At 20.9% G+C, this 57,671-nt stretch carries 50 protein-coding genes, 6 tRNA genes, 2 rRNA genes and 1 other RNA gene (1 of these 59 running past the window's edge); 29 read left to right on the top strand and 30 right to left on the bottom strand.

What is annotated here, in order from left to right:
• Positions 1-78 precede the first annotated feature (78 nt).
• The 3 genes from GJU02_RS00015 (at position 79) to murB (ending at position 4,268) form a co-directional block, all read left to right on the top strand.
• Positions 79-3,009, top strand: a 23S ribosomal RNA gene (locus GJU02_RS00015).
• 63 nt (positions 3,010-3,072) lie between these two features.
• A 5S ribosomal RNA gene (rrf, locus tag GJU02_RS00020) occupies positions 3,073-3,189 on the top strand.
• A gap of 32 nt (positions 3,190-3,221) precedes the next feature.
• Positions 3,222-4,268 (top strand): UDP-N-acetylmuramate dehydrogenase, encoded by a 1,047-nt coding sequence (gene murB / locus GJU02_RS00025; protein WP_168919071.1) that lies wholly within the window; start codon positions 3,222-3,224, stop codon positions 4,266-4,268.
• A 26-nt stretch (positions 4,269-4,294) separates the two neighbouring features.
• On the opposite strand, the gene aroQ is transcribed toward murB, so the two are convergent.
• The gene (gene aroQ, locus GJU02_RS00030) at positions 4,295-4,744 is read right to left on the bottom strand and encodes a type II 3-dehydroquinate dehydratase (protein ID WP_168919072.1); all 450 of its coding nucleotides are present in this window, start codon (positions 4,742-4,744) and stop codon (positions 4,295-4,297) included.
• A gap of 204 nt (positions 4,745-4,948) precedes the next feature.
• Between aroQ and GJU02_RS00035 the strand changes: the two genes are divergently transcribed.
• The 3 genes from GJU02_RS00035 to mreD are packed head-to-tail and all read left to right on the top strand — an operon-like array spanning position 4,949 to position 7,329.
• Positions 4,949-5,992, top strand: coding sequence for a rod shape-determining protein (locus GJU02_RS00035; RefSeq protein WP_168919073.1), 1,044 nt, complete (start codon positions 4,949-4,951; stop codon positions 5,990-5,992).
• A gap of 29 nt (positions 5,993-6,021) precedes the next feature.
• Positions 6,022-6,843 (top strand): rod shape-determining protein MreC, encoded by an 822-nt coding sequence (gene mreC / locus GJU02_RS00040; protein WP_168919074.1) that lies wholly within the window; start codon positions 6,022-6,024, stop codon positions 6,841-6,843.
• Positions 6,844-6,846: 3 nt separating this feature from the next.
• Positions 6,847-7,329 carry a rod shape-determining protein MreD gene (gene mreD / locus GJU02_RS00045; protein ID WP_168919075.1) on the top strand — a complete coding sequence of 161 codons (483 nt, stop codon included), beginning with the start codon at positions 6,847-6,849 and terminating at the stop codon, positions 7,327-7,329.
• A gap of 85 nt (positions 7,330-7,414) precedes the next feature.
• Here the strand turns inward: mreD and GJU02_RS00050 are convergent, their stop codons facing one another.
• Positions 7,415-7,708, bottom strand: coding sequence for a TusE/DsrC/DsvC family sulfur relay protein (locus tag GJU02_RS00050; RefSeq protein ID WP_168919076.1), 294 nt, complete (start codon positions 7,706-7,708; stop codon positions 7,415-7,417).
• A gap of 54 nt (positions 7,709-7,762) precedes the next feature.
• Positions 7,763-7,847, bottom strand: a tRNA-Ser gene (locus GJU02_RS00055).
• 79 nt (positions 7,848-7,926) lie between these two features.
• Here GJU02_RS00055 and rsmI point away from each other — a divergent pair.
• A complete protein-coding gene (gene rsmI, locus GJU02_RS00060) occupies positions 7,927-8,805 on the top strand; it encodes a 16S rRNA (cytidine(1402)-2'-O)-methyltransferase (protein WP_425482342.1) in 879 nt (292 codons plus the stop codon).
• 32 nt (positions 8,806-8,837) lie between these two features.
• Positions 8,838-9,191, top strand: an RNA gene (rnpB, locus tag GJU02_RS00065) — RNase P RNA component class A.
• Between the two features lie 25 nt (positions 9,192-9,216).
• Here rnpB and folD read toward each other — a convergent pair.
• Complete coding sequence (folD, locus tag GJU02_RS00070; RefSeq protein WP_168919078.1) at positions 9,217-10,074, bottom strand: bifunctional methylenetetrahydrofolate dehydrogenase/methenyltetrahydrofolate cyclohydrolase FolD; 858 nt, start codon at positions 10,072-10,074, stop codon at positions 9,217-9,219.
• 100 nt (positions 10,075-10,174) lie between these two features.
• Here folD and GJU02_RS00075 point away from each other — a divergent pair.
• Positions 10,175-10,248 (top strand) — tRNA-Arg (locus tag GJU02_RS00075).
• Positions 10,249-10,594: 346 nt separating this feature from the next.
• Here the strand turns inward: GJU02_RS00075 and GJU02_RS00080 are convergent.
• Positions 10,595-10,667: transfer RNA gene (locus GJU02_RS00080), tRNA-Lys, on the bottom strand.
• Between the two features lie 33 nt (positions 10,668-10,700).
• A tRNA-Val gene (locus GJU02_RS00085) sits at positions 10,701-10,773 on the bottom strand.
• A 138-nt stretch (positions 10,774-10,911) separates the two neighbouring features.
• Here GJU02_RS00085 and gltX point away from each other — a divergent pair.
• A complete protein-coding gene (gltX, locus tag GJU02_RS00090) occupies positions 10,912-12,318 on the top strand; it encodes a glutamate--tRNA ligase (RefSeq protein ID WP_168919079.1) in 1,407 nt (468 codons plus the stop codon).
• A gap of 56 nt (positions 12,319-12,374) precedes the next feature.
• On the opposite strand, the gene hspQ is transcribed toward gltX, so the two are convergent.
• Complete coding sequence (gene hspQ, locus GJU02_RS00095; RefSeq protein WP_168919080.1) at positions 12,375-12,695, bottom strand: heat shock protein HspQ; 321 nt, start codon at positions 12,693-12,695, stop codon at positions 12,375-12,377.
• Positions 12,696-12,914: 219 nt separating this feature from the next.
• Here hspQ and alr point away from each other — a divergent pair, with 219 nt between their 5' ends.
• The gene (gene alr / locus GJU02_RS00100) at positions 12,915-13,991 is read left to right on the top strand and encodes an alanine racemase (protein ID WP_168919081.1); all 1,077 of its coding nucleotides are present in this window, start codon (positions 12,915-12,917) and stop codon (positions 13,989-13,991) included.
• Positions 13,992-14,033: 42 nt separating this feature from the next.
• Here the strand turns inward: alr and metG are convergent, their stop codons facing one another.
• From metG to ftsY, 6 genes are all read right to left on the bottom strand, one after another.
• Positions 14,034-15,662: a methionine--tRNA ligase gene (gene metG, locus GJU02_RS00105; RefSeq protein ID WP_168919082.1), complete on the bottom strand. Its 1,629-nt coding sequence runs from the start codon at positions 15,660-15,662 to the stop codon at positions 14,034-14,036.
• 60 nt (positions 15,663-15,722) lie between these two features.
• Positions 15,723-16,253: a metal-dependent hydrolase gene (locus GJU02_RS00110; protein WP_168919083.1), complete on the bottom strand. Its 531-nt coding sequence runs from the start codon at positions 16,251-16,253 to the stop codon at positions 15,723-15,725.
• A gap of 27 nt (positions 16,254-16,280) precedes the next feature.
• On the bottom strand, positions 16,281-18,221 hold the full coding sequence (locus GJU02_RS00115) for an exoribonuclease II (protein WP_168919084.1): 1,941 nt from the start codon (positions 18,219-18,221) through the stop codon (positions 16,281-16,283).
• Positions 18,222-18,267: 46 nt separating this feature from the next.
• Positions 18,268-18,792, bottom strand: coding sequence for a single-stranded DNA-binding protein (gene ssb, locus GJU02_RS00120; RefSeq protein WP_168919085.1), 525 nt, complete (start codon positions 18,790-18,792; stop codon positions 18,268-18,270).
• Positions 18,793-18,881: 89 nt separating this feature from the next.
• Positions 18,882-19,757, bottom strand: coding sequence for an RNA polymerase sigma factor RpoH (gene rpoH, locus GJU02_RS00125; RefSeq protein ID WP_168919086.1), 876 nt, complete (start codon positions 19,755-19,757; stop codon positions 18,882-18,884).
• 40 nt (positions 19,758-19,797) lie between these two features.
• The gene (gene ftsY / locus GJU02_RS00130) at positions 19,798-20,760 is read right to left on the bottom strand and encodes a signal recognition particle-docking protein FtsY (protein ID WP_168919087.1); all 963 of its coding nucleotides are present in this window, start codon (positions 20,758-20,760) and stop codon (positions 19,798-19,800) included.
• 124 nt (positions 20,761-20,884) lie between these two features.
• Between ftsY and rsmD the strand changes: the two genes are divergently transcribed.
• Complete coding sequence (gene rsmD / locus GJU02_RS00135; protein ID WP_168919088.1) at positions 20,885-21,457, top strand: 16S rRNA (guanine(966)-N(2))-methyltransferase RsmD; 573 nt, start codon at positions 20,885-20,887, stop codon at positions 21,455-21,457.
• Here the strand turns inward: rsmD and GJU02_RS00140 are convergent.
• The gene (locus GJU02_RS00140; RefSeq protein ID WP_168919089.1) at positions 21,452-21,703 is read right to left on the bottom strand and encodes a sulfurtransferase TusA family protein; all 252 of its coding nucleotides are present in this window, start codon (positions 21,701-21,703) and stop codon (positions 21,452-21,454) included. The genes rsmD and GJU02_RS00140 overlap by 6 nt on opposite strands.
• A gap of 111 nt (positions 21,704-21,814) precedes the next feature.
• Here GJU02_RS00140 and recA point away from each other — a divergent pair, with 111 nt between their 5' ends.
• From recA to GJU02_RS00165, 5 genes are all read left to right on the top strand, one after another.
• The gene (recA, locus tag GJU02_RS00145) at positions 21,815-22,813 is read left to right on the top strand and encodes a recombinase RecA (protein WP_168919090.1); all 999 of its coding nucleotides are present in this window, start codon (positions 21,815-21,817) and stop codon (positions 22,811-22,813) included.
• Between the two features lie 67 nt (positions 22,814-22,880).
• Entirely contained in the window at positions 22,881-25,517 is a 2,637-nt protein-coding gene (gene alaS / locus GJU02_RS00150) for an alanine--tRNA ligase (protein ID WP_168919091.1), read from the top strand.
• Positions 25,518-25,604: 87 nt separating this feature from the next.
• The gene (gene csrA, locus GJU02_RS00155; RefSeq protein WP_168919092.1) at positions 25,605-25,796 is read left to right on the top strand and encodes a carbon storage regulator CsrA; all 192 of its coding nucleotides are present in this window, start codon (positions 25,605-25,607) and stop codon (positions 25,794-25,796) included.
• An 83-nt stretch (positions 25,797-25,879) separates the two neighbouring features.
• Positions 25,880-25,966 (top strand) — tRNA-Ser (locus GJU02_RS00160).
• 19 nt (positions 25,967-25,985) lie between these two features.
• A tRNA-Arg gene (locus GJU02_RS00165) sits at positions 25,986-26,058 on the top strand.
• A gap of 96 nt (positions 26,059-26,154) precedes the next feature.
• Here GJU02_RS00165 and dapD read toward each other — a convergent pair.
• The 8 genes from dapD to hisS form a co-directional block, all read right to left on the bottom strand.
• A complete protein-coding gene (gene dapD, locus GJU02_RS00170; protein ID WP_168919093.1) occupies positions 26,155-26,979 on the bottom strand; it encodes a 2,3,4,5-tetrahydropyridine-2,6-dicarboxylate N-succinyltransferase in 825 nt (274 codons plus the stop codon).
• Positions 26,980-27,078: 99 nt separating this feature from the next.
• Positions 27,079-29,151 carry an NAD-dependent DNA ligase LigA gene (gene ligA / locus GJU02_RS00175; protein ID WP_168919094.1) on the bottom strand — a complete coding sequence of 691 codons (2,073 nt, stop codon included), beginning with the start codon at positions 29,149-29,151 and terminating at the stop codon, positions 27,079-27,081.
• On the bottom strand, positions 29,133-30,539 hold the full coding sequence (gene cysS, locus GJU02_RS00180) for a cysteine--tRNA ligase (RefSeq protein ID WP_168919095.1): 1,407 nt from the start codon (positions 30,537-30,539) through the stop codon (positions 29,133-29,135). The genes ligA and cysS overlap by 19 nt, the downstream gene beginning before the upstream one ends.
• A 45-nt stretch (positions 30,540-30,584) precedes the next feature.
• Positions 30,585-31,970, bottom strand: a complete 1,386-nt coding sequence (dnaB, locus tag GJU02_RS00185; RefSeq protein WP_211080497.1) for a replicative DNA helicase — start codon at positions 31,968-31,970, stop codon at positions 30,585-30,587.
• Positions 31,971-32,027: 57 nt separating this feature from the next.
• Positions 32,028-33,008 carry a tRNA dihydrouridine(20/20a) synthase DusA gene (dusA, locus tag GJU02_RS00190; RefSeq protein WP_168919096.1) on the bottom strand — a complete coding sequence of 327 codons (981 nt, stop codon included), beginning with the start codon at positions 33,006-33,008 and terminating at the stop codon, positions 32,028-32,030.
• A gap of 78 nt (positions 33,009-33,086) precedes the next feature.
• Positions 33,087-34,436, bottom strand: a complete 1,350-nt coding sequence (gene der, locus GJU02_RS00195) for a ribosome biogenesis GTPase Der (protein WP_168919097.1) — start codon at positions 34,434-34,436, stop codon at positions 33,087-33,089.
• Positions 34,437-34,451: 15 nt separating this feature from the next.
• Entirely contained in the window at positions 34,452-35,648 is a 1,197-nt protein-coding gene (locus GJU02_RS00200) for an outer membrane protein assembly factor BamB family protein (RefSeq protein WP_168919098.1), read from the bottom strand.
• Positions 35,649-35,718: 70 nt separating this feature from the next.
• Positions 35,719-37,002 carry a histidine--tRNA ligase gene (gene hisS / locus GJU02_RS00205; protein WP_168919099.1) on the bottom strand — a complete coding sequence of 428 codons (1,284 nt, stop codon included), beginning with the start codon at positions 37,000-37,002 and terminating at the stop codon, positions 35,719-35,721.
• 188 nt (positions 37,003-37,190) lie between these two features.
• On the opposite strand from hisS, the gene tadA reads away from it, so the two are divergent.
• From tadA to GJU02_RS00220, 3 genes are read left to right on the top strand one after another with little or no spacing between them, the layout of a single operon-like run.
• Complete coding sequence (gene tadA / locus GJU02_RS00210) at positions 37,191-37,643, top strand: tRNA adenosine(34) deaminase TadA (protein ID WP_168919100.1); 453 nt, start codon at positions 37,191-37,193, stop codon at positions 37,641-37,643.
• Positions 37,644-37,666: 23 nt separating this feature from the next.
• Positions 37,667-38,911, top strand: a complete 1,245-nt coding sequence (locus GJU02_RS00215) for a serine hydroxymethyltransferase (RefSeq protein ID WP_246208771.1) — start codon at positions 37,667-37,669, stop codon at positions 38,909-38,911.
• A gap of 46 nt (positions 38,912-38,957) precedes the next feature.
• A complete protein-coding gene (locus tag GJU02_RS00220; RefSeq protein WP_168919102.1) occupies positions 38,958-39,527 on the top strand; it encodes a DJ-1/PfpI family protein in 570 nt (189 codons plus the stop codon).
• A 71-nt stretch (positions 39,528-39,598) separates the two neighbouring features.
• On the opposite strand, the gene nusB is transcribed toward GJU02_RS00220, so the two are convergent.
• Genes nusB through ribD form a run of 3 tightly spaced genes read right to left on the bottom strand, consistent with a single transcriptional unit; the run spans position 39,599 to position 41,659 of the window.
• On the bottom strand, positions 39,599-40,021 hold the full coding sequence (gene nusB, locus GJU02_RS00225; RefSeq protein ID WP_168919103.1) for a transcription antitermination factor NusB: 423 nt from the start codon (positions 40,019-40,021) through the stop codon (positions 39,599-39,601).
• Positions 40,018-40,518, bottom strand: coding sequence for a 6,7-dimethyl-8-ribityllumazine synthase (gene ribH, locus GJU02_RS00230; protein WP_168919104.1), 501 nt, complete (start codon positions 40,516-40,518; stop codon positions 40,018-40,020). The genes nusB and ribH overlap by 4 nt, the downstream gene beginning before the upstream one ends.
• Before the next feature lie 28 nt (positions 40,519-40,546).
• Entirely contained in the window at positions 40,547-41,659 is a 1,113-nt protein-coding gene (ribD, locus tag GJU02_RS00235) for a bifunctional diaminohydroxyphosphoribosylaminopyrimidine deaminase/5-amino-6-(5-phosphoribosylamino)uracil reductase RibD (RefSeq protein ID WP_168919105.1), read from the bottom strand.
• Positions 41,660-41,944: 285 nt separating this feature from the next.
• On the opposite strand from ribD, the gene leuA reads away from it, so the two are divergent.
• From leuA to dapA, 6 genes are all read left to right on the top strand, one after another.
• Entirely contained in the window at positions 41,945-43,489 is a 1,545-nt protein-coding gene (gene leuA, locus GJU02_RS00240; protein ID WP_168919106.1) for a 2-isopropylmalate synthase, read from the top strand.
• 17 nt (positions 43,490-43,506) lie between these two features.
• On the top strand, positions 43,507-44,598 hold the full coding sequence (gene leuB, locus GJU02_RS00245; protein ID WP_168919107.1) for a 3-isopropylmalate dehydrogenase: 1,092 nt from the start codon (positions 43,507-43,509) through the stop codon (positions 44,596-44,598).
• Positions 44,599-44,614: 16 nt separating this feature from the next.
• Positions 44,615-46,009 carry a 3-isopropylmalate dehydratase large subunit gene (leuC, locus tag GJU02_RS00250; RefSeq protein ID WP_168919108.1) on the top strand — a complete coding sequence of 465 codons (1,395 nt, stop codon included), beginning with the start codon at positions 44,615-44,617 and terminating at the stop codon, positions 46,007-46,009.
• An 11-nt stretch (positions 46,010-46,020) separates the two neighbouring features.
• Complete coding sequence (gene leuD / locus GJU02_RS00255) at positions 46,021-46,620, top strand: 3-isopropylmalate dehydratase small subunit (protein WP_168919109.1); 600 nt, start codon at positions 46,021-46,023, stop codon at positions 46,618-46,620.
• Between the two features lie 17 nt (positions 46,621-46,637).
• Positions 46,638-47,306, top strand: coding sequence for an adenylate kinase family protein (locus GJU02_RS00260; protein ID WP_168919110.1), 669 nt, complete (start codon positions 46,638-46,640; stop codon positions 47,304-47,306).
• A 125-nt stretch (positions 47,307-47,431) separates the two neighbouring features.
• Positions 47,432-48,310, top strand: a complete 879-nt coding sequence (dapA, locus tag GJU02_RS00265; protein ID WP_168919452.1) for a 4-hydroxy-tetrahydrodipicolinate synthase — start codon at positions 47,432-47,434, stop codon at positions 48,308-48,310.
• On the opposite strand, the gene glyS is transcribed toward dapA, so the two are convergent.
• Together glyS and glyQ are read right to left on the bottom strand one after the other, a co-directional pair.
• Positions 48,302-50,374, bottom strand: a complete 2,073-nt coding sequence (gene glyS / locus GJU02_RS00270) for a glycine--tRNA ligase subunit beta (protein WP_168919111.1) — start codon at positions 50,372-50,374, stop codon at positions 48,302-48,304. The genes dapA and glyS overlap by 9 nt on opposite strands.
• A gap of 29 nt (positions 50,375-50,403) precedes the next feature.
• Positions 50,404-51,285 (bottom strand): glycine--tRNA ligase subunit alpha, encoded by an 882-nt coding sequence (gene glyQ / locus GJU02_RS00275; RefSeq protein WP_168919112.1) that lies wholly within the window; start codon positions 51,283-51,285, stop codon positions 50,404-50,406.
• 190 nt (positions 51,286-51,475) lie between these two features.
• On the opposite strand from glyQ, the gene GJU02_RS00280 reads away from it, so the two are divergent.
• Genes GJU02_RS00280 through rplY form a run of 3 tightly spaced genes read left to right on the top strand, consistent with a single transcriptional unit; the run spans position 51,476 to position 53,726 of the window.
• Complete coding sequence (locus GJU02_RS00280; RefSeq protein ID WP_168919113.1) at positions 51,476-52,414, top strand: cation diffusion facilitator family transporter; 939 nt, start codon at positions 51,476-51,478, stop codon at positions 52,412-52,414.
• Positions 52,415-52,451: 37 nt separating this feature from the next.
• On the top strand, positions 52,452-53,414 hold the full coding sequence (gene pfkA / locus GJU02_RS00285; protein ID WP_168919114.1) for a 6-phosphofructokinase: 963 nt from the start codon (positions 52,452-52,454) through the stop codon (positions 53,412-53,414).
• Positions 53,415-53,438: 24 nt separating this feature from the next.
• Entirely contained in the window at positions 53,439-53,726 is a 288-nt protein-coding gene (gene rplY / locus GJU02_RS00290) for a 50S ribosomal protein L25 (RefSeq protein WP_168919115.1), read from the top strand.
• Between the two features lie 71 nt (positions 53,727-53,797).
• Here the strand turns inward: rplY and dapB are convergent, their stop codons facing one another.
• The 3 genes in view from dapB to ileS are tightly spaced (at most 22 nt apart) and all read right to left on the bottom strand, a layout consistent with a single transcriptional unit that may run on beyond the window.
• Positions 53,798-54,574 (bottom strand): 4-hydroxy-tetrahydrodipicolinate reductase, encoded by a 777-nt coding sequence (gene dapB, locus GJU02_RS00295; protein WP_168919116.1) that lies wholly within the window; start codon positions 54,572-54,574, stop codon positions 53,798-53,800.
• Positions 54,575-54,596: 22 nt separating this feature from the next.
• Positions 54,597-55,079 (bottom strand): signal peptidase II, encoded by a 483-nt coding sequence (gene lspA / locus GJU02_RS00300; protein WP_168919117.1) that lies wholly within the window; start codon positions 55,077-55,079, stop codon positions 54,597-54,599.
• Positions 55,054-57,671, bottom strand: the 3' portion of a protein-coding gene (gene ileS / locus GJU02_RS00305; RefSeq protein WP_168919118.1) for an isoleucine--tRNA ligase. 166 nt of this gene lie beyond the right edge of the window; the window shows 2,618 of its 2,784 coding nt (coding positions 167-2,784); the start codon falls outside the window, past its right edge; it ends in the stop codon at positions 55,054-55,056. The genes lspA and ileS overlap by 26 nt, the downstream gene beginning before the upstream one ends.

Here is a 57,671-nt window from a genome sequence, read left to right on the forward strand (position 1 = left end):
TGTTCTTTAAAAATTAGATAAAAGATAATTAAATTTAATATTAATAATTAAATTTATTTAAACGATTGTGGGTTGTAAGGTTAAGTAAATAAGCGTATATGACGGATGCCTTGGCAGTCAGAGGCGATGAAGGACGTGTTAATCTGCGAAAAGCATCGATAAGTTGATTTAAAACGTTATTAATCGATGATATCCGAATGGGGAAACCTAATATATTTAATAATATATTATCGTTATTTGAATTCATAGAATAACGAGGTAAACCAGGAGAACTGAAACATCTAAGTATCCTGAGGAAAAGAAATCAATAGAGATTTTCTTAGTAGTGGCGAGCGAACAGGAAATAGCCCAGAGATATTTGTATTTATTATACTAATAGAAATAACTGGAAAGTTATACAATATAGGGTGATAGTCCCGTATATTAAAGTATTATAAATATAATCTCGAAGAGTAGAACGAGACACGTGAAATCTTGTTTGAATATAGGGGGATCATCCTCTAAGGCTAAATACTACTGACTGACCGATAGTGAACTAGTACCGTGAGGGAAAGGTGAAAAGAACCCCGGTTAGGGGAGTGAAATAGAACCTGAAATCATATACGTACAAGCAGTAGGAGCATTTTTATAAATGTGACTGCGTACCTTTTGTATAATGGGTCAGCGAGTTATATTTTGTAGCAAGGTTAACTGAATAAGGAAGCCGTAGGGAAACCGAGTCTTAAAAGGGCGTTTAGTTGCAAGGTATAGACCCGAAACCCGGTGATCTAACCATGAGCAGGTTGAAGGTTTGGTAATGCTTACTGGAGGACCGAACCGACTAATGTTGAAAAATTAGCGGATGACTTGTGGTTAGGGGTGAAAGGCCAATCAAACCGGGAGATAGCTGGTTCTCCCCGAAAGCTATTTAGGTAGCGCCTCGTGTAATTCATATTCGGGGGTAGAGCTCTGTTTCGGTTAGGGAATCTTCCAGATTTACCAATCCGATGCAAACTTCAAATACCGAATAATGTTATCACGGGAGACACACAGCGGGTGCTAACGTCCGTTGTGGAGAGGGAAACAACCCAGATCGCTAGCTAAGGTCCCTAAGTTATAATTAAGTGGGAAACGAAGTGGGAAGGCATAAACAGCCAGGATGTTGGCTTAGAAGCAGCCATCATTTAAAGAAAGCGTAATAGCTCACTGGTCTAGTCGTCCTGCGCGGAAGATGTAACGGGGCTAAATTATACACCGAAGCTGCGACAATAATATTTTTTTATTGGGTAGGGGAGCGTTCTGTAAATTGTTGAAGATAAATTGTGAGATTTGTTGGAAAGATCAGAAGTGCGAATGCTGACATGAGTAACGATAAAATAGGTGAAAAACCTATTCGCCGAAAGACTAAGGGTTCCTATCCAACGGTAATCGAGGTAGGGTAAGTCGAAACCTAAGATGAGGCTGAAAAGCGTAGTCGATGGACAACAGGTTAATATTCCTGTACTCATTATTATTGCGAAGGGGGGACGGAGAAGGTTAGATTAGCCAAGTGATGGTAGTCTTGGTTTAAGCGTTTAGATGAATTATTTAGGAAAATCCGAATAGTTGTAACATTGAGGCGTAATGACGAGATACTTTATTGTATTTAAGTAATTGATACCATGCTTACAGGAAAAGCCTCTAAGCTCTAGATAATATTGAATCGTACTCTAAACCGACACAGGTAGTCAGGTAGAGAATACTAAGGCGCTTGAGAGAACTCAGGTGAAGGAACTAGGCAAAATAGTGCCGTAACTTCGGGAGAAGGCACACTGATTGTAAGTGAAGAAATTTACTTTTGGAGCTGAAATCAGTCTAAGATAATAGCTGGCTGCAACTGTTTATTAAAAACACAGCACTGTGCAAACACGTAAGTGGACGTATACGGTGTGACGCCTGCCCGGTGCCGGAAGGTTAATTAATAGAGTTATTATTTTTTAATAAGAAGCTCTTGATCGAAGCCCCGGTAAACGGCGGCCGTAACTATAACGGTCCTAAGGTAGCGAAATTCCTTGTCGGGTAAGTTCCGACCTGCACGAATGGCGTAATGATGGTCAGACTGTCTCCACCTGAGACTCAGTGAAATTGAAATTGCTGTGAAGATGCAGTGTACCCGCGGCAAGACGGAAAGACCCCGTGAACCTTTACTATAGCTTGATATTGATTAATAAATATTGATGTGTAGGATAGGTGGGAGGTAATGAAATGTTAACGCTAGTTAATATGGAACCAATCTTGAAATACCACCCTTTGATATTTATTATTCTAACCTAAACCCGTTATCCGGGTTAGAGACAGTGTCTGGTAGGTAGTTTGACTGGGGCGGTCTCCTCCTAAAGAGTAACGGAGGAGTACTAAGGTCAGCTAATCACGGTCGGAAATCGTGAGGTTAGTACAAAGGCAAAAGCTGGCTTAACTGTGAGAATGACAATTCGAACAGATGCGAAAGCAGGTCTTAGTGATCCGGTGGTTCTGTATGATAAGGCCATCGCTCAACGGATAAAAGGTACTCCGGGGATAACAGGCTAATACCGCCCAAGAGTTCATATCGACGGCGGTGTTTGGCACCTCGATGTCGGCTCATCACATCCTGGGGCTGTAGTAGGTCCCAAGGGTATGGCTGTTCGCCATTTAAAGTGGTACGCGAGCTGGGTTTAGAACGTCGTGAGACAGTTCGGTCCCTATCTGCCGTGGGCGTTGGAAGATTGAAAGAATTTGCTCCTAGTACGAGAGGACCGGAGTGAACGTATCTCTGGTGTTCGGGTTGTTATGCCAATAGCATTGCCCGGTAGCTAAATACGGAAAAGATAAGCGCTGAAAGCATATAAGCGCGAAACTTGTCTTAAGATTAATCTTCCCTGAATTTTTGTTAATTATTTACAAAAATTCCTTAAGGGACGTTAAAGACTATGACGTTGATAGGCTGGATGTGTAAGTATAGTAATATATTAAGCTAACCAGTACTAATAAACACCCGTGAGTCTTAACCTTACAACACCAGAATCGTTTAGATTTAATTATTAATTAAATTATTTTACAGTTTAATAAAATTATCCTGGTATAAATAACGCAATGGTACCACCTGAATCCATTCCGAACTCAGAAGTGAAACGTTGTTGTGCCGATGGTAGTATGGGGTTTACCCCATGTAAGAGTAGGTAAATACCAGGATAACTAAAAAAAAATAAATAATATATAAAAAAATGATTTATTGCAAATACTCACTAAAAAAATTTAATACTTTTAATATAAATATTAATGCTATTAAAATTGTAAAAATTAAGGATTTGGAAAAATTATGTAATTTATGGAAAAAATATAAAAAACAAAATTTTCCTTGTTTAATTTTAGGTGATGGGAGTAATATTTTATTTTTAAAAAATTTTTATGGTTTAGTTATTATTAATAGAATTAAAGGTATTTATATAAGTGAATCTAAAAAATATTGGAATTTACATGTAAATTCTGGAGAAAAATGGCATGATTTAGTAAAGTTTACAATTAAACATAAAATTTATGGTTTAGAAAATTTAGCACTAATACCTGGACGTGTTGGTTCAGCACCTATTCAAAATATTGGTGCTTATGGTTCTAGCATCCAAAACTTTTGTGAATATGTAGATATTATTAATCCTATTAATAAAAAAATAAAAAGAATTAATAAAAAAAAATGTAATTTTAAATATAGAGATAGTATATTTAAATATAATTATAAAAATTATGTAATTATTTCTATAGGATTGTCTTTATCTAAAAAATGGATTCCAAATTTAAAATATAATGATTTAAAAAAATTAAAATATAATATTACTCCTCAGAAAATTTTTAATTATATTTGTAATATTAGAAAAAAAAAAATTCCTTATCCAAAAATTTATGGGAATGCAGGAAGTTTTTTTAAAAATCCAATTATATCTCCTATATTAGGAACAAAATTATTAAAAATATTTTCTGATATGCCTTTTTCTTTAGAGAAAAAGAAATTTAAGTTATCTGCAGGATGGTTAATTGATAAATGTAAATTTAAAGGATATATAAGTAGTAATGGTGCAATGGTATATTCTAAACAATCTTTAATTCTTTTAAATAGATTTAATAATTCATCAGGAATAGATATATTAGAGTTAGCTATTAAAATATATTATAAAGTTGGAAAAAAATTTGGAGTTTGGTTAGAACCAGAAGTAAAAATTATAGATAGTCATGGTGAAGTAAATCCTTATATTTTTTTCAAAAAAAATAATATATAATAAAATAATTTTTTCAAAATTAATTTTTAACAAGATAATCTTTTGAAAATTATTTTTAATGCTAAAATATAACCATAAGTTCCTAATCCTAAAATAACTCCATTAGAAATATCTGAAAAAAAAGATTTTTTTCTGAAGATTTCTCTTTTATATATATTTGTAATATGTATTTCTATAAAAGGAATATTTATTGCTAATAAAGTATCACGTAAAGCAATACTAGTATGAGTAAAAGCAGCAGGATTTAAAATAATATAATTAAATTTATTTTTATATTTGATTAAATAATTAATTAGTTCATGTTCTGCATTAGATTGGAAATGACTTAATTTACAATTTTTTTGTTGAGCTTTTTTAAATAAAATTTTTATAATATTTTTCAAAGATTTGTTTCCATATTTTTGTGGTTCTCTAACTCCTAAAAGATTTAAATTAGGACCATTTAAAACTAAAATATGATAATTTTTATTTTTCATTATTTTATTATTTTTAATAGTTAAATATATTTTTTTATTTATATATATTAATATACTTTTTAAATATAAAGTAAATAAATTTTTTTAGAAAATTTATTTATAATAAATAATTTATTTATTATAAATATAATGTTATTATTTATTAATATAATAAATTGCATTTGATTAAAATAACTATAAAATATAAAATCGGGTTTTTTTATCATGTTAAAAAAATTTCGGGGAATGTTTTCTAATGATTTATCTATAGATTTAGGAACAGCAAATACTTTAATTTATGTTAAAGGACAAGGAATTGTTTTAAATGAACCTTCTGTTGTAGCTATTAGACAAGATAAAGCAGGTTTTCCTAAAAGTGTAGCTGCAGTTGGATATAATGCTAAACAAATGTTAGGAAGAACACCAGGAAATATTTCTGCTATTAGACCTATGAAAGATGGAGTTATAGCAGATTTTTTTATTACAGAAAAAATGTTACAACATTTTATAAAACAAGTTCATAGTAATAGTTTTATGAGACCTAGTCCAAGAGTATTAGTATGTGTACCTGTAGGTGCTACTCAAGTTGAAAGAAGAGCAATACGTGAATCAGCACAAGGAGCGGGAGCTAGAGAAGTTTTTTTAATAGAAGAACCTATGGCAGCAGCAATTGGAGCTGGTTTACCTGTTTCAGAAGCAACAGGTTCTATGGTTATAGATATAGGTGGAGGAACTACTGAAGTTGCTGTTATATCATTAAATGGAGTAGTATACTCTTCTTCTGTTAGAATAGGAGGAGATAGATTTGATGAAGCTATAATTAACCATGTAAGACGTAATTATGGTTCTTTAATTGGAGAAGCTACAGCTGAAAGGATTAAACATAGAATAGGATCAGCATATAGTAATGAAGAACTATTAGAAATGGAGGTAAGAGGAAGAAATTTAGCAGAAGGAGTCCCAAGAGGATTTACATTGAACTCAAATGAAATTTTAGAAGCTCTTCAAGAACCTTTAACAGGTATAGTTAGTGCGGTAATGATTGCATTAGAACAATGTCCTCCAGAATTAGCTGCAGATATAGCAGAAAGAGGTATGATATTAACGGGGGGAGGAGCTTTATTAAAAAATTTTGATAAATTATTAATAGAAGAAACAGGTATACCAGTATCTATTGCTGAAGACCCATTAACCTGTGTAGCAAGAGGAGGAGGGAAAGCTTTAGATATGATTGATATACATGGAGGTGATTTATTTAGCGAAGAATAAAATTATTATAAATTTAAGATGATATATTTATGAAATTAATTTTTAACAAAAAACCTATTTTTAAATTAAGAATAATTATTACTATAATAATTTCTTTTGTAATTATTATTACAGATATATATTCAAATTATTTTTTAGAATTAAGGTATTATATTAATAATAAAATTAGTCCAATTTATTTTGTTTTAAATAAACCTTTTTCTATATGGGAAAATACATTAAACTATTTTATTGAATATAATTCATTAAAAAAAAATAATAAATATTTATTTAATAAAATATTAAAACAAAATATTGAATTATATAATTTACAAAAAATAAAACATGATAATAACAATTTAAGAAATATTTTACAATTACCTATTTTAAAAAAAAGAAAAATTATTTTGGCTGAAATAATACCTATGTTATTTCCTATAAACAAAGATTTAATATTTATTAATAAAGGATTAAAAGATAATATAGTTCCAGGAACAATAGTTCTTAATGATAAAGGTATTGTTGGACAAGTAATAATAAGTAAAAAAAAAAGTAGTCAAGTTTTATTAATTTGTAATAAAAAAATTTCTTTACCAGTACAAATCAAAAATAGTGATACTAAATTTATAATTAATGGAAATGGATGTACAAAAAATTTACAATCAGAATATATATCTACAGACATTAATATTAATAAAGGAGATATATTAATTACATCTGGATTAGATGAACAATATCCTATAGGATATCCAGTAGGTATTATAACTAATATATTTTTTGATAAAAAAAAAAATTTTAACATAGTTTATGTAAAACCATTTATACAAATAGAACAAATAAAATATTTAGTATTACTAATAAATTCAAAATAAAATATGAAAAATTATTTTTTAAGATTATTTATTTATTTAACTTTTATAATATCGTTATTTTTGCAAACTTTATTTATCAAAAATAATAATATTATATTACACATACCATGGTTAACATTAATTTTAATTTATTGGATTATAAAATATCCATATATAATTAACATTATTACTAGTTTTTTAATAGGATTAATAATAGATTTTTTTACTAATTATATATTAGGAATACACAGTTTATTATTATGTATATTAACATACTTTTTATTATATAATTATAAATCGATAATAAATTTAAATATAATATTTAAATTATTATTTATAATTTATACATCATTTATTATCAATATAATAATTTATTATATAAATGATATAAATTTTCATTATCGAGAATTATTTTTGCAAGGTATTTTAAATAGTTTTATATGGATAGTTATTTATTATTCTATGGACAAATTTTATTATAAATGTCAAAAATATTTTTTTTCATAAAGAAAAACATTATCTTTATTAAAAGATAATGTTTTTAAAATAGATTAAGAAAAATATTATATATTTATTATTTATTATTTATTATTTATAAACATATATTATTTTTTGGTAAACCAGCAATATTTGAAGCTTGTTTTATAGTTCCTTTAGGAAATAAATTAAAAAGAATAATACTATCCCAATAAATATTATAATATCGCTTTTTTAAAGTATTAATTAATATACGTAAATTAGGATATACATTATATTCTAAATATAAAAAACGTAATGTATATATTACTTTCCAATGTTTTTCTGTTAAAATAATATTTTCCGAGTAAGCAATTTTAATTGCTATTTTTTTATTCCACAAATTATATTTTTTTTTATATGAATACATTTTTTATAATTTTTTTAAAATAAAATATATTTTAATAATTAAAATCTTTTAAATAGGAGGAAGAGAGATTCGAACTCTCGAATAGTTTCCTATTTCCGGTTTTCAAGACCGGTGCCTTCAACCTCTCGGCCATTCCTCCATTACATATATAATTTATATAATACATATATTATTATATTTTATAATATAATTAAAGTAAATATTTTAAATAATTAATCATTAAAAATATGAAAAACAATAATTTTAAATTAGGTAATTTATATATTATAGCTACACCAATAGGTAATTATAATGATATAAGTAAAAGAGCTTTAATAACTTTAAATAAAGTAGATTATATATTAGCCGAAGATACTAGAAAAACCGGAATATTATTAAAATATTTTAATATAAAAAAAAAATTATATTCATATTATGATTATAATGAAAAAAAAAAAACAAATTTTATTTTAAAAAAAATAAGACAAGGAAACAATATTGCATTAGTTTCTGATTCAGGAACACCATTAATTAATGATCCTGGATATAGAATTATTGAATTATGTCGTAAAAAATATGTGGACATAAACATTATACCTATTCCTGGACCTTGTGCTGCTATTTTAGCTTTATCTATATCAGGTTTACCAACAAATAGATTTTGTTATGAGGGATTTTTATCACATAAAAAAAATAAAAGAATTCGACGATTAAATGAATTAAAATTAGAAAATAGAACATTAATTTTTTATGAATCAACACATAGATTATTAAAATGTTTATATGATATAAAAATAATATTTGGAAAAGATAGATATGTAGTACTTGTTAAAGAACTAACAAAAAAATGGGAAAATATATATGGTAATAATATATCTAATTTAATAAAATGGGTTAAATTAGATTTAAATAGATTAAAAGGCGAAATAGTACTCATTGTTAGCGGATATAAACCATCTCTTTATAAAAATAATTATGAAATATCTCCTAAAATAATTAAAATATTTTTAAATTTAAAAAAAGAATTATCAACAAAAAAAGCTATAAAAATAACTTCTGATATTTTTTCTATTAAGAAAAATTTATTATATAAATTTTATATAAAAAAAAAATATTAATTATTATTTTTATAGTATAAAATAATAATTTTAAAGTTAATTAAAACAATCGCTTTTATAATTTAATTAATATAAAAGAGGAAAGTCCGGACTCCATAGGGTATGGTGCCAGATAATTACTGGGAAGTGTTAAACTTACGAATAGTGCAACAGAAAAAATACCGCTATTTTAAATAAAAAATAGTAAGGGTGAAAAGGTATGGTAAAAGCATACCGGTATATTAGTAATAATATATGTCTATGTAAACTCCACCAGGAGCAAGGCTAAATAAGATTCGTATAACCCGTACTATGAATCTGGGTGAGCTGCTTGAAATAATAAGTGATTATTATTCTAGATAAATGATTGTTCTAGACAGAATCCGGCTTACAAATTAACTTTAGAAGTGTTAGGCATGATGTTCCTTTTTTTTAGGAAACATCATGCTTTTCATAAGCATATAAAATATTTTGCATTAAAGTAGCTACTGTAATCGGACCTACCCCACCAGGTACAGGAGTAATATAAGAGGCTCTTTTTTTTGCTAAATGAAAATCAACATCACCTACAATTTTATTTTTATGAATTCTATTAATACCAACATCAATTACAATAGCACCTTTTTTAATCCAATTACCCGGTATGAAATTTGGTTTTCCAACTGCTACTATTAATAAATCGGCATATTTTATATAGTGTTGTAAATTTTTTGTAAAACGATGAGTAATAGTAATTGTACATCCATTTAATAATAATTCCATAGCCATAGGGCGTCCAACTATATTGGAAGCTCCTACAATTACAGCATTAAGACCATAAGTATTAATACCATAATATTTTAATAATTTTAATATACCAAAAGAAGTACAAGGACGTAATAAAGGTACTCTTTGACACAAACGCCCTATATTATAGGGATGAAAACCATCTACATCTTTTGATGGGTGTATTTTTTCCAATATTTTTATTATCTGAATTTTTTTAGGTAATGGTAATTGAACTAAAATTCCATCAATATATTTATTCTTATTTAAAGAATTAATAATATTAATTATTTTATTTTCACTAATATTATTAGATAAATTATATTTAAAATAAAAAAAACCTAATTTTTTACAAATTTTTAATTTATTTTTTATATAAATTTTTGATGAAAAATTATTTCCTATTAAAATTATTCCTAAACCAGGTTTTCTTTTTTTTTTTGATAAAATATATTTCATTTTTTGATAAATTTGAACATATATTTTTTCAGCAATCATATGTCCATTAATAATTTTAGCATTCATTTATATCACTCATTTTATAACAAAACTAAAAATTAATTTAATTAATTTAATTAATTTGAATATATATAATAATAATGATATTATTACTTATAATAACTTTGCGCTCTTAGCTCAGTAGGATAGAGCAATAGCCTTCTAAGCTATTTGTCACAGGTTCGAATCCTGTAGAGCGCAAAATATTAAAATAATAATTTTATTAATAAAATAATAAATTTATTATTTTTTAAATATACAATTAAATTTAAATAAATAATTAAAATAAATATAAAAAAACTATCTTTAGATAAATTTATTGATTTATTTATTTAATTTTTAAAAGAATTGAGTAAATTAGAAATTGTAAAAATAAAAAATAAAAGTATATCCAAGTTTTATTGTATATATTATTAATAGTTTTTAATAAATAATAATCAGAATTATTATTCACAATAAAAAATTTTTATATAATATTTTTTATAAAATTATATTTACTTTATAAGTATAATTTTTATTTTATATAAATAAAAAATTACTATTATGATGGGTCGTGCAGGATTTGAACCTGCGACCAATTGATTAAAAGTCAACTGCTCTACCAACTGAGCTAACGACCCTGATCTATTTATAAAATTATATATAATTCTTTATGGGTGATGCAGGATTTGAACCTACGACCCCCTCCTTGTAAGGGAGGTACTCTACCAACTGAGCTAATCACCCAAAATATAATTCTTATATGCTATATTTTTTAATACTAAAATGTCAACATCTTTATTAAAAATATTTAAAATAAAAATAAAATAATTTATATTATATACTAATAATATTAGTTTACATAAAAAATTTTACATATATACTATGAAAATAATAACTAGATTTGCACCAAGTCCAACTGGATACCTACATATAGGTAATATTCGTACTGCTTTATATTCATGGTTATTTGCTAGAAAAAATAAAGGTAGTTTTATATTAAGAATTGAAAATACTGATTTTCAAAGATCAAAAAAAATTTTTATTAAAAATATTATTGATACTTTACAATGGTTAAATATTGATTGGGATAAAGGACCTTATTTTCAAAGTGAAAGATTAAATAGATATAATAATATTATAAATACTATGTTATATCAAGGAAAAGCTTATAAATGTTATTGTTCTAAAGAAGAATTAGAACAAAATAAACAAAAACAAATTATTAATAAAGAAAAAATTAAATATAATGGTAAATGTCGTAATAATAAGTTACTAAGTAATACTAATTTACCTTATACAATAAGATTAAAAATTCCAAAAAATAAATATATTACATTTACAGATACCCTTAGGGGAAAAATATTATTTGATAATAATGAATTAGATGATTTTATTATTAAAAGAACAGATGGAGTTCCTACTTATAATTTTTGTGTAGTAATAGATGATTGGGATATGAAAATTACTCATGTAATTAGAGGAGAAGATCATATTAATAATACTCCTAAACAAATACATATTATTAATGCTATTGGAGCAAATATCCCTATATATACACATGTTTCTATTATTACAGATAAATTAGGTAAAAAAATTTCTAAAAGAAATAATAATTTAAGTATATTAAAATACAAAGAAAATGGTTATTTACCAATTGCTTTATTAAATTATATTTTACGTTTAGGATGGTCTTATAAGGATAAAGAAATTTTTTCATTAGAAGAAATGAAAAAATTATTTAATTTAAAAAATTTAAGTAAATCATCTAGTATTTTAAATATAAAAAAATTAAATTGGTTAAATAAATATTATTTAAGTCAATTATCAAAAAGTAATATGATTAACTATTTAAAAAAATTCTGTAATAAAAATAATATAAATATTAATAATGGACCTAAATTAAATGATTTATATAAAATATTTTATAAAAGATGTAATACATTAAATGAAATAAATAACTTATGTTTAATTTTTTATAAAAAACCAGATTACAATAATAATCTTTTAATTAAAAATTATTTAAATATAAAAAATAAAGTAATACTAGAAATATTTAAAAAAAATTTAATTAACACAAAAATATGGTCTTTAGACCATATAAATGATCTTTTTAAAAAAATATTACTTAAATTAAATATTACATATAAAACAGCTGCTATGACATTACGTTTAGCTATTACTGGATTAGAAAATACTCCTCCTATTAATAATATAATATATTTAATGGGGAAAGAAAAAATTATACATCATATTAATGATGCATTAAATTTCATTAAATTTAATATTTAACTGTAAAAATTATTATCAAAAAATAATAAGCGGATAAATATATTTTACCGCTTATATTAATTTCTTAATCGAGGAGTTATTAATTGTTTTTTAATTGCAGCTGATAACTCATCTAATGAAGAATTTTCTGGATGTTCATTATCTAATGGTTCTCCAGATAATTGTGCTTCTGCTAAATAAGTATGTATCGGTTGCCCATTATCATCTTCCATTACTACATGATACCATGGTTTACTACGTAATGTTATACTTTCGGCAACTTCATCAACTTTAGGATCACGTAAAGAATATTCAGGATCAACATCAACTATAACTCCTAAAAAACCTAATAATTTATGTCTTACTTGTTGACCAATACCAAATTTACTAGTAATCATTATTAAGATCCCTCCTAAAAAATATTATAGTGTGAATATTAATTATATAATAAACTTCTTTTAAGTTAAATATTTATTTATCTATAAAATATAAAATTAAATAATATTTTATATTTTTTAAAAAATTATATATATAAAATATATAAATAAAATATTTTTTTATTATAATTAATATTTATATAAAAAATTAAAATTATATTTTAACAAAGAGGATAATATATGGTAAGACCAATTTGTGCTATTATTCATACTAATGCATTAAAAAATAATCTAAAAATAATAAAAAAAATTGCATCTAAATCTAAAATTTGGTCAGTATTAAAAGCAGATGCTTATGGTCATGGTATAAAAAATATTTTTCCAATTCTTAAGAATAGTGATGGTTTTGCTATTTTAACATTAGATGAAGCTATTATTTTAAGAGAAAATGGTTGTAAAAAACCAATTCTTTTATTAGAAGGTTTTTTTAATAAAGAAGAATTATGTTTAATTTATAAATATTTTTTAACCATTACTTTACATAATAAATGGCAACTGAATAATTTAATTAAATATAAATCAAAATATCCTATTAATATATATATTAAAATTAACAGTGGAATGAATAGATTAGGATTTCCAGTAAAAGATATTACTAACATAATAAATATTATTAAAAATCAAATTAATGTTTATGAAATTACTTTAATGACTCATTTTGCTGATGCATCAAAAAATTCTAATTTTATTAGAAAACAAATTAATAATATTCAAAAAAATATTATTAATTATCGTAATTTTTCATGTTCATTTGCTAATTCTGCTGCAACATTATGGCATTCATATAGTCATTATGATTGGATAAGAACTGGAATTATTTTATACGGAGCTTCTCCAACTGGTAATTGGCAAGATATTGCTAAAAAAAAAATACAACCAGTAATGACATTCAAAAGTAAAATAATATCTATCCAAAAAATTTCTTCTAGAGAAACAATAGGATATGATTGTCAATATTATACAAATAAAAAATATATAATTGGAATTGTCGCATGTGGATATGCAGATGGTTTTCCTAGAAATATTAATAATAAAACATATGTTTTAATTAAAGGTATTAAAACATTAATTTTAGGTAATGTATCTATGGATATGATTGCAATAGATTTAACTAATATACCTGAAGCAAAAATAGGAAGTTCAGTAGAATTATGGGGAAAAAACATAAAAATAGATGATATTGCTAAATCTTCCAATACTATTGGATATGAATTAATGTGTTCTGTTACTAAAAGAGTTCCTAGAATTTTAAAATAAATTTTTTATAATTCTAAATATAAAAAAATAATAAATTTATATTTATTTTTCTATTAATTTATTTAAATTATTTATATTTATTCTAAAAAATAATGGCTTAAATTTATTAATTTTTTTATTTATTAAAGGTATTTTAATTTTATTAATACATAATTTATTTTTTAAAAATAATTCAGTTTTATAAGATAAAATTGGCATAATAGGTTTTATATATATCATTATTACACGAAACATATTAATACCCATAGAACAAATACTTTGAACTTCTTTTTTTTTTAAATTATTTTTAATTAATAACCATGGTTTATATTTATCAATATAACAATTAGCTATATCTGATAAAATTACAATTTGTTTAATAACATGACTAAATTTTCCTTGAATAAAATATTCATGAATAATTTCTGATTTTTTAACAAATTTTAAATATAAAAGCATATCAATATTTTTAGATAAATTATCATTAAAATAATTATTAATAAAGTATGAGTTTCTTGAAGCTAAATTAACAATTTTATTTACAATATCTCCATTTATTTTATAAACAAAATCAGAAAGATTAAAATCAATATCATTAATATCAGATGATATTTTAGAAGCATAATAATAACGTAAACTATCAGAATCTAAAAAATTTAACCATTTTTTTGCAGTAATAAAATTACCCTTAGATTTAGACATTTTAAATCCATTTAATGTTACATGACCATGAACAAATAATTTCGTAGGTTTTCGAAAATTACTTCCTTCTAATATTGCTGGCCAAAATAAACTATGAAAATAAATAATATCTTTACCTATAAAATGGTATAATTCTTTACTAGAATTTCTTTTCCACCATTCATAAAAATTTATTTTTTTCTTATCACATAAATTTTTAAAAGTACTTATATAACCTATAGGTGCATCTAACCATACATAAAAATATTTATTCATATATTTAGGTATTTTAAAACCAAAATATGGGCCATCTCTAGTAATATCCCATTTCTTTAAACCTAAAATAAACCATTCTTGTATCTTATTTTTTATCTTATGATTTAAAACACCAGAAGTAATCCAATTTTTTAAAAAATTTTTAAATTTAGGTAAATCAAAAAAAAAATGTTCAGAATTACATAATATAGGAGTTGTATTAGATAAAATTGAAATTGGGGTAATTAAATCAATAGACGAATAAGTTGATCCACAACATTCACAATGATCACCATATTGGTTTATAGATTTACAATTAGGACATATTCCTTTTACAAATCTATCAGGTAAAAATATATTATGAGAAATATCATATAATTGTTGAATAATTTTTTTTTTAATAAACTTTTGTTTTTTTAAACGATTAAAAATTAATTTAGAAAAAAAAAAATTTTCATGACTGTGTGTAGTATAATAATTATCATAACTAATGTTAAAATTTTTTAAATCTGTAATATGTTCATAATATATTTTATTTATCATATCTTCTGGATTTATTTTTAACTGTAAAGCTTTTAACATAACAGGAGTACCATGTGCGTCATCAGCACAAATAAAATATATTTCATTACCTATCATACGATGGTATCTAACCCAGATATCTGCTTGTATATGCTCTAACATATGACCTAGATGAATGCTACCATTAGCATAAGGTAAAGCACATGTAACTAATATTTTTTTTTTTAATGACATATTATTTTATTATTACATTTTTATATATTTAAATATAAATTTAAAATTTAATTAACATTTTTAAATATATTGATAAAAGAGTTTTATTATAATATTATTACAAATAGGATACAATAAATATAAAGAAAATATTAAATATAAATAACAAAAAATATCTTCATTAAGAAGTTTTTTTGTAATAAGTGGTAATCTAAATTTTTTTTTATAAGGCCATAGTAAAGGTACCCCTGATGGGGTTAAAATATCTGCAATAATATGACTACAGTAACCTATAATTAAACCTAATCTAACATCAAAAATATTATTCAATTTAATATTAATAGAAAAAATTATGTATCCAAAACTTAAAATAGATAATAAACTATGTGTAAAACCTCTGTGTCCAAATATTTTATTAATTAAATATGATAAAATTTTAATTTTACGGCCTAAAATAGATTTTGGATTATCTATATCTGGTAAAAGACATGTAGAAATTGAAACAGGAATAATACGCCACCAATCATCATGATTCATAATATTAGAAAAAATAAAATGTTGTATTAAAATACTACTTGCTATTGTAAATATTATATGTCCTTTAACTGTCATATAAACTTTACCTAATATAAATTATTTTTAATAAATTATTTTAGCAATAATACCGTCAATATTTAATTCTTTTATCAGTACTTTTACTTTATCAGTAATTTTAAATAATAATTTATTTTTATTAAAAATAATACCTTTTTCCTTATTAATATTAAAATTTTTACATAAAAATTTTTTAGGAACAAAAGCATATGCACCATTTTCAACTAATCTTATTTTTATACCATTATATAAGATATCAATAATTTCAGATATAAAAATTTTATTACGAATAGAAATATTTTTAAAATATTGTAAATATAAAAAATGAGATAAATCTTTTTGTGCTTTTTTATATAAAAAACGTTTTTGATTCATATTAATAGATATATTATCTACAGGTTTTTCTATATTATTATATGTTTTACTTATAATTGATTTAATTAATCTATGATTAATCATATCTCCAAATTTACGAATAGGAGATGTCCAAGTAGCATATCTTTTTACACCTAAAGAAAAATGAGGACCTGGTTTTATATTAAATAATGTAATTAATTGATATTTTTTTATTCTATTTAATACAAGTGGTAATTTTAAATTATGTAATTTGTCATATATAGTTTTATATCCTTTTAAAGTTATTAAAAATGATTTATCATATTTTATATTATATTCATTTAATATTTTTATTATTTTATTAATTTTATTAATATTAAATCCATAATATATATTATATATCCCGAAACCTAATTTTTTATATAATATTTCAGATGCACATATATTAGCAGTTATCATAGCAGTTTCAATTATTTTATGTGCTATTCTTTTTTTTTCTATTATTATATCTAATATACGTTTTTTATCACCAAAAATAAATTTATAATCTATATTATTAAAATTTACAATATTTTGATAATTCCATTTTTTACGATATAAATAAAACTTATATAAAAAAATAATTTGTTCTTTAACTTTATCATTATCTGGTTTCCAACTACCTATTTTTTCTAACCAATCTGAAACATCATTATAATTTAATTTTGCATGTGATTTTATCCAACCTGTAAAAAAAATTATTTTTTTATCTAAAAATCCATTTTTATGAACTATCATTTTACAAATTAAAACTGGTCTTTCTTTATTAGGATGTAAAGAACAAAAATTTTCAGATAAAATTTTTGGTAATAAAGGAATGGTTAATCCTGGTAAATAGTTTGTAAACATTCTTTGTGAAGCTATGTGATCTATTTTACTATCTTTTTTAATATAAGCTGTAGGATCTGCAATAGCTACATAAATTAATAATTTTTTTTCAGATATACTTTCTATATATAATGCATCATCTATATCTTTAGTATCTTTATTATCTATTGTAATAAAACATAATTTAGTTAAATCCTTTCTATAAACATTTTTATCTAAAAGTTTTATTTTTTTACATAAATCATTACTAGGAGAACTAATTGCAAGATTATATTTTAATAATATTGTCCACCATGGCATTAAATATTTATTATCTATAGTTGATAATTCTGTTATTTCTGCTAAAAATATATCATTCCTTTTTTCTAAAGGATGATTAATAATTTTTGCAATTACTTTATCTCCATTCTTAAAATTATTTTTTATATTTTTTTTTATTTCACATTTTATTATATTTTTATATAAAATTTTTTTTTCAGGAATTATATAAATAACATTTTTTTTTTTTTTTATTATTCCTTTAAAAATATTAATATTAGATTTTAATAATTTAATAGGTATAACTTGTAATGGATAATTATCATGATCTTCTATATCAGCTAAAATATAATCTCCCTCCATTATAAATTTTAAATAAATACATGATATATTATATATATAATTTTTTTTTGTTTCTAACAATCCAATTTTTTTATTTAAAATTTTTACAAAACCTTTAATAGGAGGTAAATTTTTTGCAAATTTTTTTTTAAGTTTTAAAAGTAATATGTTATTATAAAGCATAATATTAATAATTAATTTTTTCTAAATTTAAAAAATATTTTCATAATTAAAATGGAATATCATCTTCAAAATCAAGAAGATTTTCATTTTTACTAATAGATAATTCATTATTTTGATTTTTTTCTATAATTTCGTTAGAAACAATATTTTTTTTTTGCCAATTATTTTTAATTTCTTTGAAATTTTTATCTTTATTTAATATTTTATTATCATTTTGACGAGCACTATTTAACATTTGCATTGTCCCACCTACACTTACAATTATTTCAGTTATATAATTATCTTGTCCATTTTGGTTTTTCCATTTTCTAGTTTGTAAAGAACCTTCAATATAAACTTGAGATCCTTTTTTTAAATATTCATTTGAAATTTCTGCTAATTTTCCGAATATTACAATTCGATGCCATTCAGTTTTTTCTTTATTTTCTCCAGTATTTTTATCTTTCCAATTATTTGAAGTAGCAACTATAATATTAACAACAGGATTTCCATTAGGCATATAACGTATTTCTGGGTCTTTACCTAAAAAACCAATTATAATAACTTTATTAATACCTCTTTTACTAGCCATTTTAAACCTTTTTAATTTAATTAAATTTTATAGTTTTAATATTATTTTATAAAAATATTATTACATAAAAAATATAAAAAAAATATAAATTATATAGGAAATAAATTTCCAATCATAAAACGTAATTTTTTCATTGCATTTTTTTCTAATTGTCTAATACGTTCTGCAGATATACCATAATAGTTTGCTAATTCTTGTAATGTAGTTTTTTTTTTATTTTTATTTAACCATCTTAAATTAATAATATTACGACTACGGTAGTCTAATTTTAACATAGCTTTATATAATTTATTTGAAATAAATTTACTCCAGTTATCTTTCTCAATTATATTTGCAAAATTAGAATTATGATCTTTAAGAAAGATATTAGAATTGATTTTTGTATTTTTAAAATTATCTTTAGAATCATTATTCATATCTTGTGCTGACATACGCGATTCCATTTCACAAACATCTTTGATAGAGACACCTAACTCTTTAGCAACCATTTTTATTTCATCTTGATTAAACCAACCTAATCTTTGTTTAGTTTTTCTTAAATTAAAAAATAATTTTCTTTGTGCTTTCGTAGTAGCAACTTTTACTATTCTCCAATTACGTAAAACGTATTCATGTATTTCTGCTTTAATCCAATGTATAGCAAAAGACACTAATCGAACACCAATTTCTGGATTAAATCTACGTACAGCTTTCATCAATCCTATATTACCTTCTTGAATAAGATCAGCTTGTTGTAAGCCATATCCTGAATAATATCTAGTAACATGTATAACAAATCTTAAATGTGATAAAATTAATTTTTTAGCAGCATTTAAATCTCCTTTATAATATAATTTTTTTGATAATTCTTGTTCTTCTTTAGAAGTTAACATTGGATAATTATTTGTAACATTGATATAAGAATCTAATGTACCTATAGGTAACATAGAAGATCTTAAATTAGAGGTAAATATATTTTTATACATTAATTCCTCCAAAAATAAAAAATTATTAATATATTATGAATTAATCATCTGTGAAAATTGCATTTATAAAATCTTTTGCATTAAATAAATATAAATCTGAAATTTTTTCTCCACAACCAAGATACCTTATAGGTATATTAAATTCATTTGCTAGAGAAAAAATAACACCGCCTTTTGCTGTTCCATCTATTTTTGTTAAAGTAATACCTGTTACTCCTATATTATCATGAAATGATTTAAGCTGATTAATAGAATTTTGTCCAATATTTGCATCTAGAATTAACATAGTTTCATCTATAATCATATTATTATTTTTTTTTATTACACGCACAATTTTTTTTAATTCTTCCATAAGAACAGAATTATTATGTAATCTTCCTGATGTATCAGCGATTAAAATATCTATTTGTTTTTTTTTAGCTTGAGAAATTGCATCAAAAATAATTGCTGAACTATCTTTTTTTTTTGAATTATATATAAATAAACTATTACTTTGTTTACTCCAAGAAAATAATTGTTCATGAGCACCTGCTCTAAAAGTATCTCCAGATGCTAAAAGGACAGATTTTTTTTTTTTATAAAAAAAATATGCTAATTTTCCTATTGTAGTTGTTTTACCTACTCCATTAACACCTATTATTAATATAATAAATGGTTTTTTTTTATCTTTAATAATTAAAGGAATTTCTACTGGAAGTAAAATTTTTAACATTTCTATCTTTAAATATTTATATAATTGTGAAGAATTTTCTAATTTATTTAATTGTATATATTTTTTTGTTAAATTAATAATTTTTTTTGTAGTATGTATTCCTATATCTGATAAAATTAGTTTTTCTTGTAGTTGATTAAATAATTTTTCATTAATAATACTTTTTTTTTTAAAAAGATTAATAATTTCCTTACTAATATTTTTACTTGTTTTAATTAATTTTTTTTTTAAATAACTAAAAAAACCTATTTTTTTTTCATTTTTTTGAATCATATTTTTTTTATTTATCATTTTTTTAAAGTTTTAATTTATCTAGTAACAAAATACTTGATATAACTAAAATAGAATATTATTTAAATAATATATCAAAAAATTTCTAAAGTAATTATTATTACTAAATTATTTTCTATAAACTATGAAAAAAAAATATAATAATATTAATATTATATCAGGAAAATGGAAAGGTAAGAAAATTAAAGTTATAAATAATAAAATATTAAAACCTACAATGTGTTTTATTCGTGAAAATTTATTTAATTGGCTTATGAGCAATAATTTATATATGTTTAAATGTTTAGATTGTTATGCTGGTACTGGGATTTTAAGTTTTGAAGCACTATCTAGAAATGCTTTATTTGCTACTTTAATAGAAAATAATAAAAAAATATTTCAACAATTAAAAAAAAATATTTTTTTATTAAAAATAAAAAATATTAATTTACTTTATAAAAATACTTTAAATTTTTTATCAAAAAAATCAAACATAAAATATGATCTTGTTTTTATAGATCCTCCATTTTGTAAAGAAAATATTTTATTACAAAAAACTTGTATTTTATTAGAGAAAAATAATTGGTTAAAAAATAATGCAATAATTTTTATTGAATTAAAAACTGGAAGCAATAATATTTTTTTACCTAAAAATTGGTTAAAATATAGAAAAAAAAAATTTGGTATTGTTACATATTTTTTATATAAAAAACTATAATTTTTTTATTAAAAATAAATATGGTATATGATATATTTTTTTATAAATTATGTTATAACTCATAAAATGACAAAAATATTTTATATCGGTATTAACCAATAAATCATTTGTAATAATTAATAATGTTTCATTTTTTTTTATTTTAAGTGTTTTTTTTCTAATCATCATAATTGTATTAGGACATTGTAATCCTTGTATATCTAAAATATGATTTGCATCTTTATAAAAATTATTTTTTTTAAACATTTTAATATATTATTAACAATAAATTTGTATGAATTATTTTATTATAACAAAAAAATTTTTTTATAAAAATTTATAATTGATTTTGTTACTTTTAATATATAAGGAAATATTATGAATTTAGAAAAAAAGAAAAAAATAGCTCTTGAAGATACTATTTTACAAATAGAAAACCAATTTGGCAAAGGTTCTATTATGAGATTAGGCGATAATAGAACTATGGATATAGAATCAATATCAACAGGATCTATATCTTTAGATATAGCCTTAGGTATTGGGGGTTTACCAATTGGTAGAATAGTAGAAATATATGGACCAGAATCTTCCGGGAAAACTACTTTAACATTACAAATTATTGCTGAAGCTCAAAAATTAGGAAAAATTTGTGTTTTTATCGATGCAGAACATGCATTAGATCCTATATATGCTAAAAAATTAAATGTTGATATTAATAAATTATTATGTTCACAACCTGATACTGGAGAACAAGCATTAGAACTATGTGATTCATTAGCTAAATCAGGTGTAGTTGATGTTATTATAGTAGATTCTGTTGCAGCTTTAACTCCAAAAGCTGAAATAGAAGGAGAAATAGGAGATTCTCATATAGGATTAGCAGCAAGAATGATGAGTCAAGCTATGCGTAAATTAGCAAGTAATTTAAAACAATCAAATACACTTTTAATTTTTATAAATCAAATTCGTATGAAAATTGGAATTTTATTTGGAAACCCAGAAGTAACAACTGGAGGTAACGCTTTAAAATTTTATGCTTCCATAAGATTAGATATTAGAAAAATTGGTGTTGTAAAAAATGGAGATGATATAATAGGTAATGAAACACGAGTTAAAGTTGTTAAAAATAAAGTTGCAGTTCCCTTTAAACAAGCTGAATTTCAAATTATTTATGGACAAGGTATTAACATTTACGGAGAATTATTAAATTTAGGAGTAAAAGAAAAAATAATTGAAAAATGTGGTTCATGGTATAGTTATAAAAATGAAAAAATTGGACAAGGAAAAATAAATGCTATAAATTTTTTAAAAAAAAATAAAACACAATCTTTAGAAATAGAAAAAAAATTAAGAGATATTTTTTTTATAAAAAAATAAAATAAATATTTTATTTTTTATCAATAATTTATTTACTTTTGTAAAGTAATTAAGGATAATTTATAAAATGGGAAATAAAATAGAAGAAGTTCGTAGAATGTTTTTAGAATTTTTTTCTAAAAAAAAACATAAAATAATAGAAGGAAGTTCCTTAATACCTAATAATGATAAATCATTATTATTTACAAACGCAGGTATGAATCAATTTAAAGAATATTTTTTAGGATATAAAAAACCTTTTTATCCAAGAATTACTACCATTCAAAAATGTATAAGAGTAGGTGGAAAACATAATGATCTGGAAAATGTAGGTTTTACAAATAGACATCATACATTTTTTGAAATGCTAGGTAATTTTAGTTTTGGAGATTATTTTAAAAAAGAAGCAATTTTTTATGCATGGGAATTATTAACTGATTCTAAATGGTTTGGATTAGAAAAAAAAAAAATATATATAACTGTATATTATACAGATATAGAAACATATAATATTTGGTATAAAAATATTGGAATTCCAAAAAAAAATATTTTATTAGTTAAAGATAAGGATAATATTTTATATAATTCTGATAATTTTTGGCAAATGTCAGAAACAGGTCCTTGTGGACCTTCTACTGAAATTTTTTATGATTTAGGATGTAACCTAAAAGGTGATATTAAAAATGATATAGGTAATCGTTTTATTGAAATATGGAATATTGTTTTTATTCAATTTAATAAAAATTTAAATGGAGAATTAATACCATTACCCATAAAATCAGTAGATACAGGCATGGGATTAGAACGTATTAGTAGTATTTTAGAAGGATTAGATTCTAATTATAAATTATATTTTTTTCAAAAAATAATTAAAAATATAAATAATTATATTAAAACTAAAAATTTAGGACATAATTCATTAAAAGTTATTGCTGATCATATCAGATCTTCTATTTATTTGATATCAGAAGGTATTTTACCAAGCAATGAAAAAAGAGGATATATATTAAGAAGAATTATTAGAAGAGCTATAAATCATGGTAGAATTTTAGGTAGAAAAAAACCTTTTTTTTATAAATTAGTAACAAAATATATTAAATATGTTAATAAAAAAGAAAGAATTTTTTTATATAAAAAAATTGATAATATTATTCATATAATTAAAACCGAAGAAGAAAATTTTAATAAAATTATAAACTCAGGAATTTTATTATTAGAAAAAGAAATAAAAAAATCTAATAAAAATTATTTATCAGGAAAACAAATATTTTATTTATATGATACTTTTGGATTATCTCCTGATTTAATACAAAATATATGTATAGATAAAAAAATTAATCTTGATAAAAAAGAATTTACAAAATATATGGAAATACAACGACAACAATCAAGAAAAAATAATTCTTTTAAAAAAAAAATAAATTTGTACTATAAAAATAAAATATCAAAATTTGATGGATATAAAAATTTTATATCTTATAGTAAAATACTAGATATTTACATAAATGAAATATTAATAGATAAAATAAATTTTGGAGATATCGGAGAAATAATATTAGATATTACTCCATTTTATGGAGAATCTGGAGGACAAATAGGTGATATAGGATATTTAGAAAAAGATAAAAAAAATATATTTCAAGTATATAATACAAAAATACAAGGAAATTTAATTATTCATAAAGGTAAAATGATTTTAGGATCTTTAAAAAAAGATGATTATTTATATTCTAAAATAAATAAATTAAATCGTATGATGATTAGTAGAAATCATTCTGCAACACATTTATTACATTCTGTTTTGCGTAAAAAATTTGGTACTCATGTAGAACAAAAAGGATCTCTAATTAATGATCAATATTTAAGATTTGATTTTTCATATAATAATCCTTTAGAATTACAAGATATATTTAATATTGAAAAAGAAATTAATAATTATATATTTAAAAATATACCTATACAAATATATATAAAAAAAAAAAAAGAAATACAAAATAATAATATTATTGCATTATTTAATGATAAATATGATAATACAATTAGAATTGTAGATATTAAAAATGTTTCAAAAGAATTTTGTTGTGGAACACATGTATTAAATACTCAAGAAATTGGTTTTTTTGTTATTATAAAATTTTCAAATATTGCAAATGGTATAAAACGTATACATGCTATTACTCATAATTTAGCATTAGAATATATACAAAAACAAAATAAAAATATAAAATTTATTTCTAAAATATTTAGAACAGATGAAGAAAATTTAATAAAAAATATTTTATTAGATAAAAAAAAAATTAATATATTAAAATTTGATATAAAAGAATTAGAAGAATATATTGTTTTAAAAGAAGAAAAAATTTTAGCAGAAAATAATATTATATTAAACGATATAAATCTTTTAATAAGTAAAGTATATAGTTTAAATCCTAAAATATTTAGTTTTTTTATAAAAAAAATATTAAAAAAATTTAAAAAAACAATAATATTTTTATCTACAAAATGGAAAAAAAAAATATTTTTTATAATAAAAATAACAAAAAATATTTCTAAAAAAATAAATGCTATAGAAATTATACAAAAAAATTTAGATAAAAAGGTTTGTAAATTAAATGGATGTGCTAATATAGCACAAGGAAGTATTTATCTTAATAAAGATGAATATTATTTTTTTTTATCTAAAATAAGATTATTTATTTTAAATAAAATAAATAAATTAATTTAATTTATTTAAAACATTTTAAAATAAAACTTTCAAGTTGTTTTTTAAATATTCATAAAATAAATATTTTATTGTTTTAAGGAGAAAAGGATGCTTATTCTTACTCGTCGAGTAGGCGAAACACTTATGGTCGGTGATGAAGTAATGGTAACAGTATTAGGAATAAAAGGAAATCAAGTTCGGATAGGTGTTAATGCTCCTAGAGAAATTGCTGTTCATCGAGAAGAGATATATCAACGTATACAAGCTGAAAAAAATCAAAAAAAAAATTCGTTAAAATAAATTTTTTTTTATAAAAAATATAAAAATAATTAATTTGACAAAATTTTTGTAAAAGATATAATATTATATAGATTAATATAATTGGTGAGATGGCCGAGTGGTTTAAGGCGCACCCCTGCTAAGGGTGTATGTGGTTTTCTACGTCGAGGGTTCGAATCTCTCTCTCACCGAGAGTATTATTTATTAGAAGCATCCGTAGCTCAGTGGATAGAGTACTCGGCTACGAACCGAGTGGTCGGGGGTTCAAATCCTCCCGGATGCAAAGAAAAATATTTAATTATGTTCTTATTTTAAAATTTAAAAAATTTTGTTTAATAAATTAATTATTAATTAATAAACTATCAATTTATTTTTTTGTTTATATTTCGCGTAAAATACTATTAATTTCAGTTTTACTTAAAGTTCTTTTATCTACTTTTTTTACTATTACAACACAATATAAATTGTATTTACCATTTTTTGATGGTAAAGTACCAGGAACAACAACTGAATAGCTAGGAATTATACCATAATGAATTTTATCAGTTTCTCTATCATAAATTTTAGTACTTTTACCTATATATACTCCCATTGAAATTACAGCTCCCTTTTTTACAATTACTCCTTCTACTATTTCTGATCTTGCACCTATAAAACAATTATCTTCTATAATAGTAGGTCTAGATTGCAAAGGTTCTAAAACACCTCCTATTCCTACTCCACCTGAAATATGAACATTATTACCTATTTGAGCACAAGAACCTATTGTAGACCAAGTATCTATCATTGTTCTTTTACCAATAAAAGCACCTATATTCACAAAAGAAGGCATTAAAATTGTATTATTTGAAATGAAAGAACCATATCTTACAACAGTAGGAGGAATTATACGACATTTTATTTTTTCAAAATCATTCTCATTAAAATTATTACTAAATTTTAACGGTATTTTATCATAAAAATTATTATATGTTCCTTTAAGAACAAAATTTTTATTAATTTGAAAATATAATAATATTGCTTTTTTTATCCATTCATAAACAATCCATTTACCTTTAATATTTTCAGATATTCTAATAATACCTTTATCCAAAAATTTAATTACTTTATTAATATTACTAATAACTTCTTTTTTTTTTAGTAAATTATTATTTTTTTTATATTCTGAAAAATAATTTTCTATAATATCTTTTATATATTTCATATAATTTTATTATTAAAATTTTTTAATTTTAGATATACCTAATATTAACAACAATATCATTTATTTTATAAATTAACAAATTTTAATATTTTAAAAAAACTATTTATATTTATTAAATAAAAAAATTATTTTATTTTCATTTATAATTTTAATATTTAATTTAATTGCTTTTAATAGTTTAGTACTGGGTTTTTTACCTAAAATTAATATATCTGTTTTTTTATTAATATTAGTGTTTATTACAGCTCCTAATGTTATTAATTTATTTATAAGATTACTTCTTGTAATAAAAAATAATTTACCAGTAATAGCTATTTTTTTTTGATAAAAATAATTTTTTTTTGAAATATTTTTAGGATACATAATATCTATTTTTTTTAATAAATTTTTAATCATATTTACATTTTTTTTTTGTTTAATAAAATTAAATATATTTAATGAAGTTTTTTCTCCTATATTTTTAATATTAAGTAATTCAATTAAATTAGTATCTAAAAATTTTTCTAATGTTTTAAAAAATAATGATATATTATAAGAAGTTACTATCCCCATTTCTGGAATTCCTAAAGAAAATAAAAATTTATGGAAAGTAACTTGTTGTTTATTTTTTAAAGATTTTAATATTTTTTTAATAGATTTATTTCCTAAATTATTTATTTTAGATAGAATAATTTTATTTAAATTTAATAAATCTATAGAATTTTTTATTAAATTTTTATCTACTAATTTATTAATTAATTTTTCTCCTATAAAATTAATATTAATTGCATCTCTTGAAACAAAATGTTTTAAATATGCTTTTAATTGAGCTTTACAAAATAATCCTGATGTACAATATAAAATATTTTTCTTTTTTTTAAGAATAGAATTACAACTAGGACATATTATTGGTATTAAAATATTTTTTCTTTTTTTTTGATATTTTTTGTTAATTATTATATTTGTAATTTTAGGAATTACATCTCCACATCTTTGAATAACTATATTATCCCCAATTTTTAAATTTAATCTTTTTATTTCATTAATATTATATAATGTTGCATAATTAATATTTACTCCATTAATATTCACTGTATTAAAATTAGCAATTGGTGTAAGAACACCAGTACGTCCAACCTGAAAAATTATTTTTTTTAATAAAGTTATTTTTTCTTGGGAAGGAAATTTATATGCAATAGCCCATTTAGGTGCATGACTAGTATGACCGAAAATATTTTGTTTTTTTATATTATTTATTTTAACAACAATACCATCAATATTATAAGGTAAAAAATCTCTATTTTTTTTAAAATACTTGTAAAAATTAATAATATCATCATAAGATGAATAAATTTTTGTATATTTAGATATAGGAATACCAAAATATTTTATTTTTAATAATATTTCTTGTTGACTTAAAAAAAAATTTTTATCTATAAAACCAATTCCATAACTAAAAAAACTAAGTAAATGAAAAATTTTTTTATTAATATTTTTATTTATTTTTAAAATTCCATACGCTGCACTTCTTGTATTACTAAATACTTTATATTTAAAAAAATTTTTTTTATTTAAAATTTTAAAATTTTTTTTTGTTATAAATATTTCTCCTCTTATTTCTAATATTTTAGGAATTTTTTCTCCTTTTAATAAATGAATTATATCTTTAATTTTTAATATATTTTTTGTAATATTTTCTCCAAAAAAACCATCTCCTCTTGTTGCAGCACTTATTAAATTACCATCTTTATATAATAAATTAACTGCTATACCATCAAATTTTAATTCACAACAAAAATTTAATTTATTTATTATTTTATTTTTTATAGGCAATAAAAAATTTTTAAATAAATCATGTTTATTAAACACATTATTTAATGATAACATTGGAATATTATGTTTTATTTTTTTAGAAGAAATTAATAATTTATTTTGAGCCCCTACAGATTGAGTAGGTGATGATTTTTTTTTTAAAAAAGGATATAAATTTTCCCATTTTTTTAATTTAAATATTAATTTATCATATTGATAATCAAGAATATTAGAATTATTTAATACATGATATTTATAATTATAAGATATAATTATTTTACGTAACTTTATTATTTTTTTTTTATAATAAAAAAGTTTATAAATTTCATATAAAGTATTTATTAATTTAATTATATAAAATCTTAAATTTTTTTTTTCCATATTGTTCCAATATCAGTATCTTCTAAAAGAATATTATTCCTTTTTAATTTGTTTCTAATCAAATCAGCTTCACCCCATAATTTATTATTACGAGCAATTTCACGTTTTTTAATCAATTCCTTAATTTTATCTTCTGAATAAAAATTACATGAATTTTGATTATTTTGTAAATATTCTTTAGGATTATAAAATAAAATTCCTAAAATATTTCCTAATTTTTTTAATTTTAAAATAAAATAATTAGCAATTAAATATTTTTTTTTTCTATAAGCAATATTTATTTTTTTAGATATCTTAAATAATATACTGTATGCTTTAGGAGTATTGAAATCATCATTCATGGAATTATAAAATTGTTGTTCTAATAAAAAAAAATTATTTTTTATATTTTTTATATTAAAAGAATTTTTTTTATAAAATAAAGAAATATATAATTTTTGTATAGCTAATTGTGCTTGTTTTAATTTGTTTTCACTAAATATAATAGGACTACGATAATGAGTAATTGTTAAAAAATATCTTATAACTTCTTTATTATATTTTAATAGTATATCTTTTATTTTAAAAGTATTTTTTAATGATTTAGACATTTTTTTATTATCAATTATAATCATTCCTGTATGTATCCAATAATTAACATAAAATTTTTTATCAATACAAGAAGATTGTGCAATTTCATTTTCATGATGTGGAAATATTAAATCATTACCTCCACCATGTATATCAAAACATTTTCCTAAATATTTACGACTTAAAGTTGAACATTCTATATGCCATCCTGGACGTCCATAACCCCAAGGGGAACTCCAACCTATATTACATTTATTAGTTAATTTCCATAAAATAAAATCTTTATAATTTTTTTTAATATCAAAATTTTTGATTTTTATATTTGATTTTAATAAATTTAAATTTTGTTTTGATAAAATTCCATAATTTGGATATTTCTTTATAGAGAACATAATATCACCATTTGTAGCAATATATGCAATATTATTTCTTAATAATTTTTTTATTATAGAAATAATATCATGTATATGATTAGTAACTTTAGGTTCATAATCAGGAGATAATATATCTAAATTATTAAAATCTTCTGATATTTTATCAATAATATTTTTTGTAATATATTTGATATTTTTATTTTGTTTTTTTGCTAATTTTATAATTTTATCATCAATATCTGTAATATTTCTTATATAATAGACTTTATATCCTAAAAATTTTAAATATTTAATAATAATATCAAATATAATAAATGTTCTTCCATGACCAATATGACATGTATCGTATGGAGTTATACCACATACATAAATTTTAACTTGTTTTTTATTAATAGGGGAAAATATTTCTTTTTTTTTACTTAATGTATTAAAAATTTTTAACATTTATTCCTCTTAATTAAATTTACATAAACTATTTTGAAAATAATATTAAATATTTTCATTATTATAATAATTTGAATAATTATCAAAACGTGTAATTTGATTGTTAAAAATTAATTTTATAGTTCCAATAGGTCCATTTCTTTGTTTTCCTATAATAATTTCAGCTATACCATGTGAATTAGTACTTTCATTATATACTTCATCTCTATATATAAACATAATAAGATCAGCATCCTGTTCTATTGAACCAGATTCTCGTAAATCAGAATTCATTGGACGTTTATCAGATCTTTGTTCTAAAGATCTATTTAATTGAGATAAAGCAACAACAGGTACATGTAATTCTTTAGCTAATGATTTTAAAGAACGAGAAATTTCAGATATTTCTAATGTTCTATTAAAAGATAAGGAAGGAACTCTCATTAATTGTAAATAATCTACCATTATTAGACTTAAACCATTATGTTCTCTAAATATTCTTCTAGCACGTAATCTAATTTCTGTAGGCGTTAATTCAGAAGAATCATCAATATATATATTTTTTTTTTTTAATAAAATTCCCATAGTTTTTGATATTTTTTTCCAATCATCATCATTTAATTGTCCTGTTCTAATTTTACTTTGATTAACACGTGAAAGAGACGCTAGCATACGAATCATAATTTGTTCACAAGGCATTTCTAAACTAAATATTAATACAGGTTTATCTTGAGATATTGCTGTATGTTCACAAATATTCATTGCAAGAGTAGTTTTTCCCATAGCAGGACGTGCCGCAATTATAATAAGATCAGAATTTTGTAATCCTGCTGTTTTTTTGTTTAATTCATGATAACCAGTATCTATTCCTGTAATCCCATTTTTGGGAGAATTATAAAATGATTCTATTTTAGAAATAGTCATTTCTAAAATTTTTTCTAAATTTTTAGGTTTAGTATTTTTACTAAAACGTTTTTCTGCCATTTTAAATACACGAGATTCGGCTAAATTTAATAAATCCTCACTATTTCGACCATTTGGATAATATCCTGCTTCTGCTATTTCATTTGCTACAGATATCATTTCTCTAATTATAGCACGTTCATGAACAATATCAGCATAAGCATATATATTTGATACACTAGGAATATTTTTAGATAATTCAGCTAAATATGCAAAACCTCCTATTTGATTTAATTTTTTTTTATTTTCTAAAGATTCAGATAGTGTTATTAAATCAATAGGTTTACCTAATTCTATTAAAAAACTCATTTCATTGAAAATTATTTTATGTGATAAAATAAAAAAATCATCTACTATTATTTTTTCTATAATATAATCCCAACGATTGTTATCTAACATTAAACCTCCTAATATTGACTGTTCTGCTTCTAAAGAATGAGGAGGTGTTTTTATTTTTTCAATTTGTAAATCTTTTTTAAATTGTTTCATTTAATTATTTATTACCATATATAAAATATAATTTTAATTTACTTAAAATAAAATTTATTATTTTATTTTTATAAAAGATAAAGCTTTTTTTAAAAAATCTAATTTATTATTTTTTAAATAATTTCTATTATTATAAATAAAATTTTTAAAATTTTTTGATCCATTAATACCATAAAAAATATTTAATAAAGGAGTAATAATAGTTATTAATGGGATACCTTTTTTTAATTCTTTTTCTATATAAGAAAACATTGATTTTACTATTATTATAGGATTTTTAATAATAGATTTGTTATGATAGATATATTTTTCTATATCTACTAACATCATAGGATTTTTAAAAATCTCTCTACCTATCATAACACCATCAACATATTTTAAATGTTCTTTTATATTTAATAAAGTTTTTATACCACCATTAATTGATATTTTTATATTTGGGAAATCTTTCTTTACTTTATAAATAATTTTATAATTTAATTTAGGAATTATTAAATTTTTTCTTGTATTAATTTTTTTATCAAGTAATGCTGTTCTTGCATGAATAATAAATCTTTTACAACCACTCTTTATAAGTAAATCAATAAATTTATGTAAAGAAAAATAATTCTCATTATTATTAATACCAATACGCATTTTAACAGTAATTGGTATAGATACACTATCACTCATAGATTTAATACAATCTGATACAATAATAGGATATTTCATTAGACATGCACCAAAATTACCTTTTTGAGATCTTAAAGATGGACATCCTAAATTTAAATTAATTTCTTTATATCCTATTTTTTCTGCTTTTTTAGCACAAAAAGATAATAATTTTGGATCATTACCAGCTATTTGTAATACAATATTATTAACATTTTTATTTTCTAATAAAATTACTTGATTATTTTTAATTAAATTAGAATGAATCATTTCAGTATATAAAAGTGCTTTTTTAGTTAATTTACGGTAAAAATATCTACAATGTTTATTAATTTTTTTAAACATAGGAGCTATTTCAAATCTAAAATATGGGATATTTTTTTTCATATTTATGATAAATAAATGGAATAATTATATGTGTAAATTACATATATTAAAATAACAAATATATTTTAAATATATTATTTATTTATATGGATTTTTGTTTTCTTGAAATTTTAAATATATAATATTACCAATACACTGTAACTTTTTATAAAAAAAATTTAATAAATAACGTTTGTAATTATTATTTAATTTTGTTAATTGATTACCATGTATTTTAAATATTAAAGGATTATTTTTTATCTGATGTATATATTTTAACTTTATACGTTTACCATTATGTATAGGGGGTAAAACTAATTTAGTTGCTAAATTTAAAATTTTCATAAGTTTAGAAGTATTATATATTTTAATAGATATGTTATATATTTTATAAATTAATGTAAAAATATTTTTCAAATTTATATCAAATTTAGCTGAAAGAGAAATTATAGGAAAAAATTTAAATTTTATTTTTATAAGTTTTTTTATTAAATTAATATCTTTTGATTTAATAAGATCTATTTTATTTATTACTAAAATTATTGGTTTTTTTTGAGAAATAATATGTTTTATAATTGTTATATCTTGATTACAAAAAATTTTTTTTTCTCCATTTATTATATATAAAATAATATTAGATTTTTTTATAATTTTATAAGATTCTAGAATTGAAATTTTTTCTATTTTATTATTAATTTTATTTTTTTTCTTTATACCAGCTGTATCGATTAAAGTAATATTTTTATTTAAATTATTTAATGATATAGAAATACTTTCTCTTGTTGTACAAGGAATATTATTAACAATTATTCTTTTTTCATTAATAAATTTATTTACTAAAGTAGATTTACCTACATTTGGCATACCTATAAGAGCTAATTTAATATTTTTATTTTTATTTTTATTTTTATTTTTATGTTTATTTTTTATAAAAACTTTATTCATATTTTGTTTACTTATATATATATTCCTTATATAAGAAAGTAATATTTTTTTTAATTTTAAAATATCGTTTTTATTTATAATATTTATTTGATAAAAATCTATACCTAAAGAATAAAATTCAGTATCTATAAAATTTTTTTTCTTTGTATTTAATATAATAATTATTTTTTTTTCATACTTACGAATATTATAAATAACTTCATAATCTATATTGTTAAGTTTATCCCCTTTTATTATTAATAAAATCAAATTAGATTCTTTAATTAAGAATAAAATTTGTTCTTTTATTAAAGATTTTTTTTCATTAAATTTATTATAACTTACTGTATCTACACAAATAAATTTATAATTTTTAATTTTAGCATTACCATATTTTCTATCTATTGTAAAATGTGGTATTTTATTAACTAAGGAATCATATTTTTTAATTAAAATATTATATAAAGAAGATTTACCTACATTATTATCACCTAATATAGTAATATTAGGATATTGATATGTCATTTTTATCTCTTTGATTTATGATGTTATTAAAATTTCGAATAAATATATTTTGTTATATATAGTTTGTATAATTAATTTATTTTTTATTAACAAAATATAATTTATTTTATGTTTATCAATTTTTTTATTTCCAAGAAAAATTCCTTTTTTATTATCTAACCAATAAAGAAAACCTTTATTATTAGTAAAAAAAATTTTTTTATTATAAATAAATAAATTATTAATTTTATTATTTTTAAATTTATCTTGTATCCATATTAAATCACCATTTTTTGCATTTAATGAAATAATTCTATTTTGAAGATCTATTAAATATAGAATATTATTGTATATAATAAAATTTTTTTTAGTAAAATATATTTTTTCCCAAATAATATCACCTGTACTTAAATTTAAAGCCATTAAACTACCATTATAAGATGAAATATAAACTATGCCATTATAAATAACTGGTTGTATATCAATATCATTGATATTAATCAAATTTTTTTTATTATTAAATTTAAATGAATTTTGTTCCCATACTAATAACCCATTTTTAATTATACGTAAACTAATTAAACCATTGTCACTACCAGTAATAACATTATCAAAAAAAATAACAGGAGTAGATAAACCTCTTATAGAAAATATATTTGAAGGACCTAAACTTACAGTCCATAAAATTTTACCATTATTTTTATCTAAACCTTGTAAAATATCTCCCATACTATGTACTAATAGTACATTTTTTCTAATAACAAAATCAGATAATATTTCAGTAAATACATTTTGTATCCAAATTATAGATTTTTTCTTTATATTTATCGCAAAAATTTTTCCTTGTTTATTACCTACAAACAAATAATTATTAGAAATTATAGGACCAGTAACAAGATCTAGATATTTACAAAATGGAAAAAAACAAAATTTATTTATTAAATTAATATACCAAATAATTTTTCCTGTTTTTATATTTATACAATAAATAAATCCGTTTTTATTTGCTAAATATAAAAGTCCTTTATAATAAAAAGGATGTAATTTTTTAAAAGAAATATTATCTTTACCTATTTTATTTTGCCAAATTAATTTAAATTTAATTTTATTAAATTGATAAAAAGAATTATAATTTTTATATAAAATATCTTTTTTTTTACATGTACAAGAAGTTAAAAAAATAGAACAAAAAATAAATATTAATATTGTAAATTTTGATAATTTTATTTTCATATTTTACTCTTTAAAAATTTTCATAATTTTGAAATTTAATAAAATAAATTTTTTAAATAAAAAATATTTATTAAAATATTTTTTCTAAATAAGATATTAATTTATTTTCTGGTATAATTATTTGTTTTTTTAAATACAAATTTTTAATAATAATTGAATTATTATCTATTTCTTTTTGACCTATTATAATTATGAAATGTGATTTATATTTATTTGCCTGAATAATTTGTTTTTTTAAATTTTGGAAAAGATAACTAGTAATTATTTTTAATTTTGGAAAATTATTTCTAATTAATTCCCCAATTAATAAAGTTTTCTGTAAAATATGATTATTTTCTATTGGTATTAAAAAAATATCAATTAAAAATTTAATATCTATTTTTATAGATTGAATAGTTTGTATTAATAAAATTAAACGTTCTATTCCTATAGCACAACCGATACCTTTATTGATTTTTCTATTACTCATATTATCAATTAATTTATCATATCTTCCACCACCACATATAGTTTTAGAACCCCCTTTTCCTATATCATTGGTTTTCCATTCAAATACTATGTCATTATAGTAATCTAATCCTCTAACTAAACAATTATTTATAGTAAATTTTATATTCATAAAATTTAAAATCTGACATAATTCTTTAAATTTATTTATACTATTTATACTAATAAAATCTTGTAATTTAGGTGCATTATTTATTAATTCTTTAATATTTTTATGATTACTATCTAAAATCCTTAAAGGATTATTATAGATTTTTTTTCTATCTTTTATATCTAAAAAACGAGAATTTTTTTCTAAATAAAATATTAATTTTTTTACATATTCTTTTCTATCTATTATAGAACCAAGGGAATTAATTTCTAAAAAAACATTATTCGTAATGTTTAATTTTTTCCATATATTATTTATAATAATAATAATTTCAGCATCAATATAAGGAGATTTTAATCCAAGTATTTCAATTCCAATTTGATGAAATTGTCTATATCGTCCTTTTTGTGGTCTTTCATATCGAAACATAGGTCCATTATACCAAAAACGTTTATTATTATAAAAAATATTATGTTCTATAATAGCCCTAATAAAACCAGTAGTTCCTTCAGGACGTAAAGTTAAAGAATTATTATTTTTATCTAATAAAGTATACATTTCTTTTTCTCTAATATCTGTATATTCTCCAATATTTTTTTTAAATAATTCACTTTTTTCTAAAATAGGTAATTTAATTTCTTGATATCCATAATTATTTAAAATATTTTTAATAATATTTTCAATATTTTCCCATAATAAAGTATTTGGAAATAAATAATCATGCATACCATGAATTGCTGTAATTTTTTTTATCACTATAAAATCTCTTTTTTATAAAAGAATATAAATTTAATAATTTAAATTATTTATTAATATTTTAACAAAATATAAATATATTATACTAATAACAATTAATTTTTAAAATAAAATATATACTCTTCATATATTTTTTATATAATAAAATAAATTATATTTAATTAATTAAATAAAAAATATATATTTTAATGAAAAATGATGTTTATTGGATGAAATATGCTTTATATTTTGCTAAATTAGCAAAAAATTCTGGAGAAATACCAGTAGGAGCAATTATTGTAAAAAATAATCAAATTATTTCTTTCGGTAATAATAATTCAATTAAAAAAAATGATCCTACAGCACATGCAGAAATAATAGCTTTAAGAAAAGCCGGAAAATATTTAAAAAATTATAGATTATTAAATACAACCATGTATGTAACATTAGAACCATGTTTAATGTGTTCTGGAGCCATAATTATTAGTAGAATTTCCCGTTTAGTTTTTAGTACTTATAATAAAAAATCCAATAGTATTGGATCTTTTATAGATCTCTTAGGAATTTATAAAATAAATCATAAAATAAGAATAAATTCTGGAATCCTAAAAAAAGAATGTACAAATATTATAAAAAAATTTTTTTCTTTAAAAAGAAAATAATTTTATTAAAAAGGTTAATTAATTTGAAAAAAGATAAAAAAATTTTAAAAAATGATATAGAATTATTAAATATTTTAAATAAAGAATCAAAAAGACAAGAAGAAAATATTAACTTAATAGCTTCTGAAAATTATACATCAAATAATGTTATGTTAATTCAAGGATCTCAGTTAACTAATAAATATGCAGAAGGATATCCTAAATATAGATACTATGGTGGATGTAAATATATTGATCAAATCGAAAATCTTGCTATAAAAAGAGCTAAAAAATTATTTAAAGCAGATTATGCAAATGTCCAGCCACATTCAGGATCACAAGCTAATTTCGCAGTTTATATGGCTTTATTAAAACCTGGAGATATTATTATGGGATTAGAAAATTCACATGGAGGTCATTTAACACATGGATCTCAAGTAAATTTTTCAGGAAAATTTTATAAAAATATATCATATAAAACTAATCAAAAAGGAATAATTGATTATAATAATCTATTAAAATTAGCTAAAAAATATAAACCAAAAATAATTATTGGAGGTTTTTCTTCTTATTCTAGAATATGTAATTGGGTTAAAATGAGAGATATTGCTGATACAGTAAATGCATATTTTTTAGTAGATATTTCACATATTGCAGGATTAATAATTGCTGGATTATATCCAAATCCATTACCATATGCACACGTAGTTACTAGTACAACTCATAAAACATTAGCTGGTCCCAGAGGAGGGATAATATTATCATTAAAAAAAAATAAACATTTATTTGAAAAATTTAATAAAGCTATTTTTCCTGGAAGTCAAGGAGGTCCTTTAATGCATGTTATTGCGGCTAAAGCAGTAGCATTTAAAGAAGCATTTAATCCTAAATTTATTACATATCAAAAACAAATTTTAAAAAATGCTAAATTAATGGTAAAAATATTTAAAAAAAATAACTATAAGATAGTATCAAATGATACTGATAGTCATCTATTTATTATAGATTTAACAAATAAAAATATAACAGGTGCAGAAGCTGAATTATTGTTAGAACAACATAATATTATTGTTAATAAAAATAGTATTCCTGATGATATAAACCCCCCTTCTATTACTTCTGGAATAAGAATAGGAACTCCGGCTATTACAAAAAGGGGTTTAAAAGAAAAAGAAATATATTTATTATGTCAATATATTATAAATATTTTAAATCACAAAAACAAATATATTAAAAATATAAAAAATGATATTATAAAATTATGTAAATTATTTCCTGTATATAATTAATAATATTTAAATATTAACTAAATTATTATAAAAGAGTAATTTAAAAATGAAAAAATGTTATTCTGTTTTTATTTGTGTTACAGATGGAGTAGAAGATATAGAAACCATTTCATCTATTGATATTTTAAATAGAAGTAATATAAATGTTAAACTTATTAGTGTAAATAATAAAAAAGAAATAATATGTGCTCACGGGACAAAAATTATAAGTGATATTTTGTTAAAAGATATAAAAAATGTTCACTTAACAAATGATATAGTAGCAATTATTATTCCAGGTGGTTTACAAGCATCAGAATATTTTCAAAAAAATTATTTTTTATTAAAATATTTAACAAAATTTAAAAATACTAATCGAATAATTGGAGCAATATGTGCTGCACCTGCAATGGTAATTAGTTCTAATAATTTATTTCCTAATGCAAAAATGACTGGATATTTAGGATTAAAATATTTAATATCATATCAACAATGGGTAAAATACCCAGTTTATTGGGATGATAAATATAAATTATTAACAGCACAAAGTGTAAAATATGCTATTAAATTTAATTTAAAATTAATACAAATTATTTTAGGTCAAAAAATTTCTTTAAGAATTGAAAAAGAATTATAATAAATAAAAAAATTTACAATTTGAAATTTATTGTACATTAATAATTATTTAAAAATAATATTTTAAATAATTTAAATTCTTAATTTATTTGCTATTTTATCTAATACTCCATTAATAAATTTATAACTATTTTCAACTCCTCCAAATTTTTTTGCAAGATAAATACTTTCATTTATTACAACTTTATAGGGAACATCTAAACGATTTGTTAATTCATATGAAGAAATACGTAAAATTGCTTTTTCAATTTGTCCTAATTCAAATAAATTACGAAATAAAAATGGTTTTATTAAACTATCTAAATAAATACTATTAACTATTACACCATTTATTAAATCATTAAAATAGTCAATATCAATATTTTTGATATTCTTTATTGATTCATTTAAAAAATAATATTGAATATCATTCAAATTATTTTTAGATAATTGCCAAGAATAAATTGCTTGTAAAGCATATTTTCTAGACTGATACCTATGACCAGTAAATTTCACTTATCTTCCTTTTCATCTTTTGTATGTAATAATTGTATTGATTTAAATATATTAATCATTTCTAATAAAGTTAAAGCAGCTTCAGTACCTCTATTTCCTATTTTAATACCTGATCTTTCAATTGCTTGTTCAATATTATTTGTTGTTAAAATACTAAAAGAAATTGGAATATTATTTTGTACTGATAAATTAGATATTTGAGAACAAACTTCTTGAGATAAATATTTAAAATGATATGTTTCTCCTTTAATAATTGTCCCAATAGCTATTATACCATCATAAATATTTTTTTGTATTAATAAATTAATAACTGATGCTATTTCATAACTTCCTGGAACCCAACATATAGTTATATTTTTATCTTGTACCATACCAATTCTCTGTAGAGTATCAATAGTAGCATATAATAAATTTTTATTTATAAATGTATTAAATCTTGATATAACAATAGCAATAAAGGCATTAGGAGCTATAATGTTTTCATCAATAATTTTCATAATATTTTATATATCCTTTTTTATAAAATTATTTAATAGGTTTTAATGTTAATTTTAAGTCTGGACCTATTTTTTTTATATTTGTGAAACAAAACTTAGGAATATTAATAATATTCATAAATTTTTTTATTTTACATAAATTTAATGAATGATTTCCTAATAATTTAGGTGTTAAATATATTATTAATTCATCTATTAAATTATAAGTAATTAAATATCCAGATAATATACTTCCAGCTTCTATAAGGATAGAATTAATTTCTTTATTACCTAATATTTTAAATAGATATTTTAAATCAAAATAACCATTAATTTCAGGAATAATAATTTGTTCTACATAGTTAGGCCAATTTTCAAAAGTATATTTTAATTTTATTAAAAATATTTTCCCAGGATATAAAATTATTTTATCAGTAGGTTTTATTTTATTTAATCTATCTAGAATAATTCTAATTGGTTGTCTTAATGATTTTTTAGGATATATTTTTTTTATATTATAATTTAATTTTTTCCATTTAACTAATAATGTAGAATTATCTTTTAAAATAGTTTTACTTGTACTTAAAATAGCTGTACTTTTTGCTCTTAATTTTTGAACATCTTTCCTAGAAATTTTTGATGATAACCATTTACTATTTCCATTTAATAATGCAATTTTACCATCTAAAGAAGTTGCTAATTTAAGTTGTATCCAAGGAATACCAGTACGCATTCTTTTAAAAAATCCGTAATTTATGGATTGTGCTTTTTTTGATAAAATATTATTGGTTATTTGAATTCCTTTATTATATAAGAATTCTAATCCTTTACCATTTATTTTTGGATTAGGATCTTTTGAAGCAACTACTAATCTTTTTATTTTAGCATTAACTAATGCATTACAACAAGAAGGTGTTAAATTTGTATAATTACAAGGTTCTAATGTTAGATAAACTGTTGATCCTTTTGTATATTTACCTGCCATGTTTAATGCATTAATTTCTGCATGAGATTCTCCTGCTTTAAAATGGAAACCTTTTCCAACAATTTTTTTATTATTAACAATAATACATCCTACATTTGGGTTAGGAGTTGTAGTAAAAATACCTAACTTTGCTAATTTAATTGCATACATCATATAAAATTTATCTATTGAATACATAATAACCTTAATAATTTTGAATATTAAATATTCTAATAATTTAAAATTTTAATATTAATAATTATAATTTAATATAATAAATATTTTTAATATAAAATTAAATAAAAATTTATAAAAATTAATTTTTTATTTAAATATTTAATAAATATAAATTATGATAATTATATATAATATATATAAAAAATATGATATTTCTAATTATTTAATTAATTATTAAATTAATTTTAATATAAAAAATTAAAATAAATATTTTAAATAAATTTTATCTTAAGAGATGATATTTACATGAAAAAAAAAATTATTCTTTTTGATACTACATTACGTGATGGAGAACAATCGCTTAAATCTAATTTAAGTATTAAAGAAAAAATAGAAATAGCAATAGCATTAGAAGAAATGGGTATTGATATTATCGAAGTTGGTTTTCCTATTTCCTCCCCTACAGATTATCAAACTTCCAAAAAAATATCACATATTATAAAAAATAGTAAATTATGTGGTTTAGCTAGATGTAAAGAAAAAGATATAGATATGGTATATAAATCATTAAAAAAATCTGATAATTTTAGAATACATATTTTTTTAGCAACTTCTCCTATACATATTATTACAAAATTAAAAACTACTTTAAATAAAGTAATAGAAAAAATATCATTTATGATAAAATATGCTCGTAAATACACTGATGATATTGAATTTTCTTGTGAAGACGGAAGTAGAACACCTATAAATGATTTATGTTTAGTTGTAAAAACAGCTATTGATGCAGGAGCAACAACTATTAATATTCCAGATACAGTAGGTTATATATTTCCCCAAGAATATTACAATATAATTTCTTATTTAAAAAAAAAAGTAGACAATATAGATAAATGTATTCTTTCAGTTCATACACATAATGATTTAGGAATGGCAGTAGGAAATGCCATTACTGCAATAAATGCAGGAGCCAGACAAATAGAAGGAACTATCAATGGTATAGGAGAAAGAGCTGGTAATTGTGCTTTAGAAGAAGTAATTATGGCTCTATATACTAGAAAAAAAAATACGAATTTTTACACTAACATAAATTATCAAAAAATATATTATACAAGTAAAATAGTTAGTAAAATTTGTAATATTCCATTAGCTATACATAAAGCTATTGTAGGAAGTAATGCTTTTTCTCATTCGTCCGGGATTCATCAGGATGGCATGATAAAAAATAAAAAAACTTATGAAATATTAAATCCCCAAAATATAGGTTTAAATAAAACAGAAATTAATCTTACTTCTAAATCAGGAAGAGCTGCAGTTAAATATCATATGAAATTAATGGGATATAAAAAAAATACATATGATATTAATAAATTATATAATAAATTTATAAAATTAGCTGATAAAAAAGGACAAATTTTTAATTATGATCTAGAAGCATTAGCATTTAATAATGAAATAGAAAATAATACAAATTATTATTCATTAATATATTTTAATGTACAATCAAATTCAAATATATCGATTGCAACTATAAAATTAAAATGTGGAAAATTAATAAAACTAGAAGCAGCAACAGGATTAGGACCAGTTGATGCAATATATAAAACAATAATTAGAATAACAAAATATAATATAAAACTTATTCAATATATTTTAACAGCTAAAAGTCATACGGAAAAATCAATTGGACAAGTTGATATTAAAATAGAGTATAAAAAAAAATTTTTTCATGGAATTGGTATATCTAAAGATATTATGAAGGCTTCAGTTATCTCAATTATTAATTGTCTTAATAATATTTGGAGATCAGATCAAGTACAAAAAAATATATTAAAAAACGATAAATTTTAAAAATTTAAGGAATAATTATGGCAGATATATTTAAGATAGCTATCTTACCTGGAGATGGTATTGGTCCTGAAGTAATGAAACAAGCAATTAAAATATTAGAAAAAATTGAAAAATATATAACTAAAAAAATAGTTATTGATACATATACCGTTGGTGGAGCAGCTATAAATTTATATGGTAATCCATTACCTAAAAAAACATTATACGGTTGTGAAAAATCTGATGCTATATTATTTGGTTCTGTTGGAGGATCTGAATGGGATTATTTACCTTTAAATAAAAGACCCGAGAAAGGATCATTATTAAAATTAAGAAAACATTTTAACTTATTTGCAAATATACGTCCTTCTTTTTTCTATAAAGATTTAAGTATTTTAAGTCCTTTAAAAGAAAAAATTTTAAATAAAGGTTTTGATATTATTTGTATTAGAGAACTAACAGGAGGTATATATTTTGGTTTACCTAATGGAAGAAAAGGAAAAGGTATAGATGAATATGCATTTGATACTGAAATCTATTCAAGATTTGAAATAGAAAGAATAGCACATATTGCTTTTAATATTGCTTTAAAAAGAAAAAAAAAAATTTGTTCTATTGATAAAGCAAATGTCTTAAATACATCTATATTATGGCGTGAAGTTTTAACAGATATATCTAAACAATATATATCGGTCAAATTAGAACATATGTATATTGATAATGCTGTTATGCAATTAATGAAAAATCCTTCACAATTTGATGTTATATTATGCTCCAATTTATTTGGAGATATAATATCCGATCAATGTGCTATGATTTCTGGATCAGTAGGTAATTTACCGTCAGCAAGTTTTAATCAAAATTATTTTGGTTTATATGAACCTTCAGGGGGTTCTGCTCCTAATATTGCAGGTAAAAATATAGCTAATCCTATAGCACAAATATTATCACTAGCAATGTTAATTGAATATTCTTTAAAAGAAAGAAATATATCTCAAAAAATAAAAAATGCTATCCAAAAAATATTAAATTTAGGTTATAGAACTAAAGATTTATTTACTAATAGTAAAAATGAAAAAATAATTACAACTGATGATATGGGAACATTAATTATGGAATCTATTATATAATAAAAAGGTATAGTATATGGGCAAAACATTATATGAAAAAATATATGATAGACATATTATTCTTAATATAAGAAATAATATTAATTTATTATATATTGATAGACATTTTATTCATGAAGTTACTTCACCTCAAGCATTTGAAGGATTAAGAAATAAAAATAGAAAAGTTTATAGATCAAATAAAACTTTTGCAACTATGGATCATAATGTATCTACTAAAGTAAAAAATATAGGAGCATCTGGAAATATAGCAAAACAACAAATGGAAACACTTATAAAAAATTGTAAAAATTTTAATATTAAATTATATGATATTTATCATCCTTTACAAGGTATTATACATGTTATAGGACCAGAACAGGGTATTACATTACCTGGAATGGTTATTGTATGTGGAGACTCTCATACTTCTACTCATGGAGCATTTGGTGCATTAGCTTTTGGAATAGGTACTTCAGAAGTAGAACATGTTTTAGCTACTCAAACACTAAAACAAAATCGTGCTAAAAATATGTTAATAAATATAGTTGGTAAAACACCTAAAAATATTACAGCAAAAGATATTATTTTATCAATAATTAGAAAAATTGGTATTAGTGGGGGTAACGGATATATTATTGAATTTAATGGTCATGTTATAAAAGAATTAAGCATGGAAGCTAGAATGACAATTTGTAATATGTCAATTGAAATGGGAGCTAAAGCAGGATTAATTGCACCAGATAATATTACTTTATCATATTTAAAAAATAAAAAATTTACTCCTAAAGGAATATTATGGAAAAAAGCTTTAGAATATTGGAAAACATTATATAGTGATCATGATGCAAAATTTGATAAAATTATAAATATAAATATTACTCAGTTAACACCACAAATTTCTTGGGGAACTAATCCTGAACAAGTAATAGGTATAAATGAACCTATTCCATTAATAAATTCTTATAATAATAAAAATAAAAAAAAATTAGCTATAAAAGCATTAAAATATATGAATTTACATGAAGGTATAAAATTAATTAATTTAAAAATTAATAAGGTTTTTATTGGTTCTTGTACAAATTCTAGAATCGAAGATTTAAGATCTGCAGCAAAAATTATTTCAGGGAAAAAAATTGCTCCTCATATTACAGCAATAGTTGTACCAGGTTCTAATATGGTCAAAAAACAAGCTGAAGCAGAAGGTTTAGATAAAATTTTTAAAAATGCTGGTTTTGAATGGAGATATTCAGGATGTTCTATGTGTTTAGCAATGAATGATGATAAATTACAACCCGGAGAAAGATGTGCTTCTACTAGTAATAGAAATTTTGAAGGTCGTCAAGGTCGTAATAGTAGAACACACCTAGTAAGTCCTATTATTGCAGCAATAACAGCTATACATGGTTATTTTATTAATATAAATAAATAAAGAGAATTTTTATGCAAAAAAAATTACAATATAATGGTATTATAGTTCCTTTAGATATATCAAATATTGACACAGATGTTATTATACCAAAACAATTTTTACAAAAAAATAATAAAAAAGGATTTGGAAAACATTTATTTAATGATTGGAGATATTTAGATAATAAAAGTAAAATACCTAATCCTAATTTTATTTTAAATAAAAAAGAATTTAAAAATTCAAAAATTTTATTAACTCGAGAAAATTTTGGTTGTGGTTCATCAAGAGAACATGCCCCATGGGCATTATTAGATTTTGGTTTTCATACTATCATTGCATCTAGTTATGCAGATATATTTTATAATAATGCTATTAATAATAAATTATTATTAATAATTTTAGAAAAAAAAATAATCGATAAACTATTTTTTATAGTAAAAAAATCTCCTGGTATTTTTTGTTATATAAATTTATTATATAAAAAAATTACAATTAATAATCAATTTTTTAATTTTAAAATTAGTAAAGATATAATTAATTTTATTATAAGTAATTTAGATCAGATAGATTTAACAAAAAAATATTCAAAAGAAATTAATATTTTTGAAAAAAAATATTTTCAATTCTTTTAAAATGAGCATATTATAAAATGCGTATAATATTGTTAGGTCCCCCGGGTGTAGGAAAAGGAACTTATGCTAGATTTATTTCTGAAAAATATAATTTACCAAATATTTCTATAGGAAATATGTTAAGGAATTATATATTAAACAATCAAGATTCTTTTTTAACAAATAAAATAAAAAAATTTATTCAAAAAGGAATAATGGTTTCTGATGAAATAATAATTAAAATTATTAAAAAAAGATTATACAATATAGATTGTAAAAGAGGCTTTTTATTAGATGGATATCCTAGAAATATTTTACAAGCTAATATTTTAAAAAAAGAAAATATACAAATAAATATAATTTTAGAATTTTATATACCAATAAATCAAATTATTAAAAGAATTATGGGAAGAAAAATTCATTTACCTTCAGGAAGAACATATCATGTTATTTTTAATCCTCCTAAAATAAAAAATAAAGATGATATAACAGGAGAAAAATTAATTACTCGAACAGATGATAATCTGATTACAATAAATAATCGTTTAAAAGAATATTTAAAACAAACTAAACCATTAGTTAAATATTATAATAAGGATTTTTTAAAAAATAAAATTATTTATAAAAAAATTAATAATACATTATCTATTTCGGATGTAAAAAAAAAAATAGATAATTTTTTAAAAAAATTTAATAAAAAAAAATAATAATTTTTTCATTTTATTAAAATTTTAATATAAATTATATATAACTATATAATAGTTTGTTTATTCAATTTTAATTTGTTATGATAATTTAATAATTAATATTAATTAATATGGATTCTAATTTAATGTTTACTGGAAGTATTGTAGCACTTATAACTCCAATGAATCTTAAAGGTAATATTTGTAAAAAAAGTTTACGAAAACTTATAAAGTACCATATTAATAATGGTACAAAAGCAATTGTTATTATGGGGACAACAGGAGAATCTGCTACATTCACATATAATGAACATATAGATATTATAATGTATGCATTAGATTTTTCAGAAAATAAAATACCTATTATAGCTGGAACAGGATTTAATTCTACATCTAAAAGTATAGCAATAATATCTATTCTTGAAAATTCAGGAATTATAGGTTGTTTAAATATTACTCCTTATTATAATCGTCCTACACAAGAGGGTTTATATCAACATTTTAAAGAAATCGCCAATAATACTAAATTACCACAAATATTATATAATGTTCCTTCAAGAACAGGTTGTGATTTATTACCAAAAACAATTTATAGATTATCAAAAATTGATAATATAATAGGTATTAAAGAAGCTACTGGAGATTTATCTCGTATAAATAAAATTAAAAATTTAATTAAAAAAAAATTTTTTTTAATCAGTGGAGATGATAAAACTTCTTTTGAATTTATGTTATTAGGTGGTGATGGTGTTATATCTGTTACAGCTAATATTGCTGCATTAAAAATGAGTAAATTTTGTCATTATATAAAAGAAAAAAAAATAAATAAAGCAAAAAAAATTAATATAGAATTAATTATGTTGCATAACCAATTATTTATTGAAACTAATCCAATACCCATAAAATGGGCAGCAAAAAGATTAGGATTAATTAAAAATGATACAATGAGACTTCCTATGACCCCACTTACAGAATATAATCAAAAAATTATAGAAAATACATTAAAAAAATTAAAATTAATATAAATTAACAAAATTAGTAACTATAATTAAATATTTTTTTATATAATATAAAATTAAAATTCTGTTTTGTTTAATTTTTTTCTCTTGATGATTAATCATTACTTTTTGAAAAAAATTATTAACAGGATAATATAATTCAGACAATATTAATAATATATTATAATAATCGTTATTTTTGATTTTTAATTTAAGTATTTTAGATAATTTAACAATATATCTAAATAAAATAATTTCTTCTTTATCTTTTAATAAAGATATATTAATATTTTTATTTTCATCTACATATTTTTTGTTTTTTAATAAAATTTTATTTATTCTTTTATAAGTAAAAATCAGAAAATTACTTTGTTTTTCGTCATTTTTAAAAAATAAATTTAAAGCTTTTATTTTATAATCTAAAACTAATAAATTATTAATTTCATTATCTAAAATAGAAGAGATAATATTTTTTTTATATCCTAAAGATATATACCAGTTATAACATCTTTTTTTTATAAAAAAAAGTATTTGTTTCAAAATTTTTTCTTTATGAATTATATCCCTTTTATATAAATAAATGCTAAAATTAATTAATTGAGTCAAATGTATTTCTATTTTTCTTTCTATAATAATACGAATAATAATTAATGTAATATTTTTTAAAGCAAATGGATCTTTATCACCAGTGGGTAATAAGGATATAATAGAAATTCCCACAATAGTATCTATTTTATCTGCAATAAATAAAATGCAAGAAATTATATTTTTAGGTATTAAATCATTTTTTTTATATTGATATTGTTCTTTAATAGCTTGTGATACATTTTTATTTTCTTGATTATATTTTGCATAGTACATTCCAATAATACCCTGCAAATCAGGAAATTCATAAACCATTTGTGTTGCTAAATCACATTTAGATAATTTACTAGCTCTAGTACAATCTATAATATTAATTTTTTCAATAATTTTTGCTATATATTGAGATATTTTTTCTATACGTATAGTTTTTTCAAATAAATTTCCTAAATCTTTTTGAAAAATAATATTTTTTAATTTCTCTAAATATTGTTCAAATTTTATTTGTAAATCATTTTTAAAAAAAAATTGAATATCTTTAAATCTTGATTTAATAACTTGTTCATTATTATTGATAATCATTTTATTATTATTTGTTTTAATATTTATTAAAATAATAAAATTAGATAATAATTTTTTTTTCTTATCATATAAAGGTATATATTTTTGATATTTAATCATAACATATGTTAATATTTCTGTTGGTAATGTTAAAAATTTATTATCAAATTTTCCTACTAATAATACAGGCCATTCAACCATAGATGATAATTCTTCTAAAAAAATATTATTTATTTTAACTATTGCATTGAAATCATTTGCTATTTTATTTATTTTATTAAGAATAATGTTTTTTCGTTTAATATTATTAACAATAACTTTTCCTTCTATAAATAATAATTTTTCATATTCTTCTGCATTTTGTAAAATTATTTTTTTTGTACACATAAATCTATGTCCTTGAATAATATTATTAGATTTAAAATTTAATATATTTTTTTTTATATTTTTTTTTCCTAAAACTAATACAATATTTCTTATTGGTCTAATAAATTTAAAAATTTTATTATCCCAATACATAAAATTGGGAATAGAAATAATATTTTTTAAAGAATTGATAATTATATTTGCTAATAAGTTTTTAATATGTAATCCTTTTATTACCTTTTTATAAAAAATATAATTTTTTTTATAAAAAATATATTTTTTGTTTTTAATATTATATTTTTTCATCCAAAATTGAATTATTTTATTTGAAAAAATATCTTTTTTATCGGATATAAATGGTCCTTTAATAATATAAGTATAATCAGATTGTATTATATTTATAAAATATATTTGTAATGCAATACGCCTAGATGTAAAAAAACATTTTATTATTTTAAATTTAAAATTATTTTTTTTTAATTCATTTTTAAAATTTTTTAAAATTATTTGAGATATTTTTAATAAATATTTAGAAGGTATTTCTTCTATACTAATTTCTAATAATAATATATTATTACACATAAGATTATATTACCTAATTAATAATTTTTTTATTTTACATAATTATAATATTTTATAGCAATTAATTTTGTCATATTACATAATTTTAAAACATATCTTTGTCTTTCAGTATGTGATAAAAATTTACGTGCTTCTAATAAATTGAAACAATGTGATGCTTTTAAAAGTTTTTCATATGCAGGAAAAATTAATGGAGTTTTTAAATCTAATAAATAATTAATTTCTTTTTCATAATTTTTAAAACAATATATAAGAAAATCAATATTTGTATATTGAAAATTATAAATAGATTGTTCTTTTTCATTTTTATAAAAAAAATCTTTATAAGTAATAATAGAATTATTTATATCTTTATTCCATATTAAATCAAATATGTTTGTAACATTTTGAATATTCATTGCTAATCTTTCTAAACCATAAGTAATTTCTCCTGTAATAGGGTTACATATTATTCCACCCATTTGTTGAAAATATGTAAATTGAGTTATTTCCATACCATTTAACCATATTTCCCAACCAATACCATATGCACCTAATGTAGGATTTTCCCAATTATCATCCATAAAACGAAGATCATTATTTTTTAAATCTAATTTTAATTTTTCTAAAGATTTTAAATATAAAGCCTGAATATTATGAGGAGGAGGTTTCATTATTACTTGAAATTGATAATATTGTTGTAATCTGTTAGGATTATTTCCATACCTTCCATCAGAAGGTCTTCTAGATAATTGTACATAAGCCAATTTAGTTGGTTGATTTCCTATAGCATACAAACACGTCATTGGATGTGAAGTTGCTGCACCAACTTCAGTATCAATTGGTTGTATAATACTACAACCTTGTTTTGACCAATAATTTTGTAAGATAAAAATCATTCCTTGAAATGTTTTTTCATTAAATTCTTTCATTTTTTTAAATTTATTTAAATTTATAATTTTAATATAATTATTATATATAATTTTAAATTAAAAAATATAAATAAAAATTTAACATATTTTTAATAGAATAAGAATTAGTGTTAAAATAATTTATTATTTTAGAATAATAAAATATTTTATATTAAATTATTAAAATTATTAATATGGATTAAATAAAAATATGAATAATATATTTAAACAAATTTCTTTTAAAGAAAAAAAAAATGAATATAATAAATTAATAACAAAAGCTACAAATTTAGCAATTTTATTATCTTTAACATTATTAATGTTAAAATTATTAGCTTGGTGGCAAACTAAATCTATAAGTATGTTAGCTGCTTGTGTAGATTCTTTAGTAGATATTACATCATCATCAATGAATTTATTAATTATATATTATTCTTTACAACCTGCTGATTTAGAACATACTTTTGGACATGGTAAAGCTGAATCATTATCTGCTTTAACACAAAGCATATTTATTTGCATTACAGCAATTTATTTATTTATAAATAGTTTAAAATATATATCTCATCCTACAAAATTACATTACCCAATAATAGGAATATTAGTTATAATAATTTCATTTTTCTTAACTTTAATATTAGTAATTTTCCAAAAAAAAGTAATAGCTAAAACAAATAGCCAAGCGACTCATGCTGATATGATACATTATGAATCTGATATTTTAATTAATAGTGCAATTTTATTAGCTTTGATATTAAATTTTTTTAATATAAAACAAGCAGATTCTTTTATAGCCTTAATTATTAGTATATTTATTTTTTACAATGCTTTTAAAGTAGGATATAAAGCAATACAATCTTTATTAGATAGATCTTTACCAGAACATGAAAAAAAAATTATAATAGATTTAATTACTTCTTGGCCTAAAGTAAAAGGAGCTCATCAGTTAAAAACAAGACAATCTGGTCCTACCCGTTTTATACAACTTCATTTAGTATTAGAAGATAATTTACCTTTATTAGAATCACATTCAATTGCAAAAAAAATAGAAAATGCTTTAAATAAAAAATTTCCTTATTCAGATATAATTATACATCAAGATCCATATTCTATTGTTTCTGATAAATATAAAGGTTTTTTCAAAAATTAATTTTATTAATAAAATATTATATATTGTGAGGTATTATATGATTCAAAAAATTGGTGTCCTTACAAGCGGGGGAGATTCTCCAGGAATGAATGCTGCTATTAGAGGTGTTGTTAGAACAGCAATAGGATATAATATGGAAGTTTTTGGAATATATAATGGTTATTTAGGATTATATAATAATCATGTTATAAAATTAAATAGATATAGTGTCTCTGATATTATTAATAAAGGAGGTACTTTTTTAGGATCTTCTCGTTTTACTCAATTTAAAAATAAACAAATACGTTCTATTGCTATAAATAATATGAAAAAACATGGTATTAATGCATTAGTTGTAATAGGAGGAGATGGTACATATATGGGAGCAAAATTATTAACTGAAATGGGATTTCCATGTATAGGAATTCCAGGAACAATTGATAATGATGTAGCAGGTACTGATTATAGTATAGGTTATTCTACTGCTTTAGAAACTATTGTACAAGCTATTGATAAATTAAGAGATACTTCTACTTCTCATCAAAGAATATCTATTGTAGAAATTATGGGTAGACATTGTGGAGATTTAACTTTAGCTGCAGCTATTGCAGGAGGATGTGAATTTATTGTGTTACCAGAAATTAATTATAATCAAGAAGATTTAGTAAAAGAAATAAAAATAGGTATAGAAAAAGGTAAAAAACATGCAATAGTATTGATTACAGAATTTATTTGTGATATTAATAAACTAGCAAAATTTATTCAAACTAAAATTAAACGTGAAACTAGAACTACAGTTTTAGGATATATACAAAGAGGAGGTTCTCCTGTTGCATATGATCGTATTCTAGGTTCTCGAATGGGGGCATTTTCAGTCGAATTATTATTTAAAGGATATGGAGGGAGATGTATAGGTATTCAAAATGATAAGATGGTTCATCATGATATTATTGATGCTATTTTAAATATGAAAAAAACTTTTAAACAAGATTTATTTGATACTGCTAAGAAATTATATTAATTAAATTATTAAAAGAGCTAAAATATGAATAATATAAAATTTTTAAAAAGAATACAAACAGGAAAAAGTTTTAGTAGACGTTTACGAATTAATAATCAATTTCCAGCCATAATTTATGGTAAAAAAAAAAAAACAATACCTATCATTATAAATAATGATGATATAATTAGTATTGATTTTAAAAAAAACTCTAAAAAAAAATTTCAATTAATAGATAAAAAGAAGAAAATTTACAAAGTAAAAATTATTGATATTCAATATCATCCATATAAAGATAATAAAATTTATCATATAGATTTTTTATTCGTATAAAATTTTTTATATAAAAAATATATATTTTTTTACATATCTAATTAAATTTTAGTCAATTAAATTTTTAATTACTATATTCCTAACACATCATTCATATTATATATGCCTGTTTTTTTGTTATTAATCCAAATAGCTGCTTCAATAGCTCCTTTTGCAAAAGGTATTCTGTTAGATGCTTTATGAATTAATTCTATTTGTTCACCAATAAAAGAAAATAAAATACTGTGCTCACCATATAAATCAGCAGCTCTAATAGAATGACATGTTACTTTTTTTATCATATTAAATTTTTTATACGTTTGAAGAATTATTTCTTTTAATGATAAAGCAGTTCCTGAAGGAAAATCTATCTTTTTTTTATGATGTTTTTCTATTATATCTATATCTACATTATTTATTTGTTTATTTTGACATAAAATTTTAATCATATTTTCTATTATTTTTAATAAAATATTTATACCTTGACTAAAATTAGAAGATAAAATAACAGCTATATTTTTTGATATTTTTTTAATAATTAATTTTTGTTGTGTAGTAAAACCTGTAGTTCCAATAACAATTTTTTTTTTATATTGATTACAAATATTAATATTTTCTAATGTTGTTTTAGGATTAGTAAAATCTATTAAAATATCAAATTGTTCAATAATATCAATTAAATTAGATTTAATATTTAAAATATTAGATTTATATAAAATTTTATCTTTCTTTTTTAAAGAAGACTTACTTTCTATAACTCCATTTAATAAAATATTATTTATTGTTTCTGTATTTAATACTTTTAGAATATTTTTACCCATACGACCATTAATACCTGTTATAGCTAAACGAATCTGATTTTTTTTCATAAAAAATAAACCTATTTTAATATTATTTAATATTTAAAAAAATATCTTTTATAAGAATAATTACTCCAAAACAAATTAAAATATCTGCAATATTAAAAACTGGAAAATGATAATTATATATATGTAAATCTATAAAATCTATTATAAAACCATATTGTATTCTATTAATTAAATTACTTAGTATTCCACTAAATAGACAATTATAGATTAACTGATTAAAATTATCTTTTATAAAAATTAATATTACTAATATAGTAATATTTATTTTTATTAAAAATAAAAAAATATTTTGATAATTTTGAAAAAAACCAAAAATTATTCCATAATTACGTAAGTAAATAAAATTTAAATAAGAACAAATATAATAAAATTTATATAGTTTTATATTTTTAATAATTAAATTTTTACAAAAAATATCTATTAATACTAATAATAAAATATAAATATTTAATATTTCTATTTTTTTTTTAAAAAAATTATTAAATAAATAAACGTTTTTCACCATTTCCTATTGTATTTAATTGACAACGATTACAAATTTTATTAACTATATATTTTGAATAATACCAACAACGTTCACATTTAAAATATTTTGATTTTTTAATTTTAAAATTTTGTATTAATTTATTTTTATATATTTTTTTTTCTTGATAAATAATAATATCAGATACTAATAATAAAAAACGTAGTTCTGTACCTAACATTATTAACTTTTTATAAATCTCTGTATTTACAAATACAATAATATTTGCTTCTAAAGAACTTCCTATAATTTTTTTATTTCTTGCATATTCAATAATTTTATTTATTTCATTTTTAAAAATTAAAATATCGTCCCAGTATTCATTATTCATTATATCATCTGATGATAAGTAAAAGAGTTTGGAATACCATTCTTCTGTAAAAACATATTTAGATCTTATTCCAGGAATATAATTCCAAATTTCATGAGCTGTAAAAGATAATATTGGAGAAATCCATCTTACTAAAGATTCAAGAATCATATATAAAGATGTTTGACAACTTAATCTTTCTTTACTAAATTTTTTAAATGTATACTGTCTATCTTTAATAATATCAAAATAAATAGAACCTAAATCTATAGAACAAAATTGCATTATTTCTTGAACTACATTTTGTATATTATATTTATTATAATATGTTATAATTTTTTCTTGTGTAATTTTAGTTTTATGAATAATCCATTTATCTAATACTAACATATTTTTTTGTTTTATTATATTTTTTTCAGGTATAAAATTATTTAAATTAGATAATAAAAATCTAACTGTATTACGAATACGTCTATAAATTTCCGTAATTCTTTTTAATATATTTTGAGATATATTTACTTCATTTGTATAATCTGTTGATGCTACCCATAATCTTAAAATATCACTACCTAAAGTATTTACTATATTTTGAGGTTTAATAATATTACCTAAGGATTTAGACATTTTTTTACCTTTATTATCAACTGTAAAACCATGACTTATTACAGTTTTATATGGTGCATCATTATCTATAGCCGTGGAAATCATTAAAGAAGAAATAAACCATCCTCTATATTGATCTGTTCCTTCTAAATATACATCAATTTTTTTTTTTTTAAATTCTTTAATTTGTTGAATAATTGAATTATAAGTTGACCCAGAATCAAACCAAACATCTAATATATCTGTAACTTTTTCATATAAATTAGCATCTTGACCTAAAAATTTTTTAATATCTAAATCCCACCATACTTGTATACCTTTTTTTTCAATCATACAAGCTATTTCTTTTATAAATTTTAAAGAATCAGTATGTATTTTTTGTGTTTTTTTATTAATAAATAAAGGAATTGGAATTCCCCATATTCTTTGTCTTGAAATACACCAATCAGGTCTTTTCTCTAACATAAGATTCATTCTTTTATAACCCCAATTAGGTATCCATTGTACTTTTTTTATTAATTTTTTTGCTGATTCTCTAAGATTTTTTCTATCCATACTAATAAACCATTGTGAGGTAGATATATATATAATAGGTATCTTATGACGCCAACAATATGGATAATTATGAATATAATTTTCTAATAAAAATAATACATTTTTTTTTATTAAAATTTTTATAATTATTTTGTCAGAAAAAAAAATATTAACTTTATCTAATTTAGGATGTACATTTTTTTTAAAATACCCTTTTCTATCTATAATATTTTCTAAACATTTTATGTTATATTTATTACATATATTATAATCATCTAATCCATGATTAGGTGCCATATGTACAATTCCTGTTCCTGATTTTTCGGAAACATAATCATCTATAATTACAGATGAAATATTATCATTAATTGGATTTTTTACTAATATATTTACAAAATATTTTCCTTTTATTTCTAATAGAATTTTCCATTTTATAATTTTTTTTTTCTTCATAATTATATGAACTAAATTTTTAGCTAATATAATTATATTTTGATTAATTTCAATTAATTGATAATATATTTGAGGATTTAAAACAACAACTTTATTTGCCGGTATAGTCCACGGAGTGGTAGTCCATATTAAAAATGAAATATTATAATTTTTTATTTCTATATTCAAATTTTTTTTAAAAAAATCAATATTAATTATGTTAAACATAACATAACATGTTAAAGTTTTTTTTTTTATATAATCAACTTCGGCTTCTGCTAATGAAGAAAGACATTTTGTACACCAATGTACTGGTTTTTTACCTTTATATAAATATTTTTTTTCAATTATTTTTCCTAAAATACGTACAATATTTGCTTCTGTTTTAAAATTCATTGTTAAATAAGAATTTATCCAATCAGCAAATATTCCTAATCTCATAAAATCATTTTTTTGTTTTTTAATTTGTTTTAAAACATATTTTCTACATTCAATTCTAAATTGTTTTTTAGAAATTTTTTTATTTTTTTTTTTTAAAATTTCTTCTACTTTTTGTTCTATAGGTAATCCGTGACAATCCCATCCAGGAATAAATGAAGTATAATAACCATCAATATTTTTAAATTTTATAATAATATCTTTTAAAATCTTATTAAAAGCATGTCCAATATGGATATTACCATTAGCATATGGTG

The organism is Enterobacteriaceae endosymbiont of Donacia thalassina (assembly GCF_012568245.1).
In the GTDB taxonomy this organism is placed as follows: domain Bacteria; phylum Pseudomonadota; class Gammaproteobacteria; order Enterobacterales; family Enterobacteriaceae.

What these genes read in the sequence shown, in the direction of transcription:
- ligA (WP_168919094.1), bottom strand. Translation starts at nt 29,151, where the DNA reads ATGGAAAAAAAAAATTTAAGATTTTATATAATTAAATTAATAAATACT.
- ribH (WP_168919104.1), bottom strand. Translation starts at nt 40,518, where the DNA reads ATGAAAATTATTGATGAAAACATTATAGCTCCTAATGCCTTTATTGCT.
- dusA (WP_168919096.1), bottom strand. Translation starts at nt 33,008, where the DNA reads ATGAAAAAAAATATCCCATATTTTAGATTTGAAATAGCTCCTATGTTT.
- GJU02_RS00220 (WP_168919102.1), top strand. Translation starts at nt 38,958, where the DNA reads ATGAAAAAATGTTATTCTGTTTTTATTTGTGTTACAGATGGAGTAGAA.
- ribD (WP_168919105.1), bottom strand. Translation starts at nt 41,659, where the DNA reads ATGTATTCAATAGATAAATTTTATATGATGTATGCAATTAAATTAGCA.
- hspQ (WP_168919080.1), bottom strand. Translation starts at nt 12,695, where the DNA reads ATGATTACTAGTAAATTTGGTATTGGTCAACAAGTAAGACATAAATTA.
- leuC (WP_168919108.1), top strand. Translation starts at nt 44,615, where the DNA reads ATGGGCAAAACATTATATGAAAAAATATATGATAGACATATTATTCTT.
- rsmD (WP_168919088.1), top strand. Translation starts at nt 20,885, where the DNA reads ATGAAAAAAAAATATAATAATATTAATATTATATCAGGAAAATGGAAA.
- GJU02_RS00280 (WP_168919113.1), top strand. Translation starts at nt 51,476, where the DNA reads ATGAATAATATATTTAAACAAATTTCTTTTAAAGAAAAAAAAAATGAA.
- GJU02_RS00035 (WP_168919073.1), top strand. Translation starts at nt 4,949, where the DNA reads ATGTTAAAAAAATTTCGGGGAATGTTTTCTAATGATTTATCTATAGAT.
- GJU02_RS00140 (WP_168919089.1), bottom strand. Translation starts at nt 21,703, where the DNA reads ATGTTTAAAAAAAATAATTTTTATAAAGATGCAAATCATATTTTAGAT.
- glyQ (WP_168919112.1), bottom strand. Translation starts at nt 51,285, where the DNA reads ATGAAAGAATTTAATGAAAAAACATTTCAAGGAATGATTTTTATCTTA.
- ftsY (WP_168919087.1), bottom strand. Translation starts at nt 20,760, where the DNA reads ATGATAAATAAAAAAAATATGATTCAAAAAAATGAAAAAAAAATAGGT.
- GJU02_RS00115 (WP_168919084.1), bottom strand. Translation starts at nt 18,221, where the DNA reads ATGCTTTATAATAACATATTACTTTTAAAACTTAAAAAAAAATTTGCA.
- csrA (WP_168919092.1), top strand. Translation starts at nt 25,605, where the DNA reads ATGCTTATTCTTACTCGTCGAGTAGGCGAAACACTTATGGTCGGTGAT.
- rpoH (WP_168919086.1), bottom strand. Translation starts at nt 19,757, where the DNA reads ATGTATAAAAATATATTTACCTCTAATTTAAGATCTTCTATGTTACCT.
- mreC (WP_168919074.1), top strand. Translation starts at nt 6,022, where the DNA reads ATGAAATTAATTTTTAACAAAAAACCTATTTTTAAATTAAGAATAATT.
- mreD (WP_168919075.1), top strand. Translation starts at nt 6,847, where the DNA reads ATGAAAAATTATTTTTTAAGATTATTTATTTATTTAACTTTTATAATA.
- murB (WP_168919071.1), top strand. Translation starts at nt 3,222, where the DNA reads ATGATTTATTGCAAATACTCACTAAAAAAATTTAATACTTTTAATATA.
- rplY (WP_168919115.1), top strand. Translation starts at nt 53,439, where the DNA reads ATGAATAATATAAAATTTTTAAAAAGAATACAAACAGGAAAAAGTTTT.
- tadA (WP_168919100.1), top strand. Translation starts at nt 37,191, where the DNA reads ATGAAAAATGATGTTTATTGGATGAAATATGCTTTATATTTTGCTAAA.
- glyS (WP_168919111.1), bottom strand. Translation starts at nt 50,374, where the DNA reads ATGTGTAATAATATATTATTATTAGAAATTAGTATAGAAGAAATACCT.
- lspA (WP_168919117.1), bottom strand. Translation starts at nt 55,079, where the DNA reads ATGGTGAAAAACGTTTATTTATTTAATAATTTTTTTAAAAAAAAAATA.
- leuD (WP_168919109.1), top strand. Translation starts at nt 46,021, where the DNA reads ATGCAAAAAAAATTACAATATAATGGTATTATAGTTCCTTTAGATATA.
- folD (WP_168919078.1), bottom strand. Translation starts at nt 10,074, where the DNA reads ATGAATGCTAAAATTATTAATGGACATATGATTGCTGAAAAAATATAT.
- gltX (WP_168919079.1), top strand. Translation starts at nt 10,912, where the DNA reads ATGAAAATAATAACTAGATTTGCACCAAGTCCAACTGGATACCTACAT.
- dnaB (WP_211080497.1), bottom strand. Translation starts at nt 31,970, where the DNA reads ATGAAACAATTTAAAAAAGATTTACAAATTGAAAAAATAAAAACACCT.
- dapD (WP_168919093.1), bottom strand. Translation starts at nt 26,979, where the DNA reads ATGAAATATATAAAAGATATTATAGAAAATTATTTTTCAGAATATAAA.
- alr (WP_168919081.1), top strand. Translation starts at nt 12,915, where the DNA reads ATGGTAAGACCAATTTGTGCTATTATTCATACTAATGCATTAAAAAAT.
- aroQ (WP_168919072.1), bottom strand. Translation starts at nt 4,744, where the DNA reads ATGAAAAATAAAAATTATCATATTTTAGTTTTAAATGGTCCTAATTTA.
- dapB (WP_168919116.1), bottom strand. Translation starts at nt 54,574, where the DNA reads ATGAAAAAAAATCAGATTCGTTTAGCTATAACAGGTATTAATGGTCGT.
- recA (WP_168919090.1), top strand. Translation starts at nt 21,815, where the DNA reads ATGAATTTAGAAAAAAAGAAAAAAATAGCTCTTGAAGATACTATTTTA.
- GJU02_RS00050 (WP_168919076.1), bottom strand. Translation starts at nt 7,708, where the DNA reads ATGTATTCATATAAAAAAAAATATAATTTGTGGAATAAAAAAATAGCA.
- GJU02_RS00200 (WP_168919098.1), bottom strand. Translation starts at nt 35,648, where the DNA reads ATGAAAATAAAATTATCAAAATTTACAATATTAATATTTATTTTTTGT.
- alaS (WP_168919091.1), top strand. Translation starts at nt 22,881, where the DNA reads ATGGGAAATAAAATAGAAGAAGTTCGTAGAATGTTTTTAGAATTTTTT.
- leuB (WP_168919107.1), top strand. Translation starts at nt 43,507, where the DNA reads ATGGCAGATATATTTAAGATAGCTATCTTACCTGGAGATGGTATTGGT.
- GJU02_RS00260 (WP_168919110.1), top strand. Translation starts at nt 46,638, where the DNA reads ATGCGTATAATATTGTTAGGTCCCCCGGGTGTAGGAAAAGGAACTTAT.
- dapA (WP_168919452.1), top strand. Translation starts at nt 47,432, where the DNA reads ATGTTTACTGGAAGTATTGTAGCACTTATAACTCCAATGAATCTTAAA.
- metG (WP_168919082.1), bottom strand. Translation starts at nt 15,662, where the DNA reads ATGTCATTAAAAAAAAAAATATTAGTTACATGTGCTTTACCTTATGCT.
- pfkA (WP_168919114.1), top strand. Translation starts at nt 52,452, where the DNA reads ATGATTCAAAAAATTGGTGTCCTTACAAGCGGGGGAGATTCTCCAGGA.
- leuA (WP_168919106.1), top strand. Translation starts at nt 41,945, where the DNA reads ATGAAAAAAAAAATTATTCTTTTTGATACTACATTACGTGATGGAGAA.
- cysS (WP_168919095.1), bottom strand. Translation starts at nt 30,539, where the DNA reads ATGTTAAAAATTTTTAATACATTAAGTAAAAAAAAAGAAATATTTTCC.
- GJU02_RS00110 (WP_168919083.1), bottom strand. Translation starts at nt 16,253, where the DNA reads ATGACAGTTAAAGGACATATAATATTTACAATAGCAAGTAGTATTTTA.
- der (WP_168919097.1), bottom strand. Translation starts at nt 34,436, where the DNA reads ATGACATATCAATATCCTAATATTACTATATTAGGTGATAATAATGTA.
- ssb (WP_168919085.1), bottom strand. Translation starts at nt 18,792, where the DNA reads ATGGCTAGTAAAAGAGGTATTAATAAAGTTATTATAATTGGTTTTTTA.